The organism is Leptospira semungkisensis, from assembly GCF_004770055.1.
GTDB classification, from domain to species: Bacteria; Spirochaetota; Leptospiria; order Leptospirales; family Leptospiraceae; genus Leptospira_B; species Leptospira_B semungkisensis.
Genome location: NZ_RQEP01000005.1, coordinates 1,090,648 through 1,148,318, shown reverse-complemented (window position 1 = coordinate 1,148,318; position 57,671 = coordinate 1,090,648). Strand labels below are relative to the sequence as shown.

The following is a 57,671-nucleotide window of genomic DNA, read 5'->3' as shown; positions in this document are numbered from 1 at the left end:
TGGGAGGATTGGAAAAGCTTCCTGCCTATCGCAAGAACTTACCAGATGGATTAAAGTTTTTGAATGAAATGGAACTGAAGTCCTTATCCGATTTTCCAGAAGACATGTCCAAGGTTCCGGTGGAACCGAATCGTTTGGACAATCAAAGTCTAGTCCGATACTACGACCAAGAATGGAACCGCCTCTTGGATTAATTTTTCAAACTTACCATTCAAGATAAGTTCCACAAAAATCCGATCTATATTACTTTTCCTTTCAGAACGTATCTCAGAAAAATCAGAGAAAGAACTTTTCATAGGTTCAAACTGACGAAGAATTGGGAAAAAAGAGGTCTTTAAAAAATGAACCGTGCCTTAGGATACATTCTAGCAAGTCTCATTCTGCTTACTAGCTTCGGAGTTTCTTTTGCGCAAACTGCAACTACCGAAACCACTCTCCACGATTTTATGGAAGATTATACCAAGCCTGCTTCTAAAAAAGCCAAGAAAGGTGATAAAGCCGCCTTAGAAAGGATCCTAAAAGAAGTTCCAAACTATGCTTTGGACGATCAAAAGGCAAAATGGAAAGAGATTACCGACGCGGCCCTAGCAAGCGGAGACCTCGAATCCTCCTGCAAAAACTGTCATAAAGAGTATAAGAAAGAATACAAGAAGAGCTACAGAAAACGCCCGATCCAAGTATCGAACGAACTGATTAGTTTTTTGAAAGCTTCGAAGTAACTTCCAATTTTCCCCTATCATCGGGAACCGGAAGATAATCCAAGATGAGTAACGTTATATCATCTTCAAAATGTTTTCGGTTTCCGGTAAATGCTCTCACGGTAGAGAATAAGGTCTCTGCCAATTCCCCGCCCGAGATCGCCATATGATCACCGAGTAATTTATAGAATCTTTGAAAACCGAAGATCTCTCCCGAAGGACTTCTGGCCTCGGTGATCCCGTCCGTATAAATGATCAGCCTATCCCCAGGTTTCATTTCAAAATTCACTACAGAGTTCTTTAGATTCGGATCCATGCCCATGATCCAACCGGGCAAATAAACTTCCTTGGTCTCTCCAGAACTTCTGGAGACTGCAACGATCGGAGGATGCCCCGCATTCGAATAGGCCACATTTCCGGTTTCCACATCCACCAAGAGATAGGCAGCAGTGATGAAATGTTTTCCGTATTTCCCGCTTAAAGAACGGTTGATGCTACGTAGAACCTCTGCCGGATCCTCATTCTTTCTGGACTCGATCGAAAACGCCAACTTCACCATGGAAGAAATGATCGCTGCAGGAACCCCATGACCCGAAACGTCGGATAGAAAAATTCCTAGTTTGCCGCTCTCCAAATATTGGAAATCGTAGAAGTCTCCACCGACGGAACTTGCAAATTCGCTCCTGACAGAGAGCTTTAAATTTTTAACTTCCGGAACCCGATCCGGAAGAATGGACTCCTGCAGTTCCCGAGCAATCTTCAATTCTTGTTCGATTTCGGTTAACTTTAGAAGGTTGTCGTAATTCTCCAACCTCGCCTGAAGAGAATCCTTCTCTAAGGTTTTGATCCTATCAGCAAGCGCAAAAGAAAGAAGAGTCATCTCCACTAAGGAACCGAATTGAGCAGACCAATGAGTCACGTACGTGTCAGGAATCCAGGATAGATTCCTAAGAGAAGTGATTAGAACAGAGATGATCAAAACCGACCAGGCTAAAAGAAAATATCTAGCAGGGCGATAGCCCTTCCTCAATCTAAGAGCCGCCGCATATACGACCAAGACAGCAGCCAGGAAAGGATACCAAGACACTGCCCGTATCATGATCCCGTAAATTCCCATGAAGAGAGACGCAAAGAAACCTAAGAACGCAAAGGCAGATAATATTAGAAAAGCTGAATTCTTCCAGCCGGTCTCCCTTTCCATATGAAGAAAGGATCTGGTGAACAAAAGAGAAAATGCCACTGACAAGAATGCAAATCCGGTCAGATAATCATTCCAAGAAGTTGCGCTCGTTTGCACCAAATATTGGGATCCGATCCCGGTTACTGAAAGTTGCCAGAGAGCGTAGAATAACAGATAAAAAACGTAAAAGAAATAACTGGAATCCTTCACTACGAAAGCGAGAAAGATATTATAAACCAGCATGATCCCGATCGCACCGAAGAATACTCCCAAGAGAAGATTCTCCATCTGGATATGCGCAGCAAACTCCTTGGGCGCCCAGGCCTGAAAATTAAAGACAACAGATCTTCTGCTAGAAGCGGAGACTAGAAATTCTTCCTCCCGATTCGGAGGAGTCTCTATCAAAAAAGCCTGTTGGATATAAGACATTCTGAGATCTCTAGAAAGCTCGGCCCAAACGATACCTTCGGCCTTGTACGTTTTCTTGTACACAGTGAGATTCTCCATTCCCGGATTGTTCAAAACGAAATACCAAGAAATAGTTCCCTCTTTGGGAGGAGACTGGACTTTAAATCGCACAAAGAATTCGTTATCTGTAAAGCTAAGAGAAAGACTGTCTTTGGGAATACGCTCCCAGGTTCCTTCCTGCAGATCTCCCAGAGTTTTCTTCTCTCCAGGCAATGCAGTACGGAGCAACATATACTTGTTCAGAGGAACTCCGAACATACTTCCAGTAATCGGAAATACAGGAGGAACTTCCTCCGAGAACAATGAGCCTAGAGGAAGGGCCAGTACCAGAAGAATGGATATTGAATTCCGAATTTTCCGGAAAGAATTCACCAAAAATCTCCCTAACCGGGAAGTATCTTGGCCCCGGTTAATTCGCAGATATATTTGAAATGTTTTTCACTCACCGGTTGGATTGAAAGACGACCACCGGGTTGCAAAAGCACCATTCCTTCTAGTTGCCCGTGGGATCTTAATTCTTCTAGTGAAATTGGGCGAGAAAATTTTTCCTTAAATTTCACATCTACCATGAACCAGGTCGGTTTTTCAGGCTTACTCTTAGGATCGAAATACTTATGTTTCTTATCGAAGGCGAAATGGTCCGGATAACCTTCCTTGGCGACTACTGCAATCCCTGCCAAATGGGGAGGTTTACAGCTACTATGGTAGAATAAAATGAGGTCATTTTTCTTGACCTCATCTCTTAAGTAATTTCTTGCCTGATAATTCCGAACCCCTTCCCAGGGAGCCGTCTTCCCCGGGGCGGATTTCAAAGTATCAATGGAAAAAACATCGGGCTCTGTTTTAAAAAGCCAATATTTCATTCTACTCCAGTAGAATAAGCGGGTTTGCCAGGCATTTCTCCGCCTTTTTCTTTCTTAGTAGATCTCTCAGTCTTTTTCTTAGGTTCCTCGTTCGCAGGATGAACGATCGCCATCAATTCGTCGTGAGAAACGGTTTCCTTAGCAAGAAGCGCTTTTGCCAGATTCTCGAACTTTGCAGAGTTCTTACGGACCAGTTCTCTTCCTTTATTCAAGCAAGTCAGAACGATATCTCTGATCTCTTTGTCGATCATTGCAGCAAATTCTTCGCTATAAGCCTTATTGCTTTGGCCCATGTCTCTTCCGAGGAATGGACTCTCATGGCCGCTTCCGTAATTGATCGTTCCGAGTTTTTCGGACATTCCCCAATCACAAACCATTCTTCTCGCGATATTGGTGGCTTGCTGGATATCATTGCTGGATCCGGTAGAAGTCATCTTGAACTTATATTCTTCTGCGATGAATCCTCCCATACAGACCACGATTTGATCCAACCAGTATGCCTTAGTATGAATATGCTTGTCTTCTGTAGGAAGAGATTGAGTCAGACCTAACGCTCTTCCTCTAGGAATGATGGTCACCTTATGCACAGGCTCGGTATAAGCGAGTAAGGTTCCAAGAATAGCGTGACCTGCTTCGTGAAATGCGATGACCTCTTTTTCCTTTTCGGAAATGAAGAAGGATCTACGCTCCGGCCCCATCATGACCTTGTCACGTGCCTCTTCCAATTCTTCTTGAGTGACTCGTTTCTTATTCTTACGAGCCGCAAGTAAAGCTGCCTCATTGATCAGGTTGGAAAGATCAGCACCGGTAAATCCAGGGGTTCCTCTCGCAATTGAGTTCAAAGAAATATCGCTAGTTAAAGGAACTTTTCTGGAGTGAACTTTCAGGATCTGCTCTCTTCCGTTCAGGTCAGGAAGATCTACGATAACTTGTCGGTCAAAACGTCCCGGTCTGAGAAGAGCTGGATCCAAAACGTCTGCGCGGTTTGTCGCAGCCATTACGATCACGCCTTCGTTCTTCTCGAATCCGTCCATCTCAACGAGCATTTGGTTCAGTGTCTGCTCTCTCTCGTCATGACCCCCGCCCCATCCGGCGCCTCTCAGTCTACCTACTGCGTCGATCTCGTCGATGAAGATGATACAAGGAGAATTCTTCTTACCTTGTTCGAATAAGTCACGAACACGAGAAGCTCCCACACCCACGAACATTTCTACGAAGTCGGAGCCGGAGATACTGAAGAATGGAACTCCTGCCTCTCCCGCAACTGCTCTTGCAAGAAGGGTCTTACCTGTTCCTGGAGGACCTACTAATAAAACTCCTGTTGGGATCCGAGCTCCCATTGCTTGGAATTTCTTAGGATCTTTTAAGAATTCGATGATCTCTACGAGCTCGGTCTTAGCTTCTTCGCAGCCTGCAACGTCTGCAAAGCTGACCTTGACCTTAGGATCCACAGTCATCTTGGCTTTGGACTTACCGAAAGAGAAAGCCTTATTGCCGGTAGACTGGACCTGACGCATAATGAAAAAGTAAAATATGAAAATACCGATTACACCTACGAGAAGGAAGGAACTCAGCATTCCGAATCCGTGTCCGTTCTCAACGGAAACTACTTCGAAATCTATATTCGTTCTTCTTAATGAAGAAAGGAAGTCCTTGTCGATAGGAGCCACTTTGGTCTCGAAACGAACAGGGATCTTGATCTCTCCCTCGAAAGGCTCGTAGCAACCTTTGATCAGGTCTCCTTCCATCACTAGCTTATCGCAGCCAGGAAACTTGGAGTCTTTTATCTTGATCAATTTGCCTTTAGGTTTGGAAGCCCCATCCGGCTCCAACATACTCATGAACTGGGAGAACGGAATGACTTCCGGATTTCTTCCCCAAATATCCTTTATTTGAGTGGAAAAGAACGATACGCCTAAGATCACCAAAATGAAAAGGATCAGTAATCTCAGACCTTTATTATTGTTATTCATATATTACTCCCAAACTCCGCATCTCTTTCGGAGCCGCTTTCTTCCCATATCTTAGACTCGGAAGGTAATCAAAACTTTCCGCGCCCACCGGAATCGATATAGCTTTGGAAACCGATTTTGGTAAAAAAGTTCCCCATATTCAGAGTCCCTTTTTTTCCCGAAAAGTAAAGGAGTTTTCGTTCAGGGAAGGAATTCAAAAGAATAAGCCGCAGACCGAACGGTCGCGGCATTCGACGCTGGTTTAAAGTCTGTATTTTTCGATCACATCTTCGATATCACCAAGACTGATTGAACGAATTGCAGCCTCGGCGTCGTTGATGATCTGAATCAGACTTAGGTTTTCCAAAGGTTGGAAATCCTCTTTTAAGAAACTATCCAAGTTAGATCCGTCGAAATGATCGTTACCGATTCCGATCCTAATACGGACGAAATTCGGAGAACGCAAGGACTGAACAACGGATTTAACTCCCGGATTCTCGTTTCCATTTGCTCCCTTATCCACTACGATTTTTCCCAAGGGCAAGGTCCAATCTTCGTGAATTACAAGAATATCCTGAACCTGAATTTTCAGGAAGGAAGCAATGTACAATACGGACTCTCCGGAGAGGTCACTGAAAGTTTGAGGTTTGAGTAATACAACCTCTTCGCCTTCGAAGTCTCCTCTTCCGATCAGAGATTTCTTCTTCTTCGTTTTGATCTCTACGTTAATGTTATTTGCAATAACGTCTAGAATCTTGAAGCCGATATTAGATCGGTTATTATTGTATTTGTCTCCGGGATTACCCAGTCCGACAATTAGCTTCATACAATACCGTATCCCAAGTTAGATCACTATAAGGAGAAATTATTTCCCCTTTTTACCGCCCTTTTTATCGCCAGCAGCTTCTTTAGCGTCCGCTCTCTCTTGAGCAAGTAGAGCTTTCGTTTTCAGAACTGCAGCCACGATCGGATCCCCGTTCACCATAATTTCCCAGCTTGCTGGAACTTTTAGGTTACTAACTTTGATGAAGTCGCCTACATCTAGATCACTCACGTCAAGGACCAAGCTCTCGATCAGATCCTCAGGAACTGTCTTCACTCGGATCTCATGGATCAAATGATCAAACTGACCTCCGGCCTTGGAACCTTTTGCGATCCCTTCAGTACGAATACCGATCTTGGTGATGATCTTCTTGCCGGTCTCTACTTTATAAAAATCAACGTGACGGATTCTGTCGATCTCAGGGAATCTTTGGATTTCTTTTACGAAAGCCTTTTGGACTCCAGCGCCTTCGACATCTAGGTCGATCAGAGTGGACTGACGAATTCCAGAATGGACGATTTTCTCCAATTCCTTCTCGTTCACGGAACCGGAAGCAGCAATACCGCCACCGATAATATTAATTGGGACTTGCCCGGACGCGCGCAGACGATTGTTTACGTTCTTGCCGGTTTCGGTCCTTTTCTTAACAGCAATTTTGTAACTCATGGTTTTTACCCTTGTATCCTATATAAATAGATCACTGACCGATTGATTGGTCGATATTCTCTGAATCGCAGCGGCAAATAAAGGCGCTACGGAAAGAGTCTTTAATTTAGAGATTCTCTTGGATTCCGGAATCTCTATCGTATTCGATAATACAACTTCTACAAATGGAGTCGCGTTCAAACGATCTACTGCCTCTCCGGAAAGAACTCCGTGAGTAGCAGCGCAATACACAGACTTAGCTCCGTTCTTAAGAAGAGCATCCGCTGCCTTGCAGATGGTTCCTGCAGTGTCGATCATATCATCCAGAAGAATGCAATTCTTACCTTCGATCTCACCGATCACATTCATGACCTCTGAGACATTCGCCTTAGGTCTTCTCTTATCAATGATAGCTAACGTAGCATTTACCTTCTTGCCGAAGGATCTTGCTCTTTCTGCTCCGCCTGAATCAGGAGAAACGATGACTAGATCATCGAACTTTTTGCTGAGGATATACTCCACAAGCACTGGACTAAAATGAAGATTGTCCACAGGCACTTTAAAGAAGCCTTGGATCTGATCCGCATGAAGATCCATTACGATGACCCTTGCAGGCCCCAAAACTTCTACCAAGTCGGCAACCACTCTCGCAGAAATAGGAACTCTAGGTTCCGCCTTTCTATCCTGGCGTCCGTATCCATAATAAGGCATCACTACAGAAATGCTTTTAGCAGAAGCTCTTCTGAGAGCGTCCATGATCAAAAGCAATTCCATCAGATTATCGTTCGCAGGAGCAGAAGTAGATTGGATTAGGAAAACATCCCTTCCTCTCACATTCTCCTCTATCTTAACTGCGATCTCTCCATCGGAGAATTTTCGAAGGTTGATCTTGCCGGGCTCGATCCCGAGCTCTTGGCAGATCTCATTTGCAACAGTGCGATTCGAAGATCCGGAAAAAACGGCGATATTGCTGCTCATTTTGCCGCGACCTCGCTCTTTAGGATTGCAGTTAGATTTTCCAAATCCGTAGGAGAATTCACTCCCTGACTTTCGCCGCTATTTTTGAGAACCACTGCGCCCAATTTCTTTCCTTCTTTTTTATATAACTCTACTAGATCAGGAAGATAATATTCTCCCTGCGCGTTGCTATTTCCAATCTTCTTGAGAGACTCAAATAGACCCTCGGAACTGAACACATAGGTCCCGGTATTGATCTCATCTATCTTCTTCTGTTCTGGACTCGCATCCTTTTCTTCTACGATTGCAATCACTTCGCCTTCTGCGTTACGTACGATACGTCCGTAACCGGTCGGATTTTCGACCTTTGCAGAAAGCAAGGTAGCAGAGAAGCCGTTTTGGATATGAGTGGATACTAAGGATTGGAAGGTTTCTCCCGTGATCATGGGAACATCTCCGCAAGCCACAAGAATTGGTCCTTTATGGTCTTGGACCAGGGATTCGGAACATAAAACTGCGTGAGCTGTACCAAGCTGCTCATTTTGCTCGGCGAAACGAACTCCGGGAATATCGGAGCATAGAGCTTGGACTTCTTCTTTTTTGTAGCCTACAACTACGACTATATTACCGACCCCTCCTTGTTGGAGATGATCGATTACATGATTCAAGAGAGGCTTTCCATTTAAGGAAACAGCCACCTTGGGGAGCTCCGTCTTCATGCGGGTTCCCTTTCCCGCAGCTAATACTACGGCAACTGCTTCCTTTTTGGCGTCCATTCAGTAATCCGGTGAAATAACAGTGGCTGGGCCGATAGGATTCGAACCTATGAAATGGCGGTACCAAAAACCGCTGCCTTACCACTTGGCGACGGCCCAGTTTCAATTTCTTTAATAGTTAAAGCTAACAAACGTAAGGTCGGGAAATTCTGTCTGCATTTTGGCTAACAGCTCCTCCCGTATCTCCAACCCTTGCACGAGTCCATAGATACAAGATCCGGAACCGGTTAGGGAAGAATAACTAGCTCCATTTGCCAAAAGACTTTCTTTCAATTTCCCTAATTCTGGAAACTTTTGGAAGGCCAGAGGCTCGAAGTCGTTTACGAGCTTTCCTCTCAAGGCTGACCAATTTCCTTCTTTTAAAGAAAATTCGATGTCTTCGCCTAGAGAAATCCATTTTTTCGAGGGTGGGTCCGCTTGTAAAGGCTTTTTGAGACCTGCGTACATCTCCGCAGTAGAGAGCACTTGGGGAGTGAGAGCGAGAATCCCCTGCCCGGAATGCACTTCTATTTCTCTCATGACTTCTCCCTTTCCAGAAACAAGAGCGTTGCCTTCTGATAAGAAGAAGGGAACGTCCGCCCCAATCTCTGCTGCGAGCCGAAGCAAATTGTCCGAATGAAATTCGGGACTTAATCCAAAATAGAAAGATAGAAGAGAAGCCGCATTGGTAGAACCTCCTCCCAGTCCAGCTGCAGGAGGAATTTTTTTAGTAAGATAGATCCTAACACCAGGAAGTTCTCTGTAATGAGCTCGGATCTTATTGAATGTCTTGAATAAAATATTTTTGGAAAGATCTCCTTTCTCGGAGACCTCATCGTATAAACGCCTCTTTTCCAAGATAATCTCATTCTCGGAGACGAGTTCAAAGCGGCCCGGATCGATGGGTTCGATACGAATATCATCTCCCCAATTCAATCGCAAGAATACGCTTCGGATCTCATGAAATCCATCCGGTCTCTTGTACGGGATTTCTAATCCTAGATTGATTTTAGCGGGAGATAACAAAGTATTTTCTTAATCAAGCAGCAAGAGCAAGGAGTCAATCTTTAAGCTAACTTTATCTTTCGAGCAAAGATTGAGCCGACCAATAGGATCTCATTCTTTCTCTTAGATTTTGTGGGCTGTGCAAGATCACATTCGGCCCGAAACCTTTTAAAGTAGAAAGAAACCATTCTTCGTTTCTGATCTTTGATTTGGATAGATGATACCAAACTCCTTTGATCTGGATCTTTTCCGAAGTCCTTTCTAACGGAAGGCGGGAATGAAGATTAAAATACACTTCGGCAGTATGATAGATCTCCGCAGTCTCAGAATCCGCCTCCGTTTCCCCCAAAAATTTCTTTAATTTGAGAATTGCCTCTTTTCTTTCAGCGTCAGGGACTTGCACAGAATCCTGGTTTGTAACTGAAAGCTGGATAATGGAATCCAAACGAAATGTTCGAGGCGCCTTTCGAATATGGCAATAGCCGATCAGATATTCTTCCCTAAAACTCAATAGAGCCCATGGATCCACTTTTCTTTCCTCAGCCTCGGCTTCTCCATTTGCTTGGTATTGCATTTCTAGAGATTTACCGGACTCGATCGCTTCTCGGATCCTGGTTTTAAGATCGTTATCACTCGGAACTCCCGCAGAAGGGAGGATCGTATGAATTTTTTCTAATATAGATTTCAGTATCTTTTTGCGAGAAGGACTGACTTCCTTTTCATCTTCTTCTAAAAAGAGAGTTCGAATAGCAGCCCATTCTCTTACACTTAGTACAAGTCCTTGTTCCAAATCCACAGGCATTCGTATTGCTATGGTATCGCCGTCATAATCCAACTCTATGAATTGATCAGGAGTATACGGATAAGATCCGACCATGTATAGTTTTCCGAGTTCCTTCTTGAGGTCCTTTGTATCCTCGATACCGGAGTATTTGGAAAGATCTTCTAGACTCATGCGTTTGTTTTCTTGCAAGAGTCGTATCACTGCCAACTTGGTTTGGAGCTTTTTAGTACTCGGATTCATCTCGGACATTCTTTCCCTCATAAAAGAAGGGAGCAATCTCAAAAAACGGATCGGACTGATTCCCCGACCGAAATCCATTCCTAACGGCCGGATTTTTCTTTTTACGAAATCGTAACCAAGTACACGTGATTTTAAAACCTGCGATACATGTTTTAAGGGTCTTATGGATAAAATGAAGAATATGAGCGCAGCAATATTCGTTAGAAAACCAGCCTCTATGATTCCTAAATTCTATGTGGAATTGTTCGATTCAGAATCAGTGTTCTTAGCATCGGCCCAACTCATAGGAAAGAAGGCGTTACGATTTATCGTAGATTCTAAAGTTTCTTATAAAAAGGGAGACGGAGTTCACGGAAGATTGTATGGATTAAAGTCGAAACTCTTTCTTCCATTTGCAGGAATCGTAAAAGAAAGAAGAGAACTACAATCCAAGTTCTATACCAAACTTTGCGAATTGGTATTAGAATCGGACGAAGAATTCTAATTCAATTATTTCATCGCTTAATCTCTTCTCTTCATAGTGAAGATCAATACGTCTTCTCTATTCTCTACAAAATCCTTTTCGAATTTTGGTCCCAACATTTCCCGAGCAACCTGATAATAAGAATTCTTTTGAAAAAGATCTTCCGGCTTAGAATTCGCAGGAAAGGCAGCCTTGGACTGAATAAACAAGATCTTAGAAAATTGATTCGGATCATTCTCTGAAAAGAAAAGTTTGACCCACGCTTCCTTTACCAACCATACGGATGGAGTTTGGAAGAAGTACTTACCCAAAATTTGCGCGTGAGTTCTCACCTGCACTACAACAAGATCAGGCTTTTGGTCCAGATAGACCTGATTCATCTTAGTAGATTTTCTACCGAACCTACTTAAGATCTGAGTATAAGAAAAAGTTATATAAGTAGAGAATATAAGAAGAAGGATCCCGAAGATCTTCGGTATTTTTTTGAACCTATTAGAAACCGAATCAGAGAAGACTAAGAGCATTCCCACAAAGCCTGGCAAACTCAAATGCAAATAGCGAGAACCGAAATCTATGATCCCGTCGTTCGGAGCAGAAAGTACTAAAAGCACAAATGCAGCTAAATTAGAAATCACGAATATATTTCTCTTTGAAAGAGTATCCGCCCCTTCCCTATTTCGTATGAAATTTGTTTTAAAGAACAAGAAATATCCGGAGAACAAAAGAACGATCGCAAAGATAGGAGTATACCCAAAGAAGCCGATCCGATTCGGATTCGCGATCAAAAGCCCTAGATAAATTTCTCCCTTTCTTAACGGAGAGATAAACATAGTAGGTTGGTTAAAAGAAAACCGAGGTCCCATCGGATGATGATAGAGAAGATATTGTATCCCTAATAAAAGAAATGCACCTGCCAAATATCCGAATAAATAAAACCAGATCCCTTTTCTTTCTTCACGGATCCTGAATCGAAACCAAAATAGAAAGAATAGAAAAGAGGCAGGAAACGCCAAGGCTTCTATCCTGAACCAACCGGCAAATGCAGAGGCAAGTCCCGCAAATAAAAATAGAATCGAAGAGCTTTTCTCATCGGCTCGTAAGAACAAAAAGCTGCCTAACGTAAATAAGAAGGCTGCAATTCCTACATCAGGAAAGAAGTAGCCGTTCACCAAGAAGGGAGTAGATAAAACAAGGATACTTAAGAATGCCAGACTCCTTTCCCAAAGGATAGAAAGAAGAAAGAGAGAGGCCAAAACAAAAAGAGAAGTTACGATATACACCCCCTCTATTCCTCCCCAAGGAAGAATGAGAGCATAAAAATAACCGAGGGCCGCCGGAAACGGACTGATTACTTCTTCATCGATCCGAATGCATTCTGTAGGACAAAACCTGGACTGCCTGTCCAGATATTTGGAAGGAAGAGCCAAATCCCCGGAGCGAAAGTGATTCCTTAGCACGGATTCGCCCAATACGAACTTTCCCAGATGATCCGAATACAATTGTTCACTCGGCTTCAATAGGATCGGATAAAGAAGAGGCAAGGCCAAGAGAAGATAAAAGAGCCATTGCTTGGTTTTTAGAACCGAGGATCCAGGTGCTGTAAAACTCACCAGGGCAAAATAGAAGAAAAACACCTCTCCACAATCATTTTTCCTTGGATCTGCATCTCTTCAAATCGGTTGACTGGGACAGGAAACCTGTAAGGCTCTGCAAACGAACCGCAACTTTGGAGCTGTGAAATGAAAAAAATAATGATCCTAACTCTTTGCATACTCTCGGGAGGAGCGGCTTCTATCATAGGGCAAGACAGTTCTCAAACATCGACCACAAAGGAAAAGATGGCCTGCGAAAGGATCGAATTGGATATCAAGAATGTCACTTACAACGATGCCCTACGTTGCGAAACAAAAGACGCGATCTGCTATATGATAGAAGGCTTCTCCATGAGCTGCATTCCTAAAGAAAGAATAAACCCGAACAAATAAAAAAAGGCGCCCAAAAGGCGCCCTGCAGTCGATGGATTTAAGAAAATTTGTGACTACGAATTATAGGTTGTTAAGGAAATCTTGAGTTCTTTGAGCTTCTGCTTCCAGTGCTCTTGCTTGTTTCAAGAATTTCTCAGACTGAGCGTTACTAGCGAGGAATTTTCCACCAGTAGAACGTTTAGCCAAAGCTCTTAACTCCTCAGCTCTTTCGGTTTTTTGTTGAGCAATTGCTTTCAAGTAAGTCGCAACAGCAACTTTTTGCTCTTTAGTAACCGCAGCGGAAACCAGAGCTTGCTCTAACAGACGATCTTCGGTGTCTTGAGACACTGCAAATGCGGAAGATCCTACTAAGAAACCTACTAAGAGAAGAAGTGAAGTGATTTTGTTAACTTTCATGGAACTGAAACCTCAATGTTTATTCTTTATGTTTTCTATTCTTGTTTTTGCTTACATCCATAAGACCTATCGGCATGTGCAAAGGGAACAAAAAAAATTTTATAAGAAGAAAAAAATAATTTTTTCTGTTAAACGAACTCGCTCTTTCCCTGTATAACAATTATCTTAATTAGAAATGCTTAATTTTCCAAAACCTAATCTAACTCAGCTCTTATTCATTCAGATTGAACAAAAAAGAAGCGTTATTTAAGTTCGAAAGAAATCTTTGCTTCTTATTAATGCAATTATCGAAAAGTAAGGCCCTTTTTTCAATAACTATTCCTATTCGAAATTCAAAAAATGCTTATTTTTTGAGCACAATAATTAAGCATTCTGCCCCACTGGTATGCAAAAATGGGCTAAAAATCGGGTTTTTTAGGGGTTTTTCAAAAAATCCAAGATAGCGGAAATTTTCAAGCCCCTCTCTTTTTCCCCCATTTATCTTTAGCTTGTTCCCTACAGGAGGGAAGGAATTTGCTTTCTTCGGGCCCTTCTCCCCAAAGAATACTCATAAAGGATTAAGGAATGAGATACTTACATGCAATGATTCGAGTTAAAGATCTGGATAAGGCCTTAGATTTTTTCTGTAATAAGCTAGGTTTGATCGAAACAAGAAGACATGATCATCCAGAAGGAAGATATACTCTCGTGTTTTTATCCGAAGCAAAAGAAAATATGCCAGAGATAGAGCTTACTTACAATTGGGATCAGGACGGAGCTTATACAAGCGGAAGGAACTTCGGACATTTGGCCTTCGAAGTGGATAATATCTATGATACTTGCGCTAACTTACAATCCAAAGGAGTGATCATCAATCGTCCTCCAAGAGATGGAAGAATGGCATTCATTCGTTCTCCGGATCTGATCTCAGTGGAATTATTGCAAAAGGGCAAAGCCTTAGAAATTGCAGAACCTTGGAAGAGTATGTCGAACACGGGAGAATGGTGATCATTCTCAAATCTTCTAATTCTTTTGAGAAGAGCGAAAGGAAGTGGGAGAAGCACCGTACTTTTCTTGAAACAGTTTATGAAATGCGGATTTGGATTTGAATCCTGCTCCATAAGCCGCAGAGAGCACTGATCGTTGCGGTTCTTCTCTTAGGATTCTAGCGGCTTCTTCTAACCTAAAGTCCGCCAAATATTCTCTAAATCCTTTTTGCAAACGGGAATTTAAGATCTCCGAGAGTTGATGAGTGCTCAGCTCCAATTCTTTGGATAAGTTTCCCAAAGTTAGATCCTCATCCAGATAGAGTTTCTTTTCTCTCATTAAATCATCCAATCTAAGAAGCAACGCTTCCACATCCAGACCTGCTATCCTACTTTCTTTGTAACGCGCCTCTCTGGAGCTTTTTTGAAAGGAATCCATTAGACCTGGATCATAAGCTCCGATTAGAAAGATCACAGAGACTAGCAGAGTCAGTCCGCTTGCTGCGACAAGAAACAAGGGCATAAAGAAGATCTGGGCAATTACAAATAGAACGATCACAAATAATGTGCCGGAGAATAGCCAGAGGATCGGAGAGAAGGATTTGCGATTTTCCTCGTCCGTATTGGATCTCCAACGCCAAACTCTTTGGAGTAATGCAGAAGGATACACTAGATTCAGGATCGTAGCAAAAACAAGCAATGCAAGGAGGACCCAAGAATATACATCACTCGGATCCTCATTTTTTAGAAAACGGAGCTTTGACTCGGAGCTTCGCAACAAAAAAGGAAGAAGGATCAAAAACGCAATCACTGCAGGAAGAAAATGAAATCCACTCAGTTTCGTTTCCTTTGCTCCGGTAAGTCTTTGAAAATACAGATAAGTAAGAGGGCCGATCAAAAAAAGGACGGGAATATGGATCTCCGCAAACCAAGGAAACTCCCGAAGCTGTTCGGATAATTCTAAGTAGAGATGCATTTGCACGAGGGAAACTGAGAAGAATAAAATTGAGATGGTGAGTCCTTCTCGTTTAGAAGGAACGCTTTTCGCTTCTGAGTTGGAGGATACATCTCTTTCTTTCTTGGGCTTTTTTCCATAAAAGGAAAGCAGATCTGCCAGGCCTAGAAGGAACGCCAAACCGGCCCCAAAAGCAAGAAAGGTATACATGGGAAGTAAAGAGCCTTTCTGAAATCCGATGTCCAGATTTTTTTAGAGAAGAGTATTTTTTCAGTCCGTCCGTATCCGGAAGGACGACACCTCTCCAAAAGTATCGCAAAATGAATGCATGAAACAAAGCATTCTGAGTTTTCTCAAAAATAGATCTGTCGCAGTCAAACGGATCCTAGTCTCTTTTCTTCTTCTCACAATTACCGGAAGTAGTTTCTTTCTTTTAGGGAATTGTCTGGGGACTTCTTCCTCTTCTCCGAATTCGAATATTAGTTCTGTGGAAGGTTCCGATCCGATCCCCGCATATCATTCTCGCTTCGGAAGAAAGCGTCCTGTGATCGCAGTCGTTGGAGATAATGAATATACAGAGCTCACCGATTTTGTAGTGCCTTATGGAACTTTGAAAGAAGCAGATATAGCGGACGTATATGCTCTTGGAACTCAATTCGGAAAGATGAAGATGTTCCCTGCTCTTTCGATAGAGATCCAGAATACGATGCAGAGTTTCGACTCTCTCTATCCGGAAGGCGCGGACTACGTGATCGTGCCTGCGATGCATAATTCAGAAAATCCGGAAATTCTTCTTTGGTTAAAGAAGCAGAGTGAAAAGGGCGCAACCATTCTTGGAGTCTGTGACGGAGTTTGGGTGCTCGCAAATGCAGGATTATTGCAAGGGCATCAGGCAACAGGTCATTGGTTTTCTCTTCCTAAATTTGATACGAAATTTCCAGAAACAAAATGGATCCGAAATAGAAGGTATGTTTCAGACCGAAAGATCATTACTACCACAGGAGTCACTGCATCTATCCCCGTTTCTCTTGCTTTGATAGAAGCGATTGCAGGCAAAAAACAAGCCATGAAGGTCGCAGCCTCTTTAGGAGCGAAAGACTGGAAGCCTACTCATAAAAGCGCAGATTTCTATTTGGGCTCTTCTCATATTCTGACTGCAGCTAAGAATCTATTAGCATTTTGGTCCCAGGATGAAATCGGGATACCTATATCGGAAGGAATGGATGAGATCAGTCTTGCCTTAGTTGCGGATTCTTATTCTCGCACTTATAAAAGCACAGCCCTATCTATTTCGAATGCAAATGTCCGTAGTAAAAGAGGGCTTTTATTCCTTCCCGATAAGAAAGAGAAGAAGGCGGATCGTATATTAGAAAATTGGGATAGAGATTTGCCGGTTATAGCTTTGAACAGAACCCTTTTAGAAATATCCGATCTTTATGATATTAGAACGGCCGCTTTCGTGGCTTTGCAGATAGAATATCCTTGGAAAAAACCTGAGCTATTTTGAAAGGAAGAATTTATGGATTTCCTTCCAATATTCGGTCACTATAGTCTCTGCGCTCAAATCAGTATTTTTCTGCCATTTCTATTCTTTCCAAGGCAGTCGGATGAGAATGTTCATAGATCACTTCGAATTTATGAGGATTCAATCTGGACTTATTGTCTTTTGCCAATTTGATCTCAGTGCTGATAAAGGATTTCTTATCATGGGTAAGATTTAGGGCCTCTCTGTCTGCTTCTACCTCGAAGACACGAGAAATCGTGCTCGAGATAGGCTGAGTGAAAGAGCCGATAATAGAGAGCACCATGAACAAGAAAGGCAAAGAAGAAGGTGAATAAAATTCCTTCAAAGGAAGCAGTCCTTCTCCCTTCGCTTTTTGGAACAAGAATCCGATCGCAAAACACAAGAGCAATACCTCAAAGGTGCTGATCGCTATATCTATGAGTTGGTGATTATGAACCCAGTGACCGATCTCATGACCCAATACACTTACAACTTCTTCTTCCGTATGATTCTTGATCAGTGTATCGTATAAAAAGATCTTCTTATTCTCTCCCCAACCTGTAAAGTATGCGTTGGTATGTCCGGAGTAACGGCTTTCGTCTATAACGTAGATATTTTCCACTTTGATCTGAGCATGATCACAGAGAGCGAGGATCTTTGTTTTCAAACTTCCCTCTTCGATCGGATGATAATCGTAAAAGATAGGAGTGATTAGGATCGGAAATAAGACCGAAGCAATTAATCCGAATCCGAGAGAGATCGCCGGAACCATCCATTTCCATAATCTTGGAAAATTCTTGAGCACAAAGGTAATGATCAGGATACCTATCGTTCCGAAAACCAATCCCAGAGAGAAAGATTTACTTTTTAGAACGACCCAATCCATCAGAGTCATATTAGAAAATTGGAATTCATGCTCTAAAACGAATCCGAAATAATAGCTGAAAGGAAGAGAAACCAAAAATTCCACTAAGTAAAAGACCAGAAAGAAAGAGGTCACTACCAGATAGAATCTTTCCTTGGTCTTTTTCTGTAGATAATTCTCCAGTCTTTCCGAGATAGGAGTGAAAACGAATATCCCAGCCAATGCGAAATCCAATAAGGAAGAAAGAACAGAAACGAAGAAGCCTCTTCTGTCATACTCGGTTCCGGATTGTATATCTTCTTCGGTAAAATACTTTAGAATTCTTGTATGTAGTTCGGCGGAATTGTCTCCTTCGTAGGAGAAATATTTCATAAGAAGGGTGAACCCTATCTGGGCCAAAAATAAGAAGAAGAGTATATGTTTGAGTTTCATTCTGGGACTATTTACCTTTTATAGAATCGTACAATTCGCCGATTTGTTCTAAGGACTCTTGCAAGACCTGTTTTAATTCTTTCGGTTCCAAAGATTCCAATGCATCCGGCCATCTCCAAAGAAATGGAAGTAGACCTTCCAAGTTCGTGGAATGAAAGCGAAGCACATTCTCCTTCTCCTCATAAGGAAGGCCTGTCAGGAATAGTTTCGCTTTCTCGAGACCTTCTTCTCTGCAAATCCATTCCACCGTTTTGGGATCATGCACAGGAAATAATGCAGCATGCACGATCCTGTCCTCTTCGGTTTCCTTTTTAGCTCCTCTAGCTTGGTAAAGAAGATCCCCCTGCAATATTTCTACAGTAAGGATCTTAGGAAGGATGAATCTTTTCTTAGCTTTTTCTTCGCGATCGTAAGCGAGCAGATAGTGGTCCTGGCCCCCTTTTCGGATCAAACGAATCGGATCGGCTTCTTTCCAATAGGCATCTTCAGGGAAGGTTTTATAATATCGAATTCGGATCGGGCTCTTGTTCTTGAGAGCATCCATGATCTGAAAAGCGGCCTCACCCGCTTCTTCCTTAAGATCTTGCGGATTTTCTTTTAACTCGGGAAAATATTCCAGGTCTCTTGCGAAGATCTTTCTAGAAGCAGTATATAATTCGTATTTAGGAGTTTCAGAATATCCTTTGAGCAGGAGCGCTGAGATCTCTCTCAATTCTTCTTCGCTGAACTTGAGCGTTTTTGCCAAAGGATCCTTAGTAAGAACGTACACATAATCCTTTCCGTTCTTCTGAGGATAGTATTTGATAGGAAAACCTAAGGTGCCCAACTCCTCGATATCTCTAGATAACTTTCTGCGATCCGAGTCCTTGTTCTCGTTATCGTAAAATCCTTCCATGATCTTTCTGAGCGAGGTCAGAGTGAGACCGTCAGGAAATCGGAAGAAATTAAAGAGCAGGGTCAAGAGACGATACTCCGTAGGGTTCATCTCCCTAGGCTCTATCTCTTCTTCTAAATCTTTGTCTAGTTCTTCTCTCATGGGCACGACTGTGGACTTTGTTTTCGAGTGGGAGTTAGGCAATCAGAAAAGCGCAGATCATTCCAATCACCGCGCAAAAAGCTTCGGAACAAAGCGATTCCAGGGAAAGTTTGGAAAAACAACTTGAAGAGTACAATCCCAATTCGATAATTCGAATGCTTTTCAAATCCTAAAAAGAGGAAATTTCTTCATGGGTAAAATCATAGGTTTCTTGTTCCCTAATTTCATTGGGCTTCTGTCTATTCTTTTAGGCTGGTGGACAACCATCATCAACGTAGCCACTCTTAGATTCGCAGGAGAATCTTACTTCAATAAATGGACCTATACAGGCCTAGCCTTGATCATCATTGGAGCCTATCTTCCTGAGATCTGGATCGGCATTCGGAATAAACTATTCGGCGACCGTTCTTAAGACCGGTTTTTTTCTTGTACGAAAATGTCTAGACATTTCCGCTGGTAATCTACATATTTCCATTTGGAAACCTTTGGATCTAGCCTTCTTGGATTTTGAAAAAAATCTTTACGAGCTAGGTACACAGGTTACAATGCGACATAATAAAATTATTAGAACCTGAGAAGGGAAAATGAGCGCGGAAACCGAAGTTTTAGAAAAACCAAGTCGGAAGAAAACAGATATCGAGTTCCATAAGCCTACCCTTTCTCGGGAAGACCTGAAGACTGTTCTGGAAGCATTGGTAGAAGACCATCTCGCTTCCGGTTCGGTAACTCATAAATTTGAGAAGGCATTCTCTTCTACTTTTCGCACCAAGCAAGTTGTCTCCGCAAATAGCCTAACTGCTGCGTATCATCTGGCTTTATTGTCCCTAGAGATCCAGCCGGGAGATAAGGTTGCCATTTCCACATTTGCTCCTCTCGCGGCATTAGATGCAATTTTCTTAATACAGGCCCAACCTCATGTGATCGATATGGAAAAGCATTCCTTCCATATCTGTCCGCAGACTCTTTCCAATGCATTGGAAGACGAAAGAATCAAAGCAGTTATAGTTGATCATACTTTTGGATCTCTTGCGGACTTCTCCAAATACGATTTCAAATCTCGTCCGGTGATCGAAGACTTCTCCGAGGCTGTGGGAGCAAGAACAGAAACCTTCACTCCAGGAAAACAGGGAAAAATTTCCATCTGTGGTCTTTCTATCGAATACTTGATCACCACCGGGAACGGCGCCTTGATTTGCACCGACGATGATTCTATTGCAAAGAAAATTCGCGCCAGAAAAGAAGGAAGAGATCCTTATCCTCGTAAAGAAGGCCAACCTAGACTAGATTACGACATGATCGATTACCAAGCGGCTCTTGGGATCGAGCAACTTTCCAATCTGGGAGTAATCCTGGAGAGAAAGAGAAAGATCGCGCAAGTGTATCTGCAAGCAATCCAAGGATCTCAGGTAACTTCTCATTATAGCGATCCGAGCACAGATACCTTTAATCGATTCGTAATCCTTGCACCCGGAAATTACGAGCAGGTAGAGAGATACTTCCGTTCTCTACAGATCGGGACCCGTAGAACCGTGCAAGAACCTATCCATCATATTCTGGACCTGCCGAATTCCGATTTCCCGAACGGAGAAAGACTCTACCAAAGAGGACATTGCATTCCTATTTATCCGAACCTTACCAAGGATAATGTGCAGAGAATTTCTCAGGCGATCCGCAGAATTTACTGAATTTTGTCTCTTGAATCGCCTTAGGATCTTTGTAAATGGCGAATTACTTTCTACTCACATAGTCTTGAAATAAAACAAATTCTTTCCGATTTTCCGATCTCGGAATCACGAATTTGTTTTCTAAATTTCAGGAATAGGACCGAATGGACCTCTGGGCAACTCATCGGATCGATCTAAGATCCGAATGAAAATCGCCGGAGGCAACTTGAATATCGCGCTCCTTTCTATCAAACGTCCTATCCTAATTACAAGCTTAGTGATCTTAATGTTGATCACCGGTGTCTTCTCTCTCAGCAAAATGGGTGTGGACTTATTCCCGGATGTAAACATTCCGGTGGTGTCGGTCACCACTATTTATCCGGGAGCAGGACCGGAAGAGATCGAGGAATTGATCTCCAAGCCTTTGGAAGAAGAACTTTCCTCCATTGCTGGTTTAAAGAAGATCACTTCTAGAAATCAGGAAGGGGTTTCTGTGGTCGCGGGAGAATTCACTCTTTCTACCGACATCAAGTATGCAGAGCAACAATTTCGAGACAAGACTGCATTAGTAAGACCTAAACTACCGGACGGAATCAAGGAACCGAAAGTGGTTCGCTTCGACCCGGCAGATCAACCGATCATTCGCTTGGCAGTGTTTGCGGATCTGGGACAAGCAAAGTTATACGACCTTGCGAAGGAAACCGTAAAGGCAAAGCTAGAACAGATCGCCGGTGTGGGTTCCGTTAAGTTAGTCGGAGGAACCAGAAGAGAGATCCAGATCGAATTGGATCGGAATAAATTGGTCTCTTACCAAATGCCTATGGTAGTGATCGCGAATCGACTCAAGACTGCAGGCTTAAACGTTCCCGTAGGAAAATTCGATTCTGGCGCTAAGGAAACTTCCTATAGAACATTAGGAAGATATGAATCACTTTCTCAAATAGAGAACACCATCGTTTCCTTCGGAGGAGACGTAGGAAACTCAGTACTCATTAAACAACTTGGAACAGTAAGAGACGGAACGGAAGACGAAGAAACCTTAGGTTATCTTTGGGCTTCCAAGAGCGACGAGGTAGAAGAAGAGGAAGCAGGATTTCTCACTCACCCATTTATTTGGATGCGCCAATTTCCGGGAAGAATCGGAAGAATGTTCAATCGTATCCGAGGAGTGAAAGAAGCTGCTCCTCCGGAAAAAGAACTGAAACCTGCCTTATTCATCGACGTTTATAAGCAATCCGGAGCGAACACAGTAGCTGTTGCGGACGAAGTACTCAAACGGATCGACAAGCTCAACTCTGACATCCAACCTTTAGAAGGAAAGCCTAAGATCCGACTCATCCGGGACGGTTCCAGATGGATCCGCTACAACGTAGAAGACGTAACCGAAGCAATCGTTTTGGGAATTCTTCTGGCTGTGATCACCGTTTACTTCTTCTTAGGGAACCTAAGATCTACGATCATCACTGGTTTAGCTCTTCCTAACTCTCTTTTAGGTGCATTCATCATCATGTGGGTGATGGGGTTCACTATCAACATTATGACTCTCTTGGCCTTGTCTCTCGCGGTGGGGCTACTCGTGGACGATGCGATCGTAGTCCGCGAGAATATCTTCCGAAAATTGGAAGAAGGCGCAAATGTCCTAGAAGCCTCTGAAAAAGGAACCATGGAAGTTGCGCTCGCAGTTATCGGAACCTCTTTGACTGTGATCGCGGTATTCTTCCCGGTTGGATTCTTGTCTGGGATCGTGGGACAGTTCTTCAAGCAGTTCGGATTGACCGTGGTATTTGCCATGATCATTTCCTTGTTCGACGGGCTATTCGTGGCACCTATGCTCTCTGCATACTTCGCGGGAAAACTCAGCCATGACAAAAAGAACGCTGCGGTAGAAGCATTCGACAAATTCCAAACTTGGTTGGAGAAGATTTACGGGATCATAATGCATTATGCTCTTGCTCATCCAGGCAAGATCATCCTTCTTACCGTATTTATCTTTATCTCGTCGTTCGTGGTAAATGCTAAGTTCGTGAAGAAGACCTTCCTTCCTCCGAATGACCAGGGAGAATTCTTAGTAACTCTGGATCTTCCTCCAGGCACAAGCTTGCAAGGAACGAAGGATGTATCCGATAAGGTTTTAGCCGAGCTTCAAAAATTCCCAGAGATGGACAAGATCGCTATCACTATAGGAAAGCCAGACGGAGGGGAACCAAACACCGCTGTGCTTGCAATTGCATTGGTTTCCTCCAAAAAAAGGAACAGGGATACTACCGCAGTTAAAGAAGATATCCGTAAAATGCTGAAGGCCTACGAATTTGCGAGGCCCGCAGTTTCCGATTACTCCGCAGTGGGTGGAGGTGTTCAGTATCCGTTCCAGTTGGTTCTAAAAGGAAACAACTTGGACGAAGTGGAAGCATATTCTAAAAAAGTACTAGATCGTTTGAAAAATGTGAAGGACTTGGCGGATATTGATACCGACTTCAGAGGTGGTAAACCGGAATACCAGATCTTATTGGACAATCTGAAAATGCAATTGGTAGGTGTCCTTCCTGGAGTCGCAGGCTCAGAGCTAAGATATCAGATCGCAGGTGATCAAGTAAGTAAGTTTTATGACAAAGGTATTGAGTACGAAGTCCGTATGAGATTGAAACCTGAGCAAAGGAACCTGAGAGCGGCCTACGGTCAAACTAAGGTGCCGAACATTGCAAACAGACTAATCCCGTTAGGCGCCATCAGTACAGGTAAGGAAAACCTAGGTCCTTCTCGAATCAATCGTATCGATAGAGCAAGAGCAATCGTGGTAAACGCAAACTTGGCTCCGGGCGGCGCGATCGGAACGGCAATGGATGATGTGAACAAAATCCTTACTACAGATCTGAAACCTCCAGTAGGAGTTCGCTATAATTTCCAAGGCCAATCGGAAGACTTAAAGGAATTGTTCTTAAACATCATCGTAGCCTTCGGTTTAGCCTTGATCTTCATCTATTTGGTTCTTTCTTCCTTGTATGAATCCTTTATTACGCCGATCACGATCTTATTTGCGATCCCTCCTGCGATCTCAGGAGCATTCTTCGCATTATTCATTACTGGTGAGATGTTGAATATCTTCTCCATGATCGGTTTGATCCTTCTCATGGGATTGGTTGCCAAGAACTCCATCCTTCTCGTGGACTATGCAATGCAGGCTGTCCGAGAAAGAGGGATCACTCGTAACGAAGCAATCTTCGAAGCCGGGGTCGTTCGTTTGCGTCCGATCTTAATGACTTCCATCGCGATGATCATGGGAACTGTCCCAATCGCTTTAGGTTTGGGAGAAGCTGCCAAGTCTAGGACCGCTATGGGTATCGCGATCATCGGAGGCTTAATTCTTTCTACCTTGGTTACCTTGATCGTAGTGCCTTCCATCTTTGGAGGAATCGACAGATTCAGGGAATGGATCGAAGGTAAGTTCCGTCCTGATATGAGCGCTACGATAGAATCCCATGGAGGATCGGCTCAGCACAGTGTATCCAAAGATTCTTTGTTAGAAGTTTGGGCTAAGGACGTGGAATCCAAACCGAAGAAGGCAACTGGAACGAAGAAGAAAAAGTAAAGTGGTTTTCCCCACCCTTCTTTTTGGCAAAGTTTCGCGCCTTGTTATAGGTTCAGCTTTCGATCGGCCCTAAGACGCGATTTTAGCGAATGACTCGTTTGATCTTACGATCACCGACTCCCTTTTAGGGGTCGGTTCCCCACCCTTCTTTGGGTGGGGGCCGGTGTGGTGGTACCCAGCGAAGCCAGCCGAGCCTCACGCGTATCACAAATGGTTTCTTCCCGCAATAAAAAAAAATCGAAGAACTCCTGATGTGGGAACTGTTATATATTTCATATAGGAACCTTTCTAACGAATATCAGATTTCCTTAATCAACATTCTATATTGAACGGACTTCTTCTCTAAATTCCTCTCACATTTCTATAAGCTTGGATTCAGTTCCGAATCCGTCTTACTGACGGGATGATAAATATCAAGATCCAATTTAAAACTCAACTAAAGTCCCTTAAAGGACGTTCGCTGCTTGATTGTACTCAGTTTCAAGTATTTCGAACAAGATTAAGTTAGATGAGTGATTATAAAATCCGCTTGCTAGAAAAATTTTCATTCGCACGATGCACCTAATTTCGAGAGAACTATAGCGACTTTATGTGAACAAAAGTTCACCATATTTTCAAAAAGATATAAAGTCGCTCGATAAGGAAGAGTATGCTGGATAACGGAAAGAAAGATCCCTCAATTTCCATTGCAATCGTAGGAACTGGCTTTGGCGGTCTCGCTGCGGCTATTCAATTGAAGAAGAATGGGTTTCACAATATTAAGATTTTTGAAAAATCAAATTCTGTAGGAGGAACTTGGAGAGAGAATACCTACCCTGGCGCAGCCTGCGATGTGCCTTCTCATCTTTATTCTTTTTCTTTTGAGCCGAATCCGAATTGGCCTAGAAAATATTCCGCTCAACCGGAGATCCTCGCCTACTTACAACATTGTGCAAAGAAGTATGATATCATTCCTCATATCCAATTTCAAACGGAGATAGAATCCGCAAACTGGGATGAGAATTCAGGAGTTTGGAAGATACGCACAACCAAGAACGAATCCTTTGAATATAATATCTTTATATCTGCAGTAGGACAATTGAATCGCCCTGCTCTGCCAGAGCTAAAAGGATTAGAGACTTTCTCCGGAAAAATATTCCATTCGGCAAATTGGGATCCCTCTTATAATTTTGCGGGCAAGAACGTGGCAGCTGTGGGTACCGGTGCAAGTGCGATCCAGTTCATTCCTCAAATTGTAAACCAAGGAGCGAACGTCACGATCTTTCAACGCACAGCTCCTTGGGTGGTTCCTAAGCCGGATCGTGAATATTTTGGGTTCGAAAAATTCCTATTTAAGTATCTTCCTGGATACAGACTTCTTCATAGATTCCAAATCTATATATGGAATGAAATTAGGATGATTGCTTTCCAGAAGAACAATCATGCTAACAAGATCGTAAAATGGATGAGTCTTTCTCACATGAGAAAGTTCATCAAAGATCCGAAACTCAGAGAGATCTTAACTCCTGACTATCCCGTGGGTTGTAAGAGAATTCTTCTCTCCAACGATTATTACGAAGCATTAGCAAAACCGAATGTTTCTGTTACTTCCGAATCGATCTCCGAGATACAGAAAGATGGTATCCTAACCAAGGATGGTCAATTTAGAAAATTCGATGCTTTGGTTTTCGGGACTGGCTTTAAGGCCACCGAGTTCCTTTCTCCTATGAAGATAAAAGGAGTTCAGAATTTAGATTTGAACGATGCATGGAAGTCCGGAGCAGAAGCATATCTAGGAGTTGCTGTTTCCGGTTTTCCGAATTTCTATATCTTGTATGGACCGAATACAAATCTCGCTCACAATTCCATCGTATTCATGATAGAATCTCAGGTCCGTTATATCATCTCCGCCTTGCAAGAAATGAGAAAGAAAGGCATCCGTTCTCTGACTCCCAAGAAACAGACCATGAAGAATTATAACGAATCATTGGGATCTAAATTCGACAAATTCGTTTGGGATACCGGTTGCACTAGTTGGTACATCAACGAATCCGGAAAGAATACGAATAATTGGCCAGGACATACTTACGAGTACAGCTTTCGAACTCGCAAGATTGATCTGAATGGATATGATATCGCTTAATCGTTCAGAGAGTCAAAATAACTCTCAAATACCTCTGCAGGTTGGGCTCCTTCCATCATTCTTCCATTGATGATGAAGGTAGGAGTCCCTTTGATCCCTAACCGAGCCGCCTCGGTGATATCCTCTTCGATCTCTTTTTGGATCGATTCGTCTTTGAGGCAGGCCTTATAAGCATTCATATCCAGCTTTAAGTCCTTTGCCTTTTGTTCCAACCAAGCGGGAGTCAATATTTCCTGAGGCCTAACATCCGCAAATAGCATATCGAAATAGGTCCAGTATTTCTCCTGGTTCTGACGATACACGCAATTCGCAGCAATATGAGCTCCCATTGCCCTAGAATGAAAGCTTAAGGGAAAATCCTTGAAGACCCATTTGATCTTATCCCCGTATTTCTTTCTGATCTCTCGATTGATCGCTTGAGACTTGAGACAAAAGGGGCATTCGAAGTCGGAAAATTCTACGATTGTGATCTTAGCATTTTTTCCTCCTCGAGTAGGTTCTCCCAGTATATCAGCTTCTTTCAGAATGTTAGGACGCTTAGCGACGTATTTGTATTTCTTCTTGAGACGATTGATCTCATCTCTCATTACGTTTTCTTGATTTACCGTAACAAGATAATCCAACAATTGCGGTCTTGTCTTTTCGAAAGTGTCTGAGATCTGCCCGTCATTCTTCAATTGCTGGTACAGATCTTTTAGCTCGTTTTCAGAAGGGATCTTTGCAGAGCTGTGGATCTGATTGGAATATTCCTGTAAGGTAAGTTGCTTTTCTTTAGCCTCTAGGATCAGCATCTTGCGCACACCCAGAGTTTCGAGTAACTGGAAAATGCGATCGTTAGTGTCCTGAACAAAATCCGAGTATTCCTGACTCATCTCCTTCTCCACATCTAGAATGGTGAAGGTCTTACCGTTTACTTGAACGAAAATATTAGATACTGGATCTTCTTGCTTTTTAGGAGAATTCTCCGCGATGTTTTGTCCGAAGGATGCAAATAATAATAAGGAAGTCGCTAAAATCACTCTTTTAGGAAGTTTCATTCTTATGCCTATAAAGTTCTAATCAGACCCTTTCCATTCATAGCGGAACTCAAAAAAATACGATACGCGTTCTTTTTTTATCAATCCTAGATCAGTAAAAAACTTTCTTAGAGATCAATTGTGAATTACTTGAAAAACATTGGGAAAAAAGAGGTCTTTTCCGGATATATTTGAGACGCTAATAAAAAGATGAAGATACTAACAGCAATTCCCATCGAGGCAAGTAATACATCCTTTCCGACCTTTCGGAATGTTTCCAAATAAGGCGCATCTCTATACGTGAGAAAGTTCAGCACAATTTCTCTTCCTGCCAGCATTCCTAAGAAGACCCAGGTAGTTGACATAGGCATATTACTGATCATCTGAAAGAATATTAGAATACTCGCATATACAATATCGACGATGGTTGCCGCTTTGGACCATTGGATATCCGATTTCTCGGTTACGATCTTTTGTATGGTACCGCCGTTGGTATACAAAATGACACCGAGTGCAATGATCAAAATGAGAATCGCTGCAGCTAATTCAAAGATATGCAATTGTCTCGGAAGATAGATTACGATATTTGCTGCGTCCTGCGCAAGCCAGGCACCCCAAAGAAATAAAGTGGAAAGCCATTGTAGAATGGCCCATTTCCTTTCCGTTCTTGGGTCAGGGATATGATCATCGTAGTATTCTTTGGGATCTACTTTAACTAATATTCCCCAAACCACCAAAGCGGTAATGAAAGCGATCATGTATCCTAGAAAGGACTTGGTCAGCATTTTCTCTATATTCTGCCCGCCAAATAATCCTAGGATCAAAAAGGTAGTAGAGATAGGAGATCTCATACGAGTGATCACTACCAGGATCAAGGGAGCAATCAATTGCAGAAAATTGAACTCTGAGACCTCTGCAAAATGATCCAATCTATGAAAATGTAATTCTCTATTTCCACTAAACCAAGCGTAGATCAGGACTGCGGCGAGTAAGCCTCCCAGAGCGGCCAACTTTGGAAACCAATGCACCGCCTTCTTACTCTCAATGAATGTTCCCACAGTTTGGACTGCATCATTCCCAGCTACAGAGAATGCGGAAATGCAAAATGCAAACCAACCAAGAGCATAGGAAGAGATTCCCAAATAATAGCCCAGGGCCATAAGTAGGAAGGCAGCTAGAACGATTAAGTAAAAACGGATTTGGTCTTTGAAACTAGGATGTTGAAAGTCGATCTGGTTCATGAGCCGACCCAAACTTCGGAAAATCCAAGTTTGAGATGGAGTTTAGTCTAGTTAAAAAGGGAAACTCCAAACGGTCAAGGTCTATCGTCCTTGGACCGTCGGAAATAAAAAGGTGCGAGTACATAAAATGGACCTCTGCAGAGGCCCATTTTACCGTTAGAAAACGACTATCTTAGTTGGACTCGAGATAGTGTTTGCTGTATCTTGCTTCGATGTCTTTGATATCGAATAAGATAAAGAAGTCAGTGGTTTTGAAAACCGTATCCAAAGCTGGAGTTCCGCAGATCAAGGATCCTGCACGGATATATCCTTTGATCAAAGCTGGAATTCTTTTGGAAACTTCCTTAATATCTGCAGGAGCATAGCTCGGATCGAAATCCGGCATCTCATATCCAGGAAGAGGCTTCACATTGAAAGCTTCTCCAGCTAAAGCACTTTTACTTTTCAAGAAAGCATAAGCGTCGTTAGCGGACTGCGCATCGGTACTGTGAACGGATCCACAACCGAATAGATATCCAATATTGTTCTTTTTCATGTATTGAGCGAGTCCTGCCCAAAGAAGAGAAATTACCGAACCATCTCTGTATTCAGGGTGAACACAGCTACGTCCGATTTCAGCCGGCTCTCTTTCTAGCTCGTAGATCTTAGTGATATCGAACTCGTTATCGGAGTAGAACCCGATATTCGCCTTAGCAACGCTTCGGCGGAGAATTCGATAGGTTCCGACGATCATATCATTCCGGTTCTTATCCACAACGATAAGATGGTCGCAAAATAAATCGTACTCGTCTCTGTCCTTGCGAGTAGCAGCCGATTGAGGCAAGCCTTCTCCCAACTCAAGATTAAATACGTCGTAACGAAGAGCTAAAGTTCTTTCGATCTCGAGTTGATTCTCTGCGATCCTCACTTCAAGCTTACGTTCTAGTTTTTGCTTTTTTTGGACTATTCCTGATCCCATTGTCGTCCTTCTTTTCCTTGTTAGGATAATTCTATTAATCCTACCGAATCGTTACATTCGGATTACGCGGGAAAGAAATTCCGGTGACTGGCCTTAGGGGAAAAAGAGGTTTTTATCCTGCCATTCTGCGGAGAGAGGCAAGTTTTTGAACATAATTCAGAAGGGATTCCTTTCCTTTTATGTCCATTTGCAGAAATTGCAGACCGAAAAAGCCTTCTGCTTCTCGGGAGGCGCTTAGGTGCTTGATCTTACCTTTTGCCTTGAAGGGCTTATATCCGGGAAGGGAGACCACCATTTCAACGGAGGAATGAATATCGTACCCGTCGAATTTATGAGGAACTCGGACGGCCATTCCCCCTTCGCTCACGTCTTGGGCGAGAAGGATCTCGAGAAAGCCATTTCCCATCAATTGCAATTGAACGGGTTGTTTTGGAAAGGGAATTACGCGAATTTGCTTTCTCTTATCCATCCAAGCTTCCTCCGGATTCTGGAAATTGGCCAAACATACCTGATGAGTTAATGAGACGGGAGAAGAAAACAAGTTTCTTACTAAAAATAATTTTCGTAACGGATGTTCAAAATACTACGAATGGTCTAGTCCTAATTCTTGCTCAGCACCTTCTGCAAGACTCAGTTTGTACGTAGTTATTAGCTTGGAAACCTTCTTCTGAAACTTGCGATTAAACACAAAGAAGTTCAATGTTTTTTCTAAGAAGAAGATCATCTCGATCGGCTTCCATTCTATGACTCCTCTTTTTGCATCCAATACCTTTCCGTTTTGGATAAGAGTGGAGATAGCTCGAATGGAATGTTTCGGAAAAGTGTTTTTGAGAGAGAGATAAAGTGCTTTGGATTCAGGTTCTAAAAATTGGAATTTACGAGAGAAGAGTACTGCGTCATGAAAATATTCCGGTCGGATCACTGCTCCGTTCAGTCGCAAAGAAATAATTAAGAAGCCGATCAGATCCGACATCTCCGGAAAGATCCCTAAACCGGGAACGTCCTGGCCAGGATACAAACGGGAAGAATCTCTGGTTGCCTGTTTCGGATGACGTGTCTGCAACCAATTGACTACAAGATACTTCTCCTTAAAGAAGTAATCGTTCAATCGTATTCTATATTCTTGGATGCTCAATCTCACGTGAACTAAGATCTCGTTCTGCCAAGTAAGAGTGAGTCTTTGGTAAGTGTCATCGCTTCCGGAAAGATCTAGTTGGAGAGAATCATATCCTCTCTTTTTCAATTCGGAAAGAACGCCTGTGATCTCGAAAAGTTCTAGGACATTTTCTTTAGTAAGTGAATGGAATAAGACTCCCGATTGAGCAACATGAGAGTCCACTGCGGCACACAAAAAGTCGTCGTACACAAAATCGAAGAAACGAGGATTATTGTACGCTACCCGACCCATGATTATTTCGCTTTCTTACAGTTTGTCAGGTTTCCCCCTTTTTTCAAGGAATTATTAAAGAGTAAGAGCCCAAGAAAACTAAACGCTCGTTCGAAAGTTGAGATAGGCTTTGAGCACCTGATCGGGAGCTTCTGTTTGAGGATAATGTCCAATGTTCTGAAATTCATAAACTCTAGCTTCTGGACGAAGCTCTTTCAATCTTTCTACTACGTGTTTTCCACTCACTGGATCGATTAGCCCGTCACCGAACGCAAACGGAACGGGAGAATCCAAGATGGAACCTACCCATCTCTCTCTGAAACTTTTACGCTCTCTCATGTAGCGGATGAGTTTATGATAGATTGCTTTTCCTCCTCCGTTACTTACACATTCCCAGAATCCATCCAATTCTTCTTTGTTTGGCTTAGTGGTCGGCCCAAAGATCTCGGAAAAACTTTTTTGAAAGGAGGTCTTATTTACTAGACGGGAGAATAAGAATCCTAAAGGACCGTTCAATAATTTCTGCACAGCCCTAGGTCTATGAGTCTCAGGAAAGATCCCACCATTCAAGAAGAACACGCTTTTGATATCTGGACCTCCTATTCTTTGTCCGGATAATTTTTCTCTAAATCTCGCAAGCAATTCTTGTGCGACTGTATCTCCCAAATCATGCGCAAAAAGATGAAGAGATTTGATCCCTTGTTCTTGTAGGAAGAACTCCGCTTGGTCCGCATATTCGAAGATAGAATAATGCCCTTCTTTAGGCTTTTCCGAGAATCCGAAGCCAAGATAATCGAATGTGAGAAGTTTATATTTTTGAGATAATTGTTCCCACACATCCTTCCAATCCCAAGAAGAAGTGGGAAATCCATGTAGAAGTAGAATGGCTTCTCCTTCTCCTGAGATCTTGTAGAATAATTTCTTTTTCTTCCATTCGAAGAAGGAGCCGGATGCCTTCCAAGCTAAGGGATGAGTTCTCCAAAGGGGTTCCGACATACAGCCTCCTAAAAGCGGGTCGTATTCTACTCCCCCTAAAAAGAATGAAAAGCGGAAATCCTAAAAAAAGAGCTCAGTCCAAAGCGTCTAGTAAGTTCGAGAGAAAAACTTTTCTCTCCTTAGAATCCGGAAATCTACCTAAACCTGCCTGCAAATTATCCTTTAGGTGAGAGACCTTGGAAGTCGCCGGAATAACTGCGGTTACCGCGGGATGAGAAAGTAAATATTTTAAGAAGGCTTGGGCAAACGAATTGCAATCCCATTCTTTAAAATATTCGGGCAAGGTCTTTCCTTTTGCCTTATGGAATAAGCCTCCTTCTTCGAAAGGACGATTGATAAGAACGGCGATCCCATTTTCCAAAGCGAACGGCAAGATCCTTTGTTCTGCTTCGCGAGTAATTATGGAATAAGGTATCTGAAGGAAATCAGGTTTTTCTTTGATAGAGATCTTTTCCATTTCGGAGAATGCTGAGGAAGTAAAATGAGTCAGGCCTATATAACGAATTCTTGATTTATCTTTCAGATCTCTCAGTGTCTTGAGATGGGTTTGGGTATCGAGTAAATTATGAATCTGGAATAGATCTATCTGATCCGCTTTCATTTTTCGAAAAGATGCTTCTATCTGTGCCTTTCCTGCGGATTCTCCTCTAGTCCAAACCTTGGTCGCTAAAAAAAATTTCTTCTTATCGTTCGCAGAGACATCCTTGGAAAGTATTCCGAAGATCTCTTCGGAACGACCATACATGGGAGAAGAGTCCACCACACCTCCGCCTGCATTCAAGAACTCTGCCAAAACCTCTTTCAGAGGAGCAAGAGAAGAAGGATCCGGATCCACATCCAATGTCTGCCAAGTACCCAGGCCGATTGCAGGAATTTCTTCTCCTGTTTTTGGGATCCTTCTCTTTAACATCTTTGCAACTCCCGTTGTTTGTGTGAAGAGAGGACGATAGAATGAGTCGATCATAGCCGCTCCCGCGAAGGAAGCAGCAAATCGATTTAGGAAATCTTTTCTTGTATATTTGGATCCCATCGTCCCACCAAGCAGCCGAATTCTAATGCATGGTAGAAAGTCGACTCAACCAAAAAACGCGGGTCTATTGAATAAGAGGAAGAAAGGATCTTCTTTAATGTGCCTCGTCCCAGTTTTGTCCGAATTTACCTTCTACCTTGATCGGAATACTTAAAGGAAGTGCGTTCTCCATCATTGCCTTACTTACTTTATAGAACTCGTCCTTTTCGGATTTATGAACTTCAAATACTAATTCGTCATGCACTTGCAAAAGTAGTTTGGTCTTCCATTTTCTTTTTACGATCTCATCTTGGATCTGCATCATTGCGATCTTGATCATGTCTGCGCAAGTTCCTTGGATAGGAGTGTTAATAGCCACTCGCTTGGCTCCTTCCTTGGCTTGTCTATGAGTAGAATTGATATCTGGGACGGGTCTTCTTCTTCCCTTCATAGTCTCTACATAGCCTTTTTCTTCGCAGAAGGCGATCGTATCGTCCATGTATTTCTGAACTCCAGGATACTGGGTAAGATATCTATCTATGAAATTCTTGGCCTCTTCTCTGGAGATGCGAAGATTTCGGCTCAATCCGTATGGAGTCACTCCATATATTACGGAAAAGTTAACTACCTTTGCCTTATCCCTCATTTCCGGAGTGACCTGATCTTCGGAAACACCGTAGATCGCAGCAGCAGTCCTCTTATGAATGTCCTTTCCTTTCTTATAAGCATCCATCATCGCAGGGTCACCTGAAATATGCGCCATAATGCGAAGTTCTATCTGAGAATAGTCCAAGCTCAGGATCTCGAAATCCTTATGGCCGGAGATGAATCCTTTTCGGATCAATCTTCCTTCCTTCTCCCGGATCGGAATGTTTTGTAAGTTCGGATCGGTCGAAGACAATCTTCCGGTTGCGGCGATCGTCATATTATAGCTAGTATGGATCCTTCCATCCTTAGCAGAGACCATTGTAGGAAGAGTTTCCACGTAGGTGGAGATGAGCTTGGTGTATTTTCTATAATCTAGAAGTTTTTCGATGATAGGATGCTCTCCCAATAATTCTTCTAAAACTTCGTGATCGGTGGAATAACCTGTCTGGGTCTTTTTCACTACTCTCAATTGCAATTCTTCGAATAATATCTTTTGCAGTTCTTTGGTAGAAGCGATATTAAATTCTCTTCCTGCTGCCTTATAGATCCCTCGTTCCAGATCCTTGACCTCTCTCTGGAAGTCCTTAGAGAGTTCCGCAAAATACTTAGCGTCCACTGCGATCCCGGCCTTCTCCATTTCGGCCAAGACACGGATCAAAGGTAGATCGATCTCCTTAAAGAGAGATTCCAATCCCGACTGTTTCAAGGACTTGCGAAGAACATTATATAATCGAAGTGTAATGTCTGCATCTTCGGCGGCGTATTCACTCACCTTATCCAGATCCACTTCCCAAAGATTCTTCTTATTCTTTCCTGTACCAACCAGATCAGTGTACAAAATCGTTTTATAATTCAGAAGATCTTCGGCCATATCGTCCATATTGAAGCGTCTACTTTCGGGTTGAAGAATATATGCAACAATCATGGTATCGAAGACTATATTCGCGACTTCGAATCCGTGATTCTCTAGAACGATCAAATCATACTTAATATTCTGTCCGACTTTCGGGATAGAAGGCTCCGCAAGGACAGGTCCTAAGATCTCTCGCACTTGGTCCAAAGGAAGCAGTTGGTCGCTAAATAATCCTTGGGAATGAGTGACCGGAATATAAAAGCCAGTACCTTCTTGGTTGCAAAGAGAGATCCCGAGTAATTCTGCTTCGAAAGGATATTGGGAAGTAGTTTCCGTATCCACTGCCAAGATAGGAGACTTTTTCCAGGCTCGAGCGAGTTTGGTTAATTCTTCTATGCTCTCTACTCGCTTATAAATTCCTTTCTTAGCTTCCGGACGAGAGGCATCTGCGGTTTCCGGTTCGTCCTTAGGAGGTTCCTTTCCTACTGATTTAGCTAAGTCCCTAGAAAGAACATTGTATCCTTGGTTCTTTAAATAGCGGATTCCATCGTCGGAGGCATAGTCGGGGATCTTCAGATCGTCTTCGGAAATTCCTAGATCCAAATCCCGTACGATGGTAGCCAATTGTCTGGATAAGAATGCGCTTTCTTTGTGCTCTATTAGCTTGGCCTTTAATCCTGGATTCTTGATCTTATCTATATTCTTATAAATGCCTTCTAGGTTCTTGTATTCCTGGATAAGCTTACTTGCTCCCTTCTCTCCGATCCCTTTCACTCCTGGAATATTATCCGAAGTGTCGCCTACGATCCCCATATAATCCGGGATCTGCTTCACATCCACTCCGATCTCTTCTTTGACCCAAGCGGAATCTATCTCCACGAATTCAGTGACTCCCTTTTTTCCACGGAGCATTTTTACATTCTTTTTTTCTAATACTTGATATAAGTCCTTATCTCCGGAAAAGATCAGTACTTCCTTTGCTTTGGATTTGTAAGTCTCCGCGAGAGTTCCTATAATATCGTCCGCTTCTTGTTTTTCTATCTTAAGTATCTTGAAGCCCAATACTTTCAAAGTATCCATGATCTCATGCAGTTGGGGTCTCAAGTCCTCCGGCATAGGTTTGCGATTCGCCTTGTAATTCGCGAATAGCTCTCCTCTATGCAAAGGTCCTCCCGGATCGAAGGTCATAGCGACATGTGTGGGGGAATAATCCTCGAATAATTTGAATAGCATTCGAAAGAATCCGAATACTGCTCCACTAGGCTGACCTGTTTTAGAATTCTTCAGATTGGAAGCGGCAAATGCATAATAGGCTCGAAACGCAAACGCGTGTCCGTCCACAATCAATAGTTTCTTCATGCCGCTTCTCCTGGTTTTCCTTTCGAATAGATCTCTTCGCCTAAAAGGCTATAATAAGCAAGTTCCGTTTTCTTGATTGTATTCTTTACGGAGAATCTCTTTACCGCTTCCTTATTAAAGGATCCCATGGATTTTCTTAGTTTAGGATCTTCTAATAGAGTTTTATACGCTTGCGCGAGTGAACTTGCATCCCCTACTTCCTTCACGAGAGCGCCTTCTCCTTCGCTGAGCATTTCGGCTATCCCTCCTCCGTTCGTAGCGACTATCGGAAGTCCGGAAGCCATCGCGTCCAATACGGAAGTTCCGAGTCCTTCTTCTTTCGAGGTAAGGGTAAAAATATCGAATACGGATAATAACTCCGGAATATCATTCCTAAATCCTGTAAAGATAACCTTGTCTAGAATATTCTTTGCGGAAGCAAGACTCTCCAGTTCTTTTCTAAGTTCCCCTTCGCCAACAACCAGTACTTTGAATTTCTTATCGGTCTCTATTAGAGAAATTGCATTTAGCAATGTCTTCTGGTCTTTGTGATCAACTAAAGCTGCTATATTCCCGATGACGAGCTCATCCTTATCTAAATGGAATTCCTTTCTTAAATAAGCAGGATTGCCTGCTTTCTTAGAGCTGCTTAGATCGATACCGCTATAAACCGTCACTACCTTGGCAGGATCGATCCCATCCATCACAAGTATCTCTCTAATACGATTGGAAACACTTAGGAATAAATCCACTCGATCGGAGATGTATTTTCTTTTACTAAACCAATTCTTTCGGATCCGAAAATCCACTCTGCGAGAGACCACTAGCTTTACATTCGGAAGTTTTGCCTTGGCCATCCATGCAATCGAATGAGCCTTAGCTGTATGAGCGTGAATGAGTTTGATTCCCTTCGAGATTACTAACTCTCTCAATGCCTTTACGGAGGCAAGATCCCATTCTCCCTTCAATGGGAGAGTAACGGTAGGAAGTCCTACTTCCGTCGCTCTGGTCTGTAAGGCCGAACCTGGTTTGCATAGGATCAGTTGAGGGATCTTGTGTTTTTTTAAACCTTCTGCCAGAAGAAAGAGCTGTCTCTCTCCTCCTCTCCAGCCGGTTTCCGTATCTATATGAAGAATCACCCGATCAAATTGGGCTTTCCGCTTGAATTCTGCAAGGAGTAACGTTTATTCCTTTTTAGAAAAAATCCTGGACAAATCGAATTCGCTTTAATGACAATATATTCATTATAGCAGAGGATTCCCAATATGTGCGAGCTCTTAGGAATGAGCGCAAATGTTCCCACAGATATATGCTTCAGCTTTACTGGCCTAGTCCAAAGAGGCGGAAAGACAGGGCCACATAAGGATGGATGGGGGATCGTATTCTATGAAGGAAAGGGCTGTCGTGTTTTTCATGATCCCAAACCGAGCGTAGATTCCCATCTGGCAGAACTTGTTCGAACCTATCCGATCAAAAGCAATATCATCATCTCTCATATCCGGAAAGCAAACCGAGGTAAGGTGGATCTGATGAACACTCACCCCTTCGTCCGGGAACTTTGGGGTCAATATTGGACATTTGCACATAACGGTCAGTTGAAAGGGATCAAGAAGGAGACTCTGAAAGATTTCTTTCCTGTGGGAACTACCGATAGCGAGCACGGATTTTGTTGGTTTCTTTCTCAATTGAAAAAGAAATTCAAGGAAAGACCTAAGAATGAAACCTTGCTCGCTCAGGAAATTCGCAAGCTCTTAAGCAAGTTGGGAAGCATGGGAGTTTCTAATCTTTTGGTCTCGGATTCCAAATATCTGTACGCGTATTGCTCCACTAAACTGGTTTATATCACGAGACATTCTCCTTTCGGAGAAGCTCAGCTCATCGATGCGGATCTAAGCATAGATTTTAGAAAACATACCGGCCCAAAGGATGTGGTTACCGTTTTAGCAACAGCCCCTTTGACCCAAAATGAGGTTTGGACCTCTTTGCAACCGGGTGAGTTTCAGGTTTGGAAGGAAGGAAAACTGATCAAAATATAATCGAACTATGGAGCCTTTTTGGGTTCTAATGGTCCTTGTATCCAAAGAGATTTATTTTCTATTTAAGAAGGCCTTCATGAAAAAGATTATTTCATTATTCAATATCGCGCTACTCTCACTCAGCCTAGTTCTTCTCTCTTCAGTATCCTCACTATCTGCCATAGAGCCTGAGACAGAGATCCGATCCTTGATAGCGAGTTTGGATTCCTGCAAGGGATGTGTGTTTATCCGGAACGGTTCCGAACATAAACTGGACGAGGCAAAGGCACATCTACTTCGCAAATACGATTCTGCTAAGAGTCAGATCAAGACCACCGAAGATTTTATCAAAGGAATAGCAAGTAGATCCTCGATCACAGGCACAGCGTATAAGATCAAAATGGCGGATGGAAAAGAGATCGAATCTGAGAAATGGCTCTTTGGAAAATTAAATGAGCTTCGCAATCCAAAGCCAGATCAATCAGCACTTAAGAAAAAGAAGTAAACAGTCCTTTGCTTAGGATATTTCACCGTTTCACAAAAAAATATTTCCAAAATGATTTCGTTTTAGGCTTTCCATTCTGAACGGGTTCGATTAATTTTTTGATCAGAGTATTAGAGTCGATCAAAGGCAGCATCCTAAGTATGGATCCTTCTTTCTTTTTCGTCCTATATACTAAGCAAGATCTCTTTCAAACGGAAAGATCCTATCTATGAGACATCATTCAGTTTTAGTTCTTATTCTACTTTCATTTCTATTAGGTTGCCCAAAGCCTCCTGAAAATTCCAGCAGTATCGAAAACGCTCTCTTTGCCTTGGATCATGTGCAAGTTCCTGCTACATATACAGTAGTGGATGTGAGCAAGCAGTCCAAGTTAGATGCAGTTGAAACTACTGCTACTACGAATCTCTCCTGCACAAAACTAGGTGCGTTCTATTGGGAGATAGGAGACGGAACAGGTGCCTTCGGTTATTCTTCTGTTAACGGAACAGTCAATCAGACGACTAGTCTTTTGATAGCCTCCGCTTCTAAATGGATTTGGGGAGCTTATGTTCTGGAGAAGGTAGGAACTCCAGGTACGAACGAACAATTTTATCTTCGCATGCAATCGGGTTATGATAATGTGCAAGACAACAAATGCAATGTGACCACTGTCAATAGCTGCTTCACCAACGGCCCGGGAAGAGATGGTACGAATAATAATAATTTCCAACATACGGGCGATGAGAATAAGTTTTATTATAACGGTGGACATTTTCAGGCGTATGCTGCCTTAAATCCGAGCGCTCTCACTCCGGCTCTCACTACGTATGACCGAACCCAGCTCACAAGCGAGATCGCTAACGTAGTACTTGGCGGCGCAAATCCTGACTTCTTCTATGCAACTCCTCAACTGGCGGGAGGAGTGCAAACTACTCCTCAAGTATACGCGCTATTCTTACAGAGAATATTAAATTCCAATCTAACGATCAGTTCCTACCTGGGAGCGGATACAGTTCCCACACTTCCCGCACTGCATCCTTCCCAAGCATTGTATTCTCCGTTTACTACCGGGATCAATAAGGAAGATGTACATTATTCCTACGCACATTGGTTGGAAGATTCTCCTCAAAGCGATAGCTCTTATAGCAGTCCCGGAAAGTTCGGATTCTATCCTTGGATCGATTCCAGCGGAACCACATACGGGATCCTGGCCAGATACTCCACTTCTGCATTGGCGTACGCAGAATCGGTCTATTGCGGAAGACTTTTGCGTACTGCATACAATACCGGAGTTGCTCAATAAACCGTACGATGGTCTAAGCGTCTGTAACAAAAAAGTAATCTTCCCTTCACGGATTAGATACAAGTATCATACAGAATCATAGGTCGATGTATCCATCGATCATTCCAAAATCAGCTCCTACCGCGGGTCCGTTCCGCATTTTAGTAGTTACCGAGACCTTTCCTCCGGAAATCAATGGAGTCGCAAAGACATTGCATAGAATGTTGGGCGATCTATTACAAAGAGGCCACGAGATCCTTTTAGTGCGCCCCAAGCAAGGCCCGACTGATTATGCAACAGCCAACGGAAATTATAGAGAAGTTTTAGTCCGAGGCGCAAAGATCCCACTCTATGAAGATCTTCGTTTCGGCTTTCCGGAGAAGTATCTTCTCCGTAGATTGATCCAATTAGAAAAACCTGATATAGTTCATGTAGTCACCGAAGGACCTCTTGGCTGGTCTGCAGTGAGAGCAGCAAGACATGTTGGGATCCCTGTAGTCAGCGACTTCAGAACGAATTTCCATGCGTATGCGAAATATTATAAGTTCGGATTCATGGGAAAGATCGTGCACAATTATCTAAGAGGATTGCATAATAGAACCCAAACTACCTTGGTCCCAACCTCTCAGATCGCAGTACAACTCCAAACTTCCGGTTACTCGAATGTGCAAGTTGTTTCCCGAGGCATAGACTCCGATCTATTCCATCCAGCGAGAAGAAAAGAAAGCTTAAGAGAAGAATGGGGATTGAAAGCCTCCGACACCGCCATCCTTTATGTAGGAAGACTTGCTCCTGAGAAAAACTTAGATTTACTCGTAAGATCTTTTCGCAAGATCCAGACAAAGACTAACAACGCAAAACTAGTGTTAGTCGGTGATGGTCCTTCGAAAGAAAAATTATTATCCGAGAATCCAGATTTCATTTTCAGAGGAATGAGAAAAGGCCAAGATCTCGCGGAGCATTATGCTACCGGAGATGTGTTCTTGTTCCCAAGTCTGACCGAAACCTTTGGGAACGTAGTAGTAGAGGCAATGGCTTCTGGACTTCCAATCGTTGCATACGATTATGCTGCCGCCAACCAACACTTAAAGCACGGCAAGTCAGCGCTACTCTGCGGCTTCGATAAAGAAGAAGAATTTATAGAACAGTCTTGCTTGCTTGCAGAGAATCAAAAGCTCGCGAAAAAGCTAGGTGCTCAGGCAAGAAAGACCGCAGCAGAATGCACTTGGGACGATGTCACAGATTCCTTGGAGTCCATCTATGCAGGTGTGGCTTATCCTAAGAAAAAGACTTCCAAATCACGGTCGCGTAAAGCGATGAAATTGAAAGTCTCGATCGCGAGGTAGGTAGCGTCGGGCGATAAGGCGCCCAGTTGTCTTCGGTTTTTGCTTTTAGGAGTCGGAGGTTTGTGATATGAGGTTCCCTTCGGCAGCCCACGAACCGCTCCCCCCACCCTGCCCCGGGCGGGGGCCGTTTTAAATTCTGACCCGTACTAATGCGTTCTATTTCTCTAATTCTGCCTTCAAGCCTGCTAAAGTTGCATCGAAGTCTTTGATGATCTTTGCCTTATTATCGAAGCAAACATTCACAATGAAACCGACGATATTGATCGGAAAAGGCATCTCATCATGCATTCCAAGAGTTACCTTGGTTTGATTCGTGCCCACGGAATCTGTAGTCAGATAGCTAGAAAAAGCCGCCTCGAACGGGACCTTGAAACGGATCTCTGTTTCCAGTCTTTCGCCTTCGACAATTTTCTTGATTTCTTGTTCTCCTACTCCCAGCTCTTCGTTCTTACTTTCCCAGCGAGAAGTAAAACCAACTGTTCCATCAGTTCCCACAAATTCCTTTTTCATATTAGGATCTTTCTTGGACCAAGCGCTCCATTTATCATGATTTCTTAATAGTTTCAATTCATCGAAGACAATGTTCTTCGGTTTATTGATCGTAATATCTCTTTGTAGGCTGAACTCCTTCGGAGCAAAGATTCCGATCAGTCCTAGCACGAGCACGATCCCGAGTAATATCCGTAAAAAAATTTTCATTTGTTCTCTCCTAGCTATATCCCATTTATTAGATGTAAGTTGTGATTCTCTTTTCCAGCAAGCAGGTTCATTTGTTACTCGAGTAATTTCTTTTGCTCTAGTTTAAATATGAAACTTAAATTACTCTGCCAATTCGCCAAAAAACGTATAACGCTCGCTAAAATAGCGTATTAGATTTGAATTTCCAACCATAATTCATTTTTTTCGCGTAATTCTATCTTTTGACATAACAGTGACGAAAATTTGTAGGTCCTAGGTGTGGTCTCAAAAACCATGACATGGAGTGCTTTTTAACCGAAGAACTCCAATGCGTAAAAAGATATGGAGAAACCGCCTATGCTAAATCTATATAGAACCCGAATATTATCTTTTTCTGTTATTATTCTTTCTTCCTTTCTTCTCCTTGCTTGGAATCCTCTCAAACCGATCTTAAATTATTTCGCTGCCGCCTTTACGGGAGGTGAGACGAGCATTCCTCTTCCGCTTCCGAATGTTCAAATCGGAGTAAGTGGTAAGCCTTCCTTTTCACTTTCTATCCAAGCTCCGCCGGGCGCTGGAGATATGGTTCCCTCCATTACGATCGATTATTCCAACGGCAATCAATCGATTGTGGGAAAAGGCTGGGGTTTGGGTGGTTTTCCGAGAATTCTGAAGAATCCAAATCTAGGAGTGCATTTCGGTTCCTCCGATGGTTTTAGTTCAAGCCTCTTAGGTGAACTCATCTCTACCGGAAGTAGCGGAGTGTATCGAACTAAGATCGAGTCTTTTTACAAGGCAACATTTGATGGAACTGCTTGGACTCTACGGGATCCTTCCGGTGTAACGTACGAATACGGAAGGAACTCTGCAAGTGGTTCTAACTCTATTGTGCAAGGCGAGAGCGGCCCGGTGACTCTTTATTTGGATAGAGTCCGTGATCGATTTGGGAATGGTTATGATATTACTTACGCTTCGGACACTCTGAATTCGGATGAGCCTCTGCCGCAAGAGATCAAGTATGCGAGAGGTAATGCGAGGATAGAGTTTATTTATTCCGATCGCCCAAGCGGTTGGAAGGAACAGGCATTTTACTTAACAAATTCCGGTATTCGCAAGAAACTATTAAGCCAAATCCAAGCATATGCAAACGATGCAAATGGCTCCGAGCAGTTAGTAGATACTTATAATCTCGATTTTGATTCTTCAAGCGAACTCGGGCCTTTATTATCTTCTTTCGAAAGAGAGAATTATAAACCGATTGTTTTCAATTATACGGAGAGAACAAACCAAGCTAATATTCTAAGCTCTAGCAGTAAGAATTTCGATCTTTCTTATAAGGCAAAAGATTCGGCCAATCAAGCCAATTGCACAGCTACTCAAAATGCTTGTCTATGTTCTGCTAATTATGCCTGCCTCGTTGCTTCCTGGTTTACGGCTGGGGGACTTTGTGCCTCCGGTATAGCCGCATACCAGGACATTTGCACAAATGGTGTGACTACCTCCTTCGTAACTCCAGCGGACACAAATGGAGATGGAGTGCCGGAGATCGTACGAGTGAACGGAACGATGACGAATCAAAAATTCTCTGTGACCCCTTTATCAAATTGGGAAGCCGCAAGCGGAAACTCTTTAAGTGCATCGAATACTTTGGTGGGAAGCCATATTGGGATCACCCTTAACGGTAGAATTCTTCCTGGTGATTACAATGCAGACGGTAAGAGCGACTTTCTAGTCTTAACGGACAACGGAGATCCTTTAAAAGTATATTATGGTCCTGATTTTAGCTCTACTACCTATTCTTCCGTTACTGCACTTGGTTTAACTTCAAGTGCAAGCAATACTACGATTAAGCAATTTGTAGCCGATATGAATGGAGACGGGAAGACAGATTATATCCAAGCTGATTCCAGTAACAATCTTGTGGTCTATACGTCGACTGGTTCCGGTTTTCAAAAGCTGCAGACGTTAAGCATTCCTACATTTGGAACCGAGTTCCAGCAGTTAGTAGATTTTGATGGGAATGGCGTACCCGATTTTGTTCGGATTAATAGTGGAACTTCTTCCAAGGATCTTTTAGTTACTTTCTTAGATTTTCAGAATGGAGCCTTGCAAATTTTGGAAACCTCTAAGGTTTCTAGAACTGATTTTGGGAAAACCGGTGATCAATTTATCACTGATATAAACGGAGATGGTTATCCTGACTTCGCTTTCTTCGCTATGTCTGGAACTCAAGGTACTGTTTCTTATTATCCTTTTAACGGTAGGAACTTCATTACTAGTGGAGCCAGTCCTCTTCAGACAATCAATGTAAATAAGGCCTATGCAAGACAGGTCGCAGGTTCCACTTCAAACGTTACGTATGTGAATGTGGATCTTTCTGGGGACAGTGTAAAAGACCAAGTTTCCTACGATAGTTCCAATGTTTCGAATCCGTTTTTCAACGTTCAAATCTATAGCAATTCTCAGAGTAAATATTTAACAGCAATTCAAGTTCCTTGGAACCAAAATGTTTCTTCGGATTTAAATGGCGATGGAATAGCGGACACGATCCGGGCCGATTCTAACACGACACAGCAAACTGACGCGAGTGGGAATACTACAACGCAAACAGTGACTGAATTTCAAGTTACTATTACAAACGGTTCTTATTTCGAAGTTCCTATCGATCTCAATTCTTATATTACTGCAAGCACCGGATCTAGTGATGCTTCTTCTATGGGTTATTCGAATTGGCGGAATCCGAAGGATTTCGTGGATTTGAACCAAGACGGCAAACCCGATTTCGTTCGGTATGATGCGGCTTCTTCTACATTATATGTATCTTATGCTAAGTTAGATTCGAATGGTTATATTACGTATTCTGCGAGTGGGGATGATTCCTGGTCTACTGGCGGTTATTTAATGGCCTTAGATGCAAATGGAGATGGAAAGCCTGAGATATTAGGCATGAACGCGAATCAAGTAAATTTGATCACCACAATACAGAGTAGTGCTCCAACGGTCCGAACCAATGTGGTGAGAACATTTCCGTACGAATCTAATGTACAACTTCATTATATTCGTTTTAACCAAGATCTTCCGAGTGGATTATTGACTACGATCCAGAATGGGGCAACTTCATCATCAGGGGATCTAACTCTTGGAATTGAATATCAATTGGCAAAGAATCATAGCGGGGCAATCCAACCGAGTTTGTATGATTCGTCTAAGCCACAGTTTATTCCTTTTACTGGAGCAGACTATTTAGCTACGAGACTAACTCAAAAGGTAGGAGATACTTTATTAAGCGCTAAGAATTGTTTATTTTCGTATTCGAGATTCTATTTGAACGGATTTAGAAATTCTTCTTATATAGGTTTCCAAACGGTAACTCAAACCGATGAGATCTCCAATGAGGTGGTTGTTTCTTCTTATAATCCGAGTTTTATCGAGATGGCGGGTGTTGCGACTTCTCAAACGAAATATAAGAATGGGATCAAGATTTCAGAAACTACGAATACCTTTGCTAAATCCACTTCCATTTTGGGCGGAATCTTGGTATTGCCTGGAGATAGCTCCGAGACCCAATACCAAGGCGGACAAGTTTTAACTACAACTCAAGTTTCTAAGGCGTACGACTCTTATGGGCATGTGAGCACAAAGAATACTTCTATCAATGGCTCAGTGCTTACGGAAACTACAAGCTATTTGAATGATTGGAATAGCGGTGTTCTTGATAAACCTGCTGATATTCAGGTTTCAAAAGATGGAGAGTTAGTATCGCACAAACAGATCAATTATTCTAATTTCCAAGTCTCGGAAGTAAAGGGAATGGTCTCAAACGGAGTTTGGAAGAGTCAGTTTATCCAAGCTTATGATACATACGGAAATCCTAGCGTCACAAAAGACTCGAACGGCAATGTAAATACCATCGAGTATGATACAGTAGTGCACAAGTATCCAGTCAAGGTTACAAATTCTCTAGGACATGTTCTTCAGAAATCATATGATCTTACGAATGGAATGGAACTCTCCACAACAGATCCGAACGGAGGAGTTTCCAAAACAGAGTATGATAAATTCAATCGTGCAGTTTTCAGCTATATGCCTGGTGAAACGGATTGGTCGGAAAAGATTGAGTATGAAAATACAGGAGATATAGAGAACCAACTCGTTCGTAAGACATTCCGTAGAAGCGATGGAGAATCTTGGCAGGAAGAATCTTCGAATGTCCTAACTGGTCTTTCTAAAAAGAGAAGTAGTTTAATAAACGGTTATGTTTTGGTTGAAGAGACGAATACGAATCGAGAAGGACAGAAGATCAAAGAGATAGATCCTTATATCGAAGGATCGAATCCTATTTCTTGGACTACATTTAGTTACGATGCCGAAGGTGCTCTCACCGGATCCAGCAGCAATAATGGAAGATCCGTTGTGATCCAAAAAGACGGTTTAAACACAACGACTCAGGACCTTCTCAATGGAAATATAATTAAGCAAACTGTTGAGAACAAGAATTCGATAGGACAGGTTGTTTCTTTAACACAGCAAGGTAAGACGATCGGTTATAAATATTCTGCAAATGGGAAGACTTCACAAATCATTGATCCGGAGAACGGAACAACTTATATCCAGACCAATCTTTCAGGCAATCAAACCCAAGTAATCCATCCAGATTCGGGAACGACTACCTTCAGCTATGATCCAGTTACTGGAAATCTAAGCGGGCAAACTTTTGCGAACGGTGCTTCTTCTCAATATTCGTATGATGCTTTGGGAAGAGTAGTGCAAGAGAAAGCGACCGATCCACAAGGAATTACTGAGATCCATTCATTCGAATATGATAGCACGAGTGCTGCAAATGCAATTGGAAGGCTTTCCAAGGCAACTGATCCTTTGGGAAGCACTGAATTCGGATACGATATTCGAGGAAATCAAACTATCCTAAAGAAAACTCTTACAGATGAATCGCTAACATTCCTCGTTCAAAAAAGCTACAACCTACAAAATCAAGTAGAGCAAGTGACTTATCCGGATGGAAGTATCGCGAAAAACATATATTCTGAAGCGGGATATCTTTCTGGAGTGACTTTGACTCCGGCGGATGGAAGTGGCTCCGATTTCCCGATCGTGCAATACGCAGGACCTACATTCGAAGATAATCTTTTGAAGATCCAAAGAATTTTAGGCAATGGAGTGAAGACGGATATAACTTTCGATCCGTTGCAACAAAGATTAGTAGGATTGAAGACTGGAATCGACTCAAGTGTTTACCAGGACAATCAATACTCATATGATGCTTCTGGGAACTATCAAGCTATTGCGGATAAAAAGAACCCAGTTCGAAATCAGAATTTCATGTATGATACGATTGATCGATTGTCTTCTGCTGCGGGTGTCTATGGTTCGGAAACTTATCAATACTCCGACTCGGGTAAACTACTGCAGAAAGGAAATATCACATATACATACGGAGATCCTTCTCATAAGAATGCAGTTACTCAAGTAAACAATAATGGAACAATCTATACTTATGCTTATGACGCTTCCGGAAATGTAGTGAATCGTAACGGAAATGCCTTCTCGTATAATCCATTCCAAAAGTTAAAGAGCATGCAAACTGACGGAGGAGATACAGTAACCTTTGACTATGATTTTACAGGAACAAGAATCCGTAAGACAAAGACAAGCGATGGACTGAAAACAATCTCACTCGGTGGATTGTATGAAGTCGTTCTTGCTCCTAGCAAGTCTCCACAACATACATTATACTTTAGAGGAAATTCAGGAGACCTTGTCGGACAATGGACAAGGACTGATGCGACTCTTGTAAGCGATGCATCGAGCATTCATTCAGGATCCTCAACAGCAAACGTAGCTTGGAATACGTTCGTGTGGCAATCCAAGGATATAGGCATTCGAGGAATGAAGCTTTTATTCTTATCACCAAAGGTAAACTTCGCATTTCTTTATGTTTCTCTATTCTTAGGACTTGGATTTGTTCTGCTCAGTTGGGGAGATGGAATTTGGAAAGCGACGCTAAAGTTTACAACACCAATCTTACTATTATCCTTTGCAAATTGTTCCGTGTTATTGCCGGGAGGAAATGGAACATCACCATGGACGCTCTTGCCAGTGATCAACTCAGGAACACCAGGAGTAAGTGATCCAGGGTCCGGAGCCGGGATACCAATCTCAGGATTCATCTTTCTACACCCAGATCATTTAGGCTCCATCGTAATGGCAACGGATGGAAATGGAAACAGAGTCACCGGTGGAGAACAAGCAGGAGCATCCTTCGTATCATATAAGCCATACGGAGAAATTAATAGAACAGACTCAGCTGGACCAGATGTATTTAGATACAAATACACAGGACAAGAAGAAGATAAAGAAACAGGACTCTATTATTATAAAGCAAGATACTATGACCCCATCCTAGGACGCTTTCTACAAGCTGATGATCAAATCAACGGATCAAGTCCTATGGGAAATGATGTATACATGTATACGGAAGGGAATCCGATCAAGTATACAGATCCGACTGGACATAGCGTATTCAGTAGTTGGTTGTCTAAGAACGGATTAGGATTCTTAAACTTTAATATAGTAATCAGTGCTGCATTGCAGAGAGCCTTTTACGTAAGCAGCGCAAGGTGGAATGCTATAGGGGCAATTGCTGCGATATTGAATCCGGTCGGATTGATTGCAAATGCGATTGGCGGAGGTGTTTTTGCTGGAGCTACTGCAACAATAGGAGCTGCGACAATGTTAGGCTTGGCGGCAGCGGGAGGAATTATAGGAGCCGCGTCGGCCGTACTCGGAGCTAACGCAGTAATGATTGCTGGGGCCATTGGAGCTGGGGTTATCGGAACCAGTGCCGTAGTAGGGGCTAGCAGTTTAGGTCAGTTGTCTGCTGTGGCCGGTGCGCTTGGGATAGGAGCTGCTGGACTCGCATCCGCTTTAGCCTTTACAGCTGGAGCGACCGCTCTTGTCGCTGGGCTATTTGCCTTGGCTGTTGCATCCTTCTTGGTGATTACTGCATTGGCTACGGCGCTTGCTACGGCGTTTGTTGCAATTAGTTTGATACCTGTTATCGCAGTGGCAACCGCTTTGGGAATTGCAGGCGCGGCAGCAGTGGTGGGGGTAATGGCAATAGGCTCAATACTTTCACTTTGGACTTTGCAAGCTTATATAGGTGGTGGATATTCTAAATCAAGTATTAACAATATTCATTGGGATGAAGAAAGTGCCAGAAAAGGAGCATGTTATGCCGCTGCGGGACAACTTGGAGGCATGTTGGCAGGCGCAGGTCTTTACGGCTATCCAATTTTGGTTGCTCAGATGCAGTGGCTTCCGATGGCTTTGAATATTTACGGTGTTGCTTCAACTATAAAAAGTATAATATCAAAAGATTGGAAATCAGTTGGGGCAGATACTCTTGGATATGCAATAAAATTCTACTATGACAAAGACATCCCTTTCGGGTTAATTTTAAAGTATGGGGAAGGGACGAACAGAACATGTGGAAGTATCAGATGAGTAAGTATTGGTTTCCGATCTACGTAATTATTCTTTTTGCAACTGGAGATTGTGTTCCCATCGGCGGAATTGCAGGTCCAAGAAGAAGCTTCTCTATACCCAATCAGAAAAATACATTCTTAATTCTACACATTAAAGATTATGAGATTCCGATTTTGGAAAATAGAACTCAAATAGAAAAGAATAAGAGATCATTCAATCTCTACGTTGAATCATATGATTACGAAGCCGACAGCTGGATCAAAGGAATTTCGTATCCGGTTAATCCTTCACACGAATACTTTCGTAGTAAAAATGACGGACTATATAAAAATGTAGTCTGGCAATTTTTTTCGAATAGTCGGCGGGAAGAATTTCAATTCGGCTGCGAATATAGGATTCCACTACCTTCGGGAGTAAATAAATTTACTATTATGTTCTTCGACTTTGAGAAGAGCAAGAGGGGATTTGCTATTAAAAAAATCGATCTGTCCGAAAATCAATCTATTCGAGTGGAGGTTTCACCGGAAGAATTCCAATCGCAGGAAAACCTTCGAATAATCAAGGATACGCAGAACTGGCCGTCTTCGTATCGATATTTGAGTGAACAGATAATTGATCTTACTTTTCACGTTGAAAAGACGCCACCAAGCGACTCCGATCTTCCATGCAATTTATAATGCACGCTAGATATTTTTCGCAACAAATCTTAATGTTAAAATATTCTTTAGTTCTTTTTTTCTTCGTTATCCTTTGTACCGAGGGCTGTAGATACGGAATAGCTTCTTACTACTGGCCAAGAAAAATAGAGAACTTTCAAAATACTTATATTAAGTTTCAATTTACGAACCCAAGTCCTCCTAAGATGAGTATGAGAGGAGATGAAAACGAGCATGTATATCAGCTTTTTATCTTCTTTGCGGATAGAAACCCACTTCTTGAAATACCTTCGAGTGTTCATCCTGAAAGTGAATATTGGGAGTCATATTACTCAGATATTAAAAACTTACCGCAAGCAGTGAAATCAGATATAAGGTTTGCATTTGTAGAAGGCTGTGAATATAGAATGCCGACAAATGTGGGGAAGAACGAATATAGATTTTCATTCGTTAGTTACGGTGCTGCGCATACTGGAAGACTGGAAACCACATTAGATCTTCCACCCAATCATTCGATTAGACTTAAGATTATTGAAAAAGGGGCTCCTTACCCTAATCCGCAGACTGCAGAGGAGAGATATGCTAATCAAAGAAGCAAATTTGACTGGTATGAGATTATTCCAACGATAGAAGCAAATCCAAGTGAGGATTTGAAAAAACCGTGTATTGTTAAATGAAACTTAACGGAGCCTGTCACTCATGACCAATGAGTAAATTGAAAAAAATGATTTTGGTTTGCAAACTTACTAAAAAATAGAATTCAACTCAAGCAATCCATTGAGAAAAACGATCGATCAGAAAAGCCGGACCAGATTTGTAAGTATTAGCGAGAGCGATATCGCCTTGCATAATCGAGGAAAGAAATGAAAAGAAAATCAACTGCAATAATCATATTTTTAATAACCTTAATGACCAATTGTTTATTAATCGATGCCGTTGGACTTACAAACACATATAGCGGTGATGAAGCGAAAAAGAAAATTATCGCAGCCGCGAAAGTCGGCGATTATCAGACCGCCCATGCCGCTTTTGCCGCTCAAGGGTACACAGGCTCCGATCTTGAGACGATGACGTTATTAGATATTGTATTAGCTTCAGCTATTGACAATACCGTCATGAAAATTGACTCTTCTAAATATTATAAAAAATTGGATATCGATACTTGCGCCGCATGGGTTGCCACCGTTGGTGTTCATTTAGATTATGACTCCTTTTCAACGTATGCAATGAGTCCGATGTGCCATCTTCATCCAGATGGTGAAATCATTGATGAGAATATTGGAAGTAACTCTAATAGCGCTTATCGAAAGAAAAAGTAGACCCACAAATAGAGCGAGAGAAAGGGATTCGAATTTGATTTCAAAACTAAACAAACTCGCAATCACAATGTTTAACCAAAATGGGATATTATAAAATCTTAATTCGATTTCAATATTTGTTTGAAAAATAATGTGATTCTTTACTACCCTAGCAAGTTAGGAGAAGTAAATGAAAAGAATTTCCGTTATAGCAATCTTGCTATTCGCGAATATGCTGACAAATTGCCTCGTTGTAGATGCCACTGGGCTTACGAATACTTACAAGGGAGATGAAGCAAAAAGAAGAATTATAAATGCCGCAAAATCAGGAGACTATCTTACTGCACGTGCTGCATTTGAGGCGCAAGGGTATACCGGATCTGATCTAACATTTATGACCCTATTGGATATCCTGTTGGTATCTGCAATAGATGGTGCCGTTATTAATATCGATAGTTCCCGCTATTACAAGAAGGGTGATGTGCATGCCTGCGAGGTCCAAATAGCTCTGCTTGGAGTTCAATTAGATACTGATTCATTCTCTACTTACTTAATTAGTCCAGCCTGTGAGTTGAAGCCTGACGGTGAAGTTATCGATGAGAATATGGGTGGTTCTAATAGTCGATATAAGAAAAAGAAAGAATATCTATAGATCTCCCCCGCCAGAGATGCGCAGGGCGCGAAGCGTCCCGAAGGGATGAGCGCTAGCGAACCCGAAGCAGCTCGGTCCCGCGTAGCGGGAGGCGGCCAAAATCTTATCAAAAATTTTTCCCCTCATTTTTTTTCGCTTGTACTTTCTTCGGACTTCCTATAATGACTGGCAAATTCTACGGCAAGGAGTCACAGGCCTATGCTGAAATTTCCCGGTAACCGCACCGACCAGCGAGAGAGAAATCATCCCTTCCCTACTCGCGAGAAATATCTTATCTCTCTTAAGATCGCTAACAAATCTTCCCACTCCAGACAGAAACGGTTTCGTAATAAAAACAGAGAAAAAAGGCAGACCTCTTCCCCCTAGTCGTCTTATCATGGCTTTCCATGGAAAGCATCGACGCTAAATCTATCAGTCTTTGGATCATGGCGACCATCTATACGATCGCCGGCATTCTTCACTTCGTGATCCCTAAATTCTATATGAGGATCATGCCTCCTTGGGTCCCGTATCATAAATTTATGGTACAAGTGAGCGGCATCGCGGAGATCGCATTGGGTCTTGGGCTCTTCTTCCCTCAGACAAAAGTGTTGGCTGCTTGGGGAGTGGTTCTTCTTCTCGTCGCAGTCTTTCCTGCGAATATCTATCATTTCCAATCCAGAACTCGCAAGGATCCTCCTACTTGGGCATTGATCCTTCGTCTACCTGTACAGCTTGTTCTGATCTATTGGGCGTATACGTTTACGTATTGATTTCCGGAAATTTTTCTTTTCCAATCTTCGGCTTGGAGTAAAATCCTCCGAAGATACTCTATGCGCCTTCGCTTCTCATTCCTTCTTCTATTCGTATCTCTTTCTTCTTCCTCTCTCATGGGCGAAGAAAGAGTCGTCGAAGGCAAACTCATGCAATTCGGACGAATGATCCATGTGGGAGAAGAATTCGTCCAAATCTTATCCAACGATCTCAGTCCCGAACTCTCCAAACTTCATAACCAAACTCTTCGTATTCTTTGTGAGATGAAAGGTGCAAACTGCGAACCGATACGTTATGATATCTTTCCTTTTTCGGAGAGCAAGGGTCTCACTGATTGGAGCTTGAAAAAGATCCCAAGCTATGTGAATCGAAGCCAGTTCGCCTTCAATCCCACTGTTACTCCTGATGGCAAATCTCTCTTTTGGACTGTGAACGCAAAGAAGGGCTCCTACGGAGTACAAAGAATTTGGTCTGCAGAAAAGGATGAGAAAGGGTTCTGGAAGGACGGAAGAGAAATGTCGCCTCCTCTCAATAACGATCTTCACTCTGCAGTGATCTCTGTTTTGCCGAGCAATAATGAATTGGTCGTCTTCGGTTCCTTTGGAGACCAGGAATTGATCAAGGCGATCGACGAGGAATATAGCGAGAAGGAAAGAGAACTCGCAAGAACCGTTCGAGATGACCGCGAATTCCTTTCTAAAGTCGAAGATCTGAAACATGAATTTCTAAAAAAGAAAAGCATAATACAGAATCGAGTCCCTTTGTACAGAAGCTACAAAGAGAACGGTTTCTGGTCCAATCCTTCTATCATCAATTTTCCGAATTTCAATAATCTCTATCGCAAAAAGGGCGCTTCTATTTTCGGCGGCTCCACTCTTTCTTCTTCCGGAAGAATCCTTATTTATTCCGTGCAGCAACCAGATTCCATGGGCAAACTAGATCTATATGTGAGCATCCAAAAGGACGACGGTTCCTTTCCTGTGGGAACTAATTTGGGCGACATGATCAACACGGAAGAAGAAGAAAAAGCTCCGTTTCTCGCAGGAGATGATCGCACTTTATATTTCTGCAGCGACGGCCATAAAGGTCTTTCGGTTTACGTTACCAAAAGAATCGGCGAAGGCTGGGACCAATGGACAAAGCCTGTCGAAGTTTCTGCCAATCTGAAGGGAGTGAACTTCTTCTCCATTCCGGTAAATAGTCATTGGGCATTCGTAAGTAAGGAAGGCCAGTTGTATATGGCTTATCTTCCCAAAGCATTCCGTCCGAATCCTGTCGTATTCTTAAGCGGCAAGGTCTTGGACGAAGAAGGCAAACCCTTGGACGCAGAAATACATTACGAATCCTTAACACGTTTAGAAAAGAGAGGAAGCGCAAAAAGCGATTCTAAGACTGGATCCTTTAGTCTTGTTCTTCCTTATGGAGAAAAATACGGCTTCTATGCCCAGAAAGAAGGCCATCTTCCAGTTTCTAAAAATGTGGATCTGACCGAAACCAAAGAAGAAGATCTAAAGATGGAAGTAGAGTTTCGTCTTCCTGTTCTTGCGGTAGGTAGACAGATTCTTTTGAATAATATCTTTTTTGATACGAAGAAGATTGAGATCTCCAAGGATTCCGAGCCGGAGTTGGATCGTTTAGCCGGAGTATTAAGATCGAATCCCAAACTCAAGATCCTGATCGAGGGCCATACGGACAATGTGGGCAAGAAGAAGGACAACCAGGAACTTTCCGAGAGCAGAGCAAGAGTAGTCGCCGAATACCTCATGTCTAAACATAATATTGCCGAAGACCGAGTGAAAGTGATAGGTTACGGAGACTCCCAACCCATCTCTTCTAACGATACTCCGGAAGAAAGACAAAAGAACAGAAGAGTAGTTTTACAAATTACTGACTAATGTTGTTCAGTTCGTTTTTTGTAGTCTTCCCTCCAGAAAGAACGCTTTTACCTTGAACTTTTCGTTTGAAAAACCATTCTAATCTCGAATGAAAATCGCTGTGATCGGAAGCGGGATCGCTGGCCTTAGTGCTTGCTGGTATCTCGGCAAAGAGCATGAAGTCACTCTTATAGAGAAGCATGCTTTAGTTGGAATGGATGCTCATGGAACGGATCTTAGATCCAATGGAAATCATATCCGAGTGGATGTTCCATTCAGAGCCTTCAAAAGAAATTATTATCCCTGCTTATTGGATCTTTATGGAGAAGCCGGCATAGAAGTCCGTCCGGTAGATTATTCTTTTTCTCTGAATTACAATGATGGCACCACATATTTCGGATTCTCCACTTTGGGAATCGGAAATGAATTTGTGCCTCTTCCTTACTTAGCATGCTTTACGAATCGTAAATCCAGAAGGATCTTTTCGGATGCGATCCGATTCTATGACGAATCTGAAAAAGAATTTTTGAGTCTGGGAAATGAGCAGCTTACTATCTCCGAATTTTTAAGAAGGTTCGGTTATTCCCAGGAGTTCGAAGATCTATATCTGATTCCTATGTTCTCCACCATCAACACTTGCACTTCCGAAAGCGCTAAGAATTATCCTGCGGAAGCTGTGATCGGATATCATTCTCAAGGACTGAAATTCTTAAGGTTCTTAACTCCTCTCAAAGGCACAAGAGATGTTACGGAACGACTTTCTACAAGGGCAAGCTCAGTTCGTTTAAATACCGGTCCTAAAAAAATCGTTTTAGAAAAAGATAAAGTAAAATTGGTTTTTGATAAAGGAGACGAATTATTCGACCGTGTAGTGGTTGCGGCCCCTGCAAACCAAGCGATCCCTATTCTTCCGGACGAATACTCCAAGGAGAAGGAATTACTCTCTCGTCTCAAATACGAGGCTTCCGAAGTTGTCACTCACTCCGATCAGAAATTCATGCCTAAGAGAAAAAGACATTGGGCTCCCATGTGCTTCTCTCTTTCTGAAGATAAGTCCAGTGCAACTGCTACTATCTTCTTGAATAAGGTACTCCCTTCGATGAATGGAAGCGCCGTCTTTCAAACTTGGAATCCGTTAACAGAACCTGAAAATGTGATCAGTAGATCCAGATTTGAAAGACCTGTAATCGATCTAGATTGCAGAAAGACTCTTTCTGATCTGAAAAATCTACAAGACATTCCAGGCAAGAAGGTTTGGCTCTGTGGTTCTTATGCAAGATACGGGATCCCTCTTTTAGAAGCAGGAGTTTCTACTTCTTTAGATGTGAAGAGTTGGGTGGACAGGTCTCGTTAATCCTTTATGCCAAAGGATCAGATTCCGGCTTACGGACCTTATACATCCAATATTCAAAATGTTTTTTGATCGTTTCTGAAGCGAGGTATTCCGCCAACATCTCGTAGCGACCCTTTAAACTCTGAGGAATTCTAGAAGAAGGGTCTTTTATATGAGAAAAAAGAAAATTAGAAAATCCTGAAAAAACAAAAGGATCTATCCTCTCTATTGTCTCCAAACGAAATCCCTTGCTTGAGTATAAGGAAAGAATTCCCTCTGCGTTACTCAAATCTCCCGAAATAGAAGCCAATCGAATGATCAAGGAACGCTTTAAGATCTCAAAGAAAGTATTCTTTCTATCTGCAAGTAAGATCTCCGCCGAGGCAAACACTCCTCCCGGCTTCAGAATACGATACACTTCTTCACTCCAAGACTTTCGATTGGGAATGAAATACAAACTGTCCAGTCCAAGAACGGAATCGAAATAATTCTCCGGGAATTTGGAGAGAGCCTTCACACTTCCTAAGATCAGATTGGGAGAAGACTCCGAGTTTTTATATCGGGATCTTGTATATTCGTATTGGGACTTGGAAACATTGATCCCATAAATATTCTGAATGGAGACACCGAACTCTTTCTCCCAGACCTGAAATTGATCTCCACATCCGAAGCCTAGATCCAAAATCCTGGATCCGGGTCCAAGTTCTCCTAGAGTTCCTAGATGATTTGCTAAATGTTCGCAGGCCTTTCCATAACGAACCTCTTCCTTCCAATATCCTAGATTGGCCCAGGAGCTTCCTTCATCGTTTAAGTATAGATGAGATAGGTCCGTAGGAATCCCTTCCTTCGAACGTAAAAGTGTTTTCATCCGACTGAAGAAAGAAGGCTTAGGAGGACGAGCCGAAGTCGGAAACGAAAAATCTGAAATTTCTCTTTTTAAGGGACGATCTTCCATATTTTTCTTTAGAGATCCCTCTCTATCGAAACAGTATTGGACATAGATCCAAAAAACTGTCTACAATAATCGAATCTCCTTCTTGTCCGCCAATCCCATGTCCGAGGATATTCCTTTCAAACGGTTGTGGGAACTCACAAAAGATCCTACAAAAATCGGCAAAAAAAATCCTTTTCATTCCCTAAGATTCAAAGGAAAACCTACCGACGGACACCATGAATAAAGATCGCATATTGGCCATTCTCTCCTCCTTATTTCATTATACTCAAAAGAATTGGAGATCACTCTTAAAATACTCGATCGTCGCGGGAGCGATCATCGCAGCATTCCTGATAGGCGGTTCTTATGTTGTCTGGCTCACCAAGCAAGAGGACGTGATCCGAAATTTAGAAACCTTTCAAAGAGAGGTTTCTGATGCATACGATCCGAACGCAATCAAACCGATCCGAATCTTGGACAAGAATGGAAAATTGATCGGAGAATTTTCTCGCAGAAAATTCAGACCTATCCGCACTGACAATCTAGCAAATCACGGAAATCTAATATGGGCTCTTCTCAGTTCAGAAGACAGGGATTTCTACGAACACAATGGAGTCAATTTCACAGCTCTCGCGAGAGCGATCGTAGTGAATCTTACCACTTTTCGAAAGCAAGGTGGCTCTACACTTACCCAACAATTAGCAAAACTCACCTTGGATCTGGGAGCGCGAAACGTATTCAATAAGCTCACAGAGTTTTACTGCACCTTCTATTTAGAAAGCAGGTTCGATAAGAATACGATACTTGCTATGTATCTGAATCGCATCTTCTTGGGAGAAGGAAATACAGGAGTCGAAGAGGCTTCTAGATACTACTTTAATAAACCTGCATACGAATTGACTCCTGCAGAAGCGGCCCTTCTCATCGGGACAATTCCTGCTCCTTCCAATTATAACGCGGTGAGAAACCCGGTCATCGCTTTGAAACGCCAAAAGATGGTGATGACCGTCATGGGCCAGAACAAAAACCTACATCCCAATCCTAAATCCATCGAAAGAGATTTTGAGAAGAAGG

General features: G+C 42.5%; 48 protein-coding genes and 1 tRNA gene (2 of these 49 only partly in view). 23 read left to right on the top strand and 26 right to left on the bottom strand.

Translation table 11 applies throughout. The features are described 5' to 3' along the window. Window positions 1-194 carry the 3' portion of a polyamine aminopropyltransferase gene (locus tag EHO59_RS05460; protein ID WP_135585517.1) on the top strand. 1,306 nt of this gene lie to the left of the window's left edge, so 194 of the gene's 1,500 nt are visible here — the last part of the coding sequence; the start codon falls outside the window, past its left edge; the stop codon is at window positions 192-194. A 147-nt stretch (window positions 195-341) separates the two neighbouring features. Next, window positions 342-719 carry a hypothetical protein gene (locus tag EHO59_RS05455; protein ID WP_135585515.1) on the top strand — a complete coding sequence of 126 codons (378 nt, stop codon included), beginning with the start codon at window positions 342-344 and terminating at the stop codon, window positions 717-719. Here the strand turns inward: EHO59_RS05455 and EHO59_RS05450 are convergent. The 10 genes from EHO59_RS05450 to EHO59_RS05405 all read right to left on the bottom strand — a co-directional run bounded on the left by EHO59_RS05450 (window position 694) and on the right by EHO59_RS05405 (window position 10,370). Then, on the bottom strand, window positions 694-2,718 hold the full coding sequence (locus tag EHO59_RS05450) for a 7TM diverse intracellular signaling domain-containing protein (protein ID WP_135585513.1): 2,025 nt from the start codon (window positions 2,716-2,718) through the stop codon (window positions 694-696). The genes EHO59_RS05455 and EHO59_RS05450 overlap by 26 nt on opposite strands. An 11-nt stretch (window positions 2,719-2,729) precedes the next feature. Then, window positions 2,730-3,209, bottom strand: coding sequence for an EVE domain-containing protein (locus tag EHO59_RS05445; RefSeq protein WP_135585511.1), 480 nt, complete (start codon window positions 3,207-3,209; stop codon window positions 2,730-2,732). Continuing rightward, the gene (gene ftsH / locus EHO59_RS05440) at window positions 3,206-5,182 is read right to left on the bottom strand and encodes an ATP-dependent zinc metalloprotease FtsH (protein WP_135585508.1); all 1,977 of its coding nucleotides are present in this window, start codon (window positions 5,180-5,182) and stop codon (window positions 3,206-3,208) included. Before ftsH ends, EHO59_RS05445 begins: the two co-directional genes overlap by 4 nt. 241 nt (window positions 5,183-5,423) lie before the next feature. After that, entirely contained in the window at window positions 5,424-5,987 is a 564-nt protein-coding gene (gene pth / locus EHO59_RS05435; protein ID WP_135585506.1) for an aminoacyl-tRNA hydrolase, read from the bottom strand. Window positions 5,988-6,026: 39 nt separating this feature from the next. Further along, on the bottom strand, window positions 6,027-6,650 hold the full coding sequence (locus tag EHO59_RS05430; RefSeq protein ID WP_135585504.1) for a 50S ribosomal protein L25/general stress protein Ctc: 624 nt from the start codon (window positions 6,648-6,650) through the stop codon (window positions 6,027-6,029). Between the two features lie 18 nt (window positions 6,651-6,668). Continuing rightward, on the bottom strand, window positions 6,669-7,607 hold the full coding sequence (locus EHO59_RS05425; RefSeq protein ID WP_135585502.1) for a ribose-phosphate diphosphokinase: 939 nt from the start codon (window positions 7,605-7,607) through the stop codon (window positions 6,669-6,671). Further along, entirely contained in the window at window positions 7,604-8,362 is a 759-nt protein-coding gene (locus EHO59_RS05420) for a sugar phosphate nucleotidyltransferase (RefSeq protein ID WP_135585500.1), read from the bottom strand. The genes EHO59_RS05425 and EHO59_RS05420 overlap by 4 nt, the downstream gene beginning before the upstream one ends. A gap of 23 nt (window positions 8,363-8,385) precedes the next feature. Continuing rightward, a tRNA-Gln gene (locus EHO59_RS05415) sits at window positions 8,386-8,461 on the bottom strand. Between the two features lie 12 nt (window positions 8,462-8,473). Continuing rightward, window positions 8,474-9,367 carry a 4-(cytidine 5'-diphospho)-2-C-methyl-D-erythritol kinase gene (locus EHO59_RS05410; protein ID WP_135585498.1) on the bottom strand — a complete coding sequence of 298 codons (894 nt, stop codon included), beginning with the start codon at window positions 9,365-9,367 and terminating at the stop codon, window positions 8,474-8,476. Window positions 9,368-9,419: 52 nt separating this feature from the next. Beyond that, complete coding sequence (locus EHO59_RS05405) at window positions 9,420-10,370, bottom strand: helix-turn-helix transcriptional regulator (RefSeq protein ID WP_135585496.1); 951 nt, start codon at window positions 10,368-10,370, stop codon at window positions 9,420-9,422. Between the two features lie 181 nt (window positions 10,371-10,551). On the opposite strand from EHO59_RS05405, the gene EHO59_RS05400 reads away from it, so the two are divergent. After that, window positions 10,552-10,854 carry a hypothetical protein gene (locus tag EHO59_RS05400; protein WP_135585494.1) on the top strand — a complete coding sequence of 101 codons (303 nt, stop codon included), beginning with the start codon at window positions 10,552-10,554 and terminating at the stop codon, window positions 10,852-10,854. A 17-nt stretch (window positions 10,855-10,871) separates the two neighbouring features. On the opposite strand, the gene EHO59_RS05395 is transcribed toward EHO59_RS05400, so the two are convergent. Beyond that, window positions 10,872-12,467, bottom strand: coding sequence for an LA_3751/LA_3752 family putative glycosyltransferase (locus EHO59_RS05395; protein WP_246052663.1), 1,596 nt, complete (start codon window positions 12,465-12,467; stop codon window positions 10,872-10,874). A gap of 105 nt (window positions 12,468-12,572) precedes the next feature. Here EHO59_RS05395 and EHO59_RS05390 point away from each other — a divergent pair, with 105 nt between their 5' ends. Further along, window positions 12,573-12,818: a hypothetical protein gene (locus tag EHO59_RS05390; RefSeq protein WP_135585492.1), complete on the top strand. Its 246-nt coding sequence runs from the start codon at window positions 12,573-12,575 to the stop codon at window positions 12,816-12,818. A gap of 60 nt (window positions 12,819-12,878) precedes the next feature. Here EHO59_RS05390 and EHO59_RS05385 read toward each other — a convergent pair whose 3' ends face one another. Then, the gene (locus EHO59_RS05385) at window positions 12,879-13,214 is read right to left on the bottom strand and encodes an LIC10421/LIC12816 family protein (protein ID WP_135585490.1); all 336 of its coding nucleotides are present in this window, start codon (window positions 13,212-13,214) and stop codon (window positions 12,879-12,881) included. A 564-nt stretch (window positions 13,215-13,778) separates the two neighbouring features. On the opposite strand from EHO59_RS05385, the gene EHO59_RS05380 reads away from it, so the two are divergent. Beyond that, entirely contained in the window at window positions 13,779-14,201 is a 423-nt protein-coding gene (locus tag EHO59_RS05380; RefSeq protein ID WP_135585488.1) for a VOC family protein, read from the top strand. Window positions 14,202-14,216: 15 nt separating this feature from the next. On the opposite strand, the gene EHO59_RS05375 is transcribed toward EHO59_RS05380, so the two are convergent. Next, window positions 14,217-15,344, bottom strand: a complete 1,128-nt coding sequence (locus EHO59_RS05375; RefSeq protein ID WP_135585486.1) for an AraC family transcriptional regulator — start codon at window positions 15,342-15,344, stop codon at window positions 14,217-14,219. Window positions 15,345-15,462: 118 nt separating this feature from the next. Between EHO59_RS05375 and EHO59_RS05370 the strand changes: the two genes are divergently transcribed. Continuing rightward, entirely contained in the window at window positions 15,463-16,641 is a 1,179-nt protein-coding gene (locus EHO59_RS05370) for a DJ-1/PfpI family protein (RefSeq protein ID WP_135585484.1), read from the top strand. Between the two features lie 58 nt (window positions 16,642-16,699). Here the strand turns inward: EHO59_RS05370 and EHO59_RS05365 are convergent, their stop codons facing one another. Next, entirely contained in the window at window positions 16,700-17,935 is a 1,236-nt protein-coding gene (locus EHO59_RS05365; protein WP_135585482.1) for a M48 family metallopeptidase, read from the bottom strand. 7 nt (window positions 17,936-17,942) lie between these two features. After that, window positions 17,943-18,971 carry a helix-turn-helix transcriptional regulator gene (locus tag EHO59_RS05360; RefSeq protein WP_135585480.1) on the bottom strand — a complete coding sequence of 343 codons (1,029 nt, stop codon included), beginning with the start codon at window positions 18,969-18,971 and terminating at the stop codon, window positions 17,943-17,945. Between the two features lie 190 nt (window positions 18,972-19,161). On the opposite strand from EHO59_RS05360, the gene EHO59_RS05355 reads away from it, so the two are divergent. The 4 genes from EHO59_RS05355 to EHO59_RS05340 all read left to right on the top strand — a co-directional run bounded on the left by EHO59_RS05355 (window position 19,162) and on the right by EHO59_RS05340 (window position 26,343). Continuing rightward, window positions 19,162-19,383 carry a hypothetical protein gene (locus EHO59_RS05355; RefSeq protein WP_135585478.1) on the top strand — a complete coding sequence of 74 codons (222 nt, stop codon included), beginning with the start codon at window positions 19,162-19,164 and terminating at the stop codon, window positions 19,381-19,383. Window positions 19,384-19,555: 172 nt separating this feature from the next. Next, window positions 19,556-20,656 carry a DegT/DnrJ/EryC1/StrS family aminotransferase gene (locus tag EHO59_RS05350; RefSeq protein ID WP_135585476.1) on the top strand — a complete coding sequence of 367 codons (1,101 nt, stop codon included), beginning with the start codon at window positions 19,556-19,558 and terminating at the stop codon, window positions 20,654-20,656. A gap of 205 nt (window positions 20,657-20,861) precedes the next feature. Next, window positions 20,862-24,221, top strand: coding sequence for an efflux RND transporter permease subunit (locus EHO59_RS05345; RefSeq protein ID WP_135586506.1), 3,360 nt, complete (start codon window positions 20,862-20,864; stop codon window positions 24,219-24,221). Between the two features lie 649 nt (window positions 24,222-24,870). Further along, window positions 24,871-26,343 (top strand): flavin-containing monooxygenase, encoded by a 1,473-nt coding sequence (locus EHO59_RS05340; RefSeq protein ID WP_135585474.1) that lies wholly within the window; start codon window positions 24,871-24,873, stop codon window positions 26,341-26,343. On the opposite strand, the gene EHO59_RS05335 is transcribed toward EHO59_RS05340, so the two are convergent. The 9 genes from EHO59_RS05335 to EHO59_RS05295 all read right to left on the bottom strand — a co-directional run bounded on the left by EHO59_RS05335 (window position 26,340) and on the right by EHO59_RS05295 (window position 36,928). After that, complete coding sequence (locus EHO59_RS05335) at window positions 26,340-27,380, bottom strand: DsbA family protein (RefSeq protein WP_135585472.1); 1,041 nt, start codon at window positions 27,378-27,380, stop codon at window positions 26,340-26,342. The two genes, EHO59_RS05340 and EHO59_RS05335, sit on opposite strands and share 4 nt — an antisense overlap. Before the next feature lie 125 nt (window positions 27,381-27,505). Then, a complete protein-coding gene (locus tag EHO59_RS05330; RefSeq protein ID WP_135585470.1) occupies window positions 27,506-28,600 on the bottom strand; it encodes a hypothetical protein in 1,095 nt (364 codons plus the stop codon). Between the two features lie 172 nt (window positions 28,601-28,772). Continuing rightward, the gene (locus EHO59_RS05325) at window positions 28,773-29,558 is read right to left on the bottom strand and encodes a GNAT family N-acetyltransferase (RefSeq protein WP_135585468.1); all 786 of its coding nucleotides are present in this window, start codon (window positions 29,556-29,558) and stop codon (window positions 28,773-28,775) included. A gap of 112 nt (window positions 29,559-29,670) precedes the next feature. Next, entirely contained in the window at window positions 29,671-30,027 is a 357-nt protein-coding gene (locus EHO59_RS05320) for a PilZ domain-containing protein (protein ID WP_135585466.1), read from the bottom strand. A 114-nt stretch (window positions 30,028-30,141) separates the two neighbouring features. Then, the gene (locus EHO59_RS05315) at window positions 30,142-30,966 is read right to left on the bottom strand and encodes a histone deacetylase (RefSeq protein ID WP_135585464.1); all 825 of its coding nucleotides are present in this window, start codon (window positions 30,964-30,966) and stop codon (window positions 30,142-30,144) included. Window positions 30,967-31,044: 78 nt separating this feature from the next. After that, window positions 31,045-31,941, bottom strand: a complete 897-nt coding sequence (locus tag EHO59_RS05310) for an alpha/beta fold hydrolase (protein ID WP_135585462.1) — start codon at window positions 31,939-31,941, stop codon at window positions 31,045-31,047. 73 nt (window positions 31,942-32,014) lie between these two features. Continuing rightward, complete coding sequence (locus tag EHO59_RS05305) at window positions 32,015-32,971, bottom strand: aldo/keto reductase (protein WP_135585460.1); 957 nt, start codon at window positions 32,969-32,971, stop codon at window positions 32,015-32,017. 94 nt (window positions 32,972-33,065) lie between these two features. After that, window positions 33,066-35,810 (bottom strand): DNA polymerase I, encoded by a 2,745-nt coding sequence (gene polA, locus EHO59_RS05300; protein ID WP_135585458.1) that lies wholly within the window; start codon window positions 35,808-35,810, stop codon window positions 33,066-33,068. Continuing rightward, window positions 35,807-36,928 carry a glycosyltransferase gene (locus EHO59_RS05295; RefSeq protein WP_135585456.1) on the bottom strand — a complete coding sequence of 374 codons (1,122 nt, stop codon included), beginning with the start codon at window positions 36,926-36,928 and terminating at the stop codon, window positions 35,807-35,809. Before EHO59_RS05295 ends, polA begins: the two co-directional genes overlap by 4 nt. A gap of 126 nt (window positions 36,929-37,054) precedes the next feature. Between EHO59_RS05295 and EHO59_RS05290 the strand changes: the two genes are divergently transcribed. The 4 genes from EHO59_RS05290 (at window position 37,055) to EHO59_RS05275 (ending at window position 40,916) form a co-directional block, all read left to right on the top strand. Beyond that, window positions 37,055-37,825, top strand: coding sequence for a class II glutamine amidotransferase (locus EHO59_RS05290; protein WP_135585453.1), 771 nt, complete (start codon window positions 37,055-37,057; stop codon window positions 37,823-37,825). A gap of 76 nt (window positions 37,826-37,901) precedes the next feature. Further along, on the top strand, window positions 37,902-38,309 hold the full coding sequence (locus EHO59_RS05285; RefSeq protein ID WP_135585450.1) for a DUF5329 family protein: 408 nt from the start codon (window positions 37,902-37,904) through the stop codon (window positions 38,307-38,309). Window positions 38,310-38,517: 208 nt separating this feature from the next. Next, window positions 38,518-39,591, top strand: a complete 1,074-nt coding sequence (locus EHO59_RS05280; RefSeq protein WP_135585448.1) for a hypothetical protein — start codon at window positions 38,518-38,520, stop codon at window positions 39,589-39,591. A gap of 86 nt (window positions 39,592-39,677) precedes the next feature. Then, window positions 39,678-40,916, top strand: coding sequence for a glycosyltransferase family 4 protein (locus EHO59_RS05275; RefSeq protein ID WP_135585446.1), 1,239 nt, complete (start codon window positions 39,678-39,680; stop codon window positions 40,914-40,916). Between the two features lie 156 nt (window positions 40,917-41,072). On the opposite strand, the gene EHO59_RS05270 is transcribed toward EHO59_RS05275, so the two are convergent. Next, window positions 41,073-41,615, bottom strand: coding sequence for an SRPBCC family protein (locus EHO59_RS05270; RefSeq protein ID WP_135585443.1), 543 nt, complete (start codon window positions 41,613-41,615; stop codon window positions 41,073-41,075). Between the two features lie 336 nt (window positions 41,616-41,951). Here EHO59_RS05270 and EHO59_RS05265 point away from each other — a divergent pair, with 336 nt between their 5' ends. The 8 genes from EHO59_RS05265 to EHO59_RS05230 all read left to right on the top strand — a co-directional run bounded on the left by EHO59_RS05265 (window position 41,952) and on the right by EHO59_RS05230 (window position 55,684). After that, the gene (locus tag EHO59_RS05265; protein WP_135585441.1) at window positions 41,952-49,115 is read left to right on the top strand and encodes an RHS repeat-associated core domain-containing protein; all 7,164 of its coding nucleotides are present in this window, start codon (window positions 41,952-41,954) and stop codon (window positions 49,113-49,115) included. Beyond that, window positions 49,112-49,774: a hypothetical protein gene (locus EHO59_RS05260; protein ID WP_135585439.1), complete on the top strand. Its 663-nt coding sequence runs from the start codon at window positions 49,112-49,114 to the stop codon at window positions 49,772-49,774. Before EHO59_RS05265 ends, EHO59_RS05260 begins: the two co-directional genes overlap by 4 nt. Before the next feature lie 191 nt (window positions 49,775-49,965). Beyond that, the gene (locus EHO59_RS05255; RefSeq protein WP_135585437.1) at window positions 49,966-50,430 is read left to right on the top strand and encodes a hypothetical protein; all 465 of its coding nucleotides are present in this window, start codon (window positions 49,966-49,968) and stop codon (window positions 50,428-50,430) included. A 186-nt stretch (window positions 50,431-50,616) separates the two neighbouring features. After that, window positions 50,617-51,072, top strand: coding sequence for a TIGR04452 family lipoprotein (locus EHO59_RS05250; RefSeq protein ID WP_135585435.1), 456 nt, complete (start codon window positions 50,617-50,619; stop codon window positions 51,070-51,072). A gap of 169 nt (window positions 51,073-51,241) precedes the next feature. Then, entirely contained in the window at window positions 51,242-51,703 is a 462-nt protein-coding gene (locus EHO59_RS05245) for a TIGR04452 family lipoprotein (protein WP_135585433.1), read from the top strand. A 386-nt stretch (window positions 51,704-52,089) separates the two neighbouring features. After that, the gene (locus EHO59_RS05240; RefSeq protein ID WP_135585431.1) at window positions 52,090-52,455 is read left to right on the top strand and encodes a DoxX family protein; all 366 of its coding nucleotides are present in this window, start codon (window positions 52,090-52,092) and stop codon (window positions 52,453-52,455) included. A 60-nt stretch (window positions 52,456-52,515) separates the two neighbouring features. Beyond that, window positions 52,516-54,351 (top strand): OmpA family protein, encoded by a 1,836-nt coding sequence (locus EHO59_RS05235; protein WP_135585429.1) that lies wholly within the window; start codon window positions 52,516-52,518, stop codon window positions 54,349-54,351. An 88-nt stretch (window positions 54,352-54,439) separates the two neighbouring features. Beyond that, a complete protein-coding gene (locus EHO59_RS05230; protein WP_135585428.1) occupies window positions 54,440-55,684 on the top strand; it encodes an FAD-dependent oxidoreductase in 1,245 nt (414 codons plus the stop codon). Window positions 55,685-55,688: 4 nt separating this feature from the next. Here the strand turns inward: EHO59_RS05230 and EHO59_RS05225 are convergent, their stop codons facing one another. Next, window positions 55,689-56,618 (bottom strand): class I SAM-dependent methyltransferase, encoded by a 930-nt coding sequence (locus EHO59_RS05225; protein WP_135585426.1) that lies wholly within the window; start codon window positions 56,616-56,618, stop codon window positions 55,689-55,691. 215 nt (window positions 56,619-56,833) lie between these two features. Here EHO59_RS05225 and EHO59_RS05220 point away from each other — a divergent pair, with 215 nt between their 5' ends. After that, a protein-coding gene (locus EHO59_RS05220) for a transglycosylase domain-containing protein (RefSeq protein ID WP_135585424.1) crosses the window boundary here: on the top strand, window positions 56,834-57,671 show its beginning. The gene runs 1,550 nt beyond the window's last position; the window shows 838 of its 2,388 coding nt (coding positions 1-838); its start codon is at window positions 56,834-56,836; its stop codon lies beyond the right edge, outside the window.

What these genes read in the sequence shown, in the direction of transcription:
- EHO59_RS05425 (WP_135585502.1), bottom strand. Translation starts at nt 7,607, where the DNA reads ATGAGCAGCAATATCGCCGTTTTTTCCGGATCTTCGAATCGCACTGTT.
- EHO59_RS05260 (WP_135585439.1), top strand. Translation starts at nt 49,112, where the DNA reads ATGAGTAAGTATTGGTTTCCGATCTACGTAATTATTCTTTTTGCAACT.
- EHO59_RS05230 (WP_135585428.1), top strand. Translation starts at nt 54,440, where the DNA reads ATGAAAATCGCTGTGATCGGAAGCGGGATCGCTGGCCTTAGTGCTTGC.
- EHO59_RS05325 (WP_135585468.1), bottom strand. Translation starts at nt 29,558, where the DNA reads ATGGGATCAGGAATAGTCCAAAAAAAGCAAAAACTAGAACGTAAGCTT.
- EHO59_RS05330 (WP_135585470.1), bottom strand. Translation starts at nt 28,600, where the DNA reads ATGAACCAGATCGACTTTCAACATCCTAGTTTCAAAGACCAAATCCGT.
- EHO59_RS05405 (WP_135585496.1), bottom strand. Translation starts at nt 10,370, where the DNA reads ATGAATCCGAGTACTAAAAAGCTCCAAACCAAGTTGGCAGTGATACGA.
- EHO59_RS05290 (WP_135585453.1), top strand. Translation starts at nt 37,055, where the DNA reads ATGTGCGAGCTCTTAGGAATGAGCGCAAATGTTCCCACAGATATATGC.
- EHO59_RS05225 (WP_135585426.1), bottom strand. Translation starts at nt 56,618, where the DNA reads ATGGAAGATCGTCCCTTAAAAAGAGAAATTTCAGATTTTTCGTTTCCG.
- EHO59_RS05285 (WP_135585450.1), top strand. Translation starts at nt 37,902, where the DNA reads ATGAAAAAGATTATTTCATTATTCAATATCGCGCTACTCTCACTCAGC.
- EHO59_RS05335 (WP_135585472.1), bottom strand. Translation starts at nt 27,380, where the DNA reads ATGAAACTTCCTAAAAGAGTGATTTTAGCGACTTCCTTATTATTATTT.
- ftsH (WP_135585508.1), bottom strand. Translation starts at nt 5,182, where the DNA reads ATGAATAACAATAATAAAGGTCTGAGATTACTGATCCTTTTCATTTTG.
- EHO59_RS05270 (WP_135585443.1), bottom strand. Translation starts at nt 41,615, where the DNA reads ATGAAAATTTTTTTACGGATATTACTCGGGATCGTGCTCGTGCTAGGA.
- EHO59_RS05350 (WP_135585476.1), top strand. Translation starts at nt 19,556, where the DNA reads ATGAGCGCGGAAACCGAAGTTTTAGAAAAACCAAGTCGGAAGAAAACA.
- EHO59_RS05305 (WP_135585460.1), bottom strand. Translation starts at nt 32,971, where the DNA reads ATGGGATCCAAATATACAAGAAAAGATTTCCTAAATCGATTTGCTGCT.
- EHO59_RS05385 (WP_135585490.1), bottom strand. Translation starts at nt 13,214, where the DNA reads ATGAAAGTTAACAAAATCACTTCACTTCTTCTCTTAGTAGGTTTCTTA.
- EHO59_RS05390 (WP_135585492.1), top strand. Translation starts at nt 12,573, where the DNA reads ATGAAAAAAATAATGATCCTAACTCTTTGCATACTCTCGGGAGGAGCG.
- EHO59_RS05235 (WP_135585429.1), top strand. Translation starts at nt 52,516, where the DNA reads ATGCGCCTTCGCTTCTCATTCCTTCTTCTATTCGTATCTCTTTCTTCT.
- EHO59_RS05375 (WP_135585486.1), bottom strand. Translation starts at nt 15,344, where the DNA reads ATGTATACCTTTCTTGCTTTTGGGGCCGGTTTGGCGTTCCTTCTAGGC.
- EHO59_RS05455 (WP_135585515.1), top strand. Translation starts at nt 342, where the DNA reads ATGAACCGTGCCTTAGGATACATTCTAGCAAGTCTCATTCTGCTTACT.
- EHO59_RS05250 (WP_135585435.1), top strand. Translation starts at nt 50,617, where the DNA reads ATGAAAAGAAAATCAACTGCAATAATCATATTTTTAATAACCTTAATG.
- EHO59_RS05310 (WP_135585462.1), bottom strand. Translation starts at nt 31,941, where the DNA reads ATGTCGGAACCCCTTTGGAGAACTCATCCCTTAGCTTGGAAGGCATCC.
- EHO59_RS05380 (WP_135585488.1), top strand. Translation starts at nt 13,779, where the DNA reads ATGAGATACTTACATGCAATGATTCGAGTTAAAGATCTGGATAAGGCC.
- EHO59_RS05255 (WP_135585437.1), top strand. Translation starts at nt 49,966, where the DNA reads ATGAGAGGAGATGAAAACGAGCATGTATATCAGCTTTTTATCTTCTTT.
- EHO59_RS05365 (WP_135585482.1), bottom strand. Translation starts at nt 17,935, where the DNA reads ATGAAACTCAAACATATACTCTTCTTCTTATTTTTGGCCCAGATAGGG.
- EHO59_RS05355 (WP_135585478.1), top strand. Translation starts at nt 19,162, where the DNA reads ATGGGTAAAATCATAGGTTTCTTGTTCCCTAATTTCATTGGGCTTCTG.
- EHO59_RS05445 (WP_135585511.1), bottom strand. Translation starts at nt 3,209, where the DNA reads ATGAAATATTGGCTTTTTAAAACAGAGCCCGATGTTTTTTCCATTGAT.
- EHO59_RS05320 (WP_135585466.1), bottom strand. Translation starts at nt 30,027, where the DNA reads ATGGATAAGAGAAAGCAAATTCGCGTAATTCCCTTTCCAAAACAACCC.
- pth (WP_135585506.1), bottom strand. Translation starts at nt 5,987, where the DNA reads ATGAAGCTAATTGTCGGACTGGGTAATCCCGGAGACAAATACAATAAT.
- EHO59_RS05370 (WP_135585484.1), top strand. Translation starts at nt 15,463, where the DNA reads ATGAAACAAAGCATTCTGAGTTTTCTCAAAAATAGATCTGTCGCAGTC.
- EHO59_RS05280 (WP_135585448.1), top strand. Translation starts at nt 38,518, where the DNA reads ATGAGACATCATTCAGTTTTAGTTCTTATTCTACTTTCATTTCTATTA.
- EHO59_RS05245 (WP_135585433.1), top strand. Translation starts at nt 51,242, where the DNA reads ATGAAAAGAATTTCCGTTATAGCAATCTTGCTATTCGCGAATATGCTG.
- EHO59_RS05340 (WP_135585474.1), top strand. Translation starts at nt 24,871, where the DNA reads ATGCTGGATAACGGAAAGAAAGATCCCTCAATTTCCATTGCAATCGTA.
- polA (WP_135585458.1), bottom strand. Translation starts at nt 35,810, where the DNA reads ATGAAGAAACTATTGATTGTGGACGGACACGCGTTTGCGTTTCGAGCC.
- EHO59_RS05420 (WP_135585500.1), bottom strand. Translation starts at nt 8,362, where the DNA reads ATGGACGCCAAAAAGGAAGCAGTTGCCGTAGTATTAGCTGCGGGAAAG.
- EHO59_RS05315 (WP_135585464.1), bottom strand. Translation starts at nt 30,966, where the DNA reads ATGGGTCGGGTAGCGTACAATAATCCTCGTTTCTTCGATTTTGTGTAC.
- EHO59_RS05400 (WP_135585494.1), top strand. Translation starts at nt 10,552, where the DNA reads ATGAGCGCAGCAATATTCGTTAGAAAACCAGCCTCTATGATTCCTAAA.
- EHO59_RS05430 (WP_135585504.1), bottom strand. Translation starts at nt 6,650, where the DNA reads ATGAGTTACAAAATTGCTGTTAAGAAAAGGACCGAAACCGGCAAGAAC.
- EHO59_RS05265 (WP_135585441.1), top strand. Translation starts at nt 41,952, where the DNA reads ATGCTAAATCTATATAGAACCCGAATATTATCTTTTTCTGTTATTATT.
- EHO59_RS05275 (WP_135585446.1), top strand. Translation starts at nt 39,678, where the DNA reads ATGTATCCATCGATCATTCCAAAATCAGCTCCTACCGCGGGTCCGTTC.
- EHO59_RS05240 (WP_135585431.1), top strand. Translation starts at nt 52,090, where the DNA reads ATGGAAAGCATCGACGCTAAATCTATCAGTCTTTGGATCATGGCGACC.
- EHO59_RS05360 (WP_135585480.1), bottom strand. Translation starts at nt 18,971, where the DNA reads ATGAGAGAAGAACTAGACAAAGATTTAGAAGAAGAGATAGAGCCTAGG.